Source organism: Pseudomonas urmiensis, assembly GCF_014268815.2.
GTDB lineage: Bacteria > Pseudomonadota > Gammaproteobacteria > Pseudomonadales > Pseudomonadaceae > Aquipseudomonas > Aquipseudomonas urmiensis.
This window is the reverse complement of the sequence record NZ_JABWRE020000001.1, coordinates 2,406,644-2,461,953: the sequence shown is the minus strand read 5'-3', so window position 1 is coordinate 2,461,953 and position 55,310 is coordinate 2,406,644. Positions and strand designations below refer to the sequence as shown.

At 62.7% G+C, this 55,310-nt stretch carries 55 protein-coding genes and 1 pseudogene (2 of these 56 running past the window's edge); 31 read left to right on the top strand and 25 right to left on the bottom strand.

All coding sequences use genetic code 11. The annotated features are described in order from the left end of the window. The 5 genes from ureE to HU737_RS10865 form a co-directional block, all read left to right on the top strand. Nucleotides 1–235, top strand: the 3' end of a protein-coding gene (gene ureE / locus HU737_RS10885; RefSeq protein WP_186556986.1) for an urease accessory protein UreE. 257 nt of this gene lie to the left of the window's left edge; 235 of the gene's 492 nt are visible here — the last part of the coding sequence; its start codon lies beyond the left edge, outside the window; the stop codon is at nucleotides 233–235. A 10-nt stretch (nucleotides 236–245) separates the two neighbouring features. Further along, nucleotides 246–791 (top strand): HupE/UreJ family protein, encoded by a 546-nt coding sequence (locus HU737_RS10880; protein ID WP_186556988.1) that lies wholly within the window; start codon nucleotides 246–248, stop codon nucleotides 789–791. After that, on the top strand, nucleotides 791–1,465 hold the full coding sequence (locus tag HU737_RS10875) for an urease accessory protein UreF (RefSeq protein ID WP_186556990.1): 675 nt from the start codon (nucleotides 791–793) through the stop codon (nucleotides 1,463–1,465). Before HU737_RS10880 ends, HU737_RS10875 begins: the two co-directional genes overlap by 1 nt. A gap of 11 nt (nucleotides 1,466–1,476) precedes the next feature. After that, on the top strand, nucleotides 1,477–2,103 hold the full coding sequence (gene ureG, locus HU737_RS10870) for an urease accessory protein UreG (RefSeq protein WP_186556992.1): 627 nt from the start codon (nucleotides 1,477–1,479) through the stop codon (nucleotides 2,101–2,103). A 123-nt stretch (nucleotides 2,104–2,226) separates the two neighbouring features. Then, nucleotides 2,227–2,427 carry a DUF1289 domain-containing protein gene (locus HU737_RS10865; protein ID WP_186556994.1) on the top strand — a complete coding sequence of 67 codons (201 nt, stop codon included), beginning with the start codon at nucleotides 2,227–2,229 and terminating at the stop codon, nucleotides 2,425–2,427. Nucleotides 2,428–2,440: 13 nt separating this feature from the next. On the opposite strand, the gene HU737_RS10860 is transcribed toward HU737_RS10865, so the two are convergent. Beyond that, nucleotides 2,441–3,259 carry an MmyB family transcriptional regulator gene (locus tag HU737_RS10860; protein ID WP_186556995.1) on the bottom strand — a complete coding sequence of 273 codons (819 nt, stop codon included), beginning with the start codon at nucleotides 3,257–3,259 and terminating at the stop codon, nucleotides 2,441–2,443. Nucleotides 3,260–3,365: 106 nt separating this feature from the next. Between HU737_RS10860 and HU737_RS10855 the strand changes: the two genes are divergently transcribed. Further along, entirely contained in the window at nucleotides 3,366–3,680 is a 315-nt protein-coding gene (locus HU737_RS10855) for a DUF2834 domain-containing protein (protein ID WP_186556997.1), read from the top strand. Next, complete coding sequence (locus tag HU737_RS10850; protein WP_186556999.1) at nucleotides 3,677–4,105, top strand: MAPEG family protein; 429 nt, start codon at nucleotides 3,677–3,679, stop codon at nucleotides 4,103–4,105. Before HU737_RS10855 ends, HU737_RS10850 begins: the two co-directional genes overlap by 4 nt. A 26-nt stretch (nucleotides 4,106–4,131) precedes the next feature. On the opposite strand, the gene HU737_RS10845 is transcribed toward HU737_RS10850, so the two are convergent. After that, nucleotides 4,132–4,530, bottom strand: coding sequence for a hypothetical protein (locus HU737_RS10845; RefSeq protein WP_186557001.1), 399 nt, complete (start codon nucleotides 4,528–4,530; stop codon nucleotides 4,132–4,134). A gap of 232 nt (nucleotides 4,531–4,762) precedes the next feature. Here HU737_RS10845 and HU737_RS10840 point away from each other — a divergent pair, with 232 nt between their 5' ends. The 7 genes and pseudogenes from HU737_RS10840 (at nucleotide 4,763) to tcuB (ending at nucleotide 13,953) form a co-directional block, all read left to right on the top strand. Further along, on the top strand, nucleotides 4,763–5,284 hold the full coding sequence (locus tag HU737_RS10840; protein WP_186557003.1) for a sigma-70 family RNA polymerase sigma factor: 522 nt from the start codon (nucleotides 4,763–4,765) through the stop codon (nucleotides 5,282–5,284). Further along, nucleotides 5,281–6,240, top strand: a pseudogene (locus tag HU737_RS10835) (FecR domain-containing protein). The gene HU737_RS10840 and the pseudogene HU737_RS10835 overlap by 4 nt, the downstream one beginning before the upstream one ends. A 130-nt stretch (nucleotides 6,241–6,370) precedes the next feature. After that, nucleotides 6,371–8,851, top strand: a complete 2,481-nt coding sequence (locus tag HU737_RS10830) for a TonB-dependent siderophore receptor (RefSeq protein WP_186557005.1) — start codon at nucleotides 6,371–6,373, stop codon at nucleotides 8,849–8,851. 309 nt (nucleotides 8,852–9,160) lie between these two features. Continuing rightward, nucleotides 9,161–10,135 (top strand): D-2-hydroxyacid dehydrogenase family protein, encoded by a 975-nt coding sequence (locus tag HU737_RS10825; RefSeq protein WP_186557007.1) that lies wholly within the window; start codon nucleotides 9,161–9,163, stop codon nucleotides 10,133–10,135. Nucleotides 10,136–10,272: 137 nt separating this feature from the next. Beyond that, on the top strand, nucleotides 10,273–11,193 hold the full coding sequence (locus HU737_RS10820; RefSeq protein ID WP_186557008.1) for a LysR family transcriptional regulator: 921 nt from the start codon (nucleotides 10,273–10,275) through the stop codon (nucleotides 11,191–11,193). 143 nt (nucleotides 11,194–11,336) lie between these two features. Next, nucleotides 11,337–12,791, top strand: a complete 1,455-nt coding sequence (tcuA, locus tag HU737_RS10815) for an FAD-dependent tricarballylate dehydrogenase TcuA (protein ID WP_186557009.1) — start codon at nucleotides 11,337–11,339, stop codon at nucleotides 12,789–12,791. Continuing rightward, nucleotides 12,772–13,953 carry a tricarballylate utilization 4Fe-4S protein TcuB gene (gene tcuB, locus HU737_RS10810; RefSeq protein ID WP_186557012.1) on the top strand — a complete coding sequence of 394 codons (1,182 nt, stop codon included), beginning with the start codon at nucleotides 12,772–12,774 and terminating at the stop codon, nucleotides 13,951–13,953. Before tcuA ends, tcuB begins: the two co-directional genes overlap by 20 nt. A gap of 60 nt (nucleotides 13,954–14,013) precedes the next feature. Here tcuB and HU737_RS10805 read toward each other — a convergent pair whose 3' ends face one another. Beyond that, a complete protein-coding gene (locus HU737_RS10805) occupies nucleotides 14,014–14,907 on the bottom strand; it encodes a LysR family transcriptional regulator (RefSeq protein WP_186557014.1) in 894 nt (297 codons plus the stop codon). 147 nt (nucleotides 14,908–15,054) lie between these two features. Between HU737_RS10805 and HU737_RS10800 the strand changes: the two genes are divergently transcribed. The 4 genes from HU737_RS10800 to HU737_RS10785 all read left to right on the top strand — a co-directional run bounded on the left by HU737_RS10800 (nucleotide 15,055) and on the right by HU737_RS10785 (nucleotide 20,248). Further along, nucleotides 15,055–16,134: a 4-oxalomesaconate tautomerase gene (locus tag HU737_RS10800; RefSeq protein ID WP_186557016.1), complete on the top strand. Its 1,080-nt coding sequence runs from the start codon at nucleotides 15,055–15,057 to the stop codon at nucleotides 16,132–16,134. Between the two features lie 62 nt (nucleotides 16,135–16,196). Continuing rightward, nucleotides 16,197–17,510 carry a C4-dicarboxylate transporter DctA gene (gene dctA / locus HU737_RS10795; protein WP_186557019.1) on the top strand — a complete coding sequence of 438 codons (1,314 nt, stop codon included), beginning with the start codon at nucleotides 16,197–16,199 and terminating at the stop codon, nucleotides 17,508–17,510. 123 nt (nucleotides 17,511–17,633) lie between these two features. After that, nucleotides 17,634–18,938: a CitMHS family transporter gene (locus tag HU737_RS10790; RefSeq protein ID WP_186557020.1), complete on the top strand. Its 1,305-nt coding sequence runs from the start codon at nucleotides 17,634–17,636 to the stop codon at nucleotides 18,936–18,938. Nucleotides 18,939–18,994: 56 nt separating this feature from the next. Next, nucleotides 18,995–20,248, top strand: a complete 1,254-nt coding sequence (locus HU737_RS10785) for an OprD family porin (RefSeq protein WP_186557022.1) — start codon at nucleotides 18,995–18,997, stop codon at nucleotides 20,246–20,248. A 148-nt stretch (nucleotides 20,249–20,396) separates the two neighbouring features. Here the strand turns inward: HU737_RS10785 and HU737_RS10780 are convergent, their stop codons facing one another. Further along, nucleotides 20,397–20,831, bottom strand: coding sequence for an anti-virulence regulator CigR family protein (locus HU737_RS10780; protein WP_186557024.1), 435 nt, complete (start codon nucleotides 20,829–20,831; stop codon nucleotides 20,397–20,399). 313 nt (nucleotides 20,832–21,144) lie between these two features. On the opposite strand from HU737_RS10780, the gene HU737_RS10775 reads away from it, so the two are divergent. Continuing rightward, nucleotides 21,145–23,046 (top strand): potassium transporter Kup, encoded by a 1,902-nt coding sequence (locus tag HU737_RS10775; RefSeq protein ID WP_186557026.1) that lies wholly within the window; start codon nucleotides 21,145–21,147, stop codon nucleotides 23,044–23,046. A gap of 28 nt (nucleotides 23,047–23,074) precedes the next feature. On the opposite strand, the gene HU737_RS10770 is transcribed toward HU737_RS10775, so the two are convergent. The 4 genes from HU737_RS10770 to chrA all read right to left on the bottom strand — a co-directional run bounded on the left by HU737_RS10770 (nucleotide 23,075) and on the right by chrA (nucleotide 26,282). After that, nucleotides 23,075–23,803: an anti-sigma factor gene (locus tag HU737_RS10770; RefSeq protein WP_186557028.1), complete on the bottom strand. Its 729-nt coding sequence runs from the start codon at nucleotides 23,801–23,803 to the stop codon at nucleotides 23,075–23,077. Further along, a complete protein-coding gene (locus HU737_RS10765; protein WP_186557097.1) occupies nucleotides 23,800–24,339 on the bottom strand; it encodes a sigma-70 family RNA polymerase sigma factor in 540 nt (179 codons plus the stop codon). The genes HU737_RS10770 and HU737_RS10765 overlap by 4 nt, the downstream gene beginning before the upstream one ends. 110 nt (nucleotides 24,340–24,449) lie before the next feature. Beyond that, the gene (locus HU737_RS10760; RefSeq protein WP_186557029.1) at nucleotides 24,450–24,992 is read right to left on the bottom strand and encodes a DUF3455 domain-containing protein; all 543 of its coding nucleotides are present in this window, start codon (nucleotides 24,990–24,992) and stop codon (nucleotides 24,450–24,452) included. A gap of 87 nt (nucleotides 24,993–25,079) precedes the next feature. Next, nucleotides 25,080–26,282, bottom strand: coding sequence for a chromate efflux transporter (gene chrA, locus HU737_RS10755; protein ID WP_186557031.1), 1,203 nt, complete (start codon nucleotides 26,280–26,282; stop codon nucleotides 25,080–25,082). Nucleotides 26,283–26,522: 240 nt separating this feature from the next. Here chrA and HU737_RS10750 point away from each other — a divergent pair, with 240 nt between their 5' ends. The 4 genes from HU737_RS10750 to HU737_RS10735 all read left to right on the top strand — a co-directional run bounded on the left by HU737_RS10750 (nucleotide 26,523) and on the right by HU737_RS10735 (nucleotide 30,970). After that, entirely contained in the window at nucleotides 26,523–26,951 is a 429-nt protein-coding gene (locus HU737_RS10750; protein WP_186557033.1) for a DUF2231 domain-containing protein, read from the top strand. Next, nucleotides 26,948–28,240: a PQQ-dependent sugar dehydrogenase gene (locus HU737_RS10745; protein ID WP_186557034.1), complete on the top strand. Its 1,293-nt coding sequence runs from the start codon at nucleotides 26,948–26,950 to the stop codon at nucleotides 28,238–28,240. The genes HU737_RS10750 and HU737_RS10745 overlap by 4 nt, the downstream gene beginning before the upstream one ends. Before the next feature lie 247 nt (nucleotides 28,241–28,487). Beyond that, entirely contained in the window at nucleotides 28,488–29,990 is a 1,503-nt protein-coding gene (gene proP / locus HU737_RS10740) for a glycine betaine/L-proline transporter ProP (RefSeq protein ID WP_186557035.1), read from the top strand. Between the two features lie 86 nt (nucleotides 29,991–30,076). Continuing rightward, on the top strand, nucleotides 30,077–30,970 hold the full coding sequence (locus HU737_RS10735; RefSeq protein ID WP_186557036.1) for a PA4780 family RIO1-like protein kinase: 894 nt from the start codon (nucleotides 30,077–30,079) through the stop codon (nucleotides 30,968–30,970). Between the two features lie 202 nt (nucleotides 30,971–31,172). Here the strand turns inward: HU737_RS10735 and HU737_RS10730 are convergent, their stop codons facing one another. Beyond that, nucleotides 31,173–31,823: an ankyrin repeat domain-containing protein gene (locus tag HU737_RS10730; RefSeq protein ID WP_186557037.1), complete on the bottom strand. Its 651-nt coding sequence runs from the start codon at nucleotides 31,821–31,823 to the stop codon at nucleotides 31,173–31,175. Nucleotides 31,824–31,993: 170 nt separating this feature from the next. Here HU737_RS10730 and HU737_RS10725 point away from each other — a divergent pair, with 170 nt between their 5' ends. The 4 genes from HU737_RS10725 (at nucleotide 31,994) to HU737_RS10710 (ending at nucleotide 35,248) form a co-directional block, all read left to right on the top strand. Continuing rightward, nucleotides 31,994–32,875 (top strand): LysR substrate-binding domain-containing protein, encoded by an 882-nt coding sequence (locus HU737_RS10725; RefSeq protein ID WP_186557038.1) that lies wholly within the window; start codon nucleotides 31,994–31,996, stop codon nucleotides 32,873–32,875. Nucleotides 32,876–32,977: 102 nt separating this feature from the next. Then, nucleotides 32,978–33,865: a pirin family protein gene (locus HU737_RS10720; RefSeq protein WP_186557039.1), complete on the top strand. Its 888-nt coding sequence runs from the start codon at nucleotides 32,978–32,980 to the stop codon at nucleotides 33,863–33,865. Nucleotides 33,866–33,966: 101 nt separating this feature from the next. Then, nucleotides 33,967–34,806 carry a DNA-3-methyladenine glycosylase family protein gene (locus tag HU737_RS10715; RefSeq protein WP_264082877.1) on the top strand — a complete coding sequence of 280 codons (840 nt, stop codon included), beginning with the start codon at nucleotides 33,967–33,969 and terminating at the stop codon, nucleotides 34,804–34,806. Between the two features lie 175 nt (nucleotides 34,807–34,981). Then, nucleotides 34,982–35,248: a DUF1652 domain-containing protein gene (locus HU737_RS10710; protein WP_186557041.1), complete on the top strand. Its 267-nt coding sequence runs from the start codon at nucleotides 34,982–34,984 to the stop codon at nucleotides 35,246–35,248. A gap of 19 nt (nucleotides 35,249–35,267) precedes the next feature. On the opposite strand, the gene HU737_RS10705 is transcribed toward HU737_RS10710, so the two are convergent. The 6 genes from HU737_RS10705 to HU737_RS10680 all read right to left on the bottom strand — a co-directional run bounded on the left by HU737_RS10705 (nucleotide 35,268) and on the right by HU737_RS10680 (nucleotide 40,439). Continuing rightward, entirely contained in the window at nucleotides 35,268–35,882 is a 615-nt protein-coding gene (locus HU737_RS10705; protein ID WP_186557043.1) for a Yip1 family protein, read from the bottom strand. A gap of 102 nt (nucleotides 35,883–35,984) precedes the next feature. Further along, nucleotides 35,985–36,272 (bottom strand): hypothetical protein, encoded by a 288-nt coding sequence (locus HU737_RS10700; protein WP_186557045.1) that lies wholly within the window; start codon nucleotides 36,270–36,272, stop codon nucleotides 35,985–35,987. Nucleotides 36,273–36,398: 126 nt separating this feature from the next. Then, nucleotides 36,399–37,001 carry an START domain-containing protein gene (locus tag HU737_RS10695; RefSeq protein WP_186557046.1) on the bottom strand — a complete coding sequence of 201 codons (603 nt, stop codon included), beginning with the start codon at nucleotides 36,999–37,001 and terminating at the stop codon, nucleotides 36,399–36,401. Between the two features lie 106 nt (nucleotides 37,002–37,107). Then, complete coding sequence (locus HU737_RS10690) at nucleotides 37,108–37,944, bottom strand: bifunctional allantoicase/(S)-ureidoglycine aminohydrolase (protein ID WP_186557047.1); 837 nt, start codon at nucleotides 37,942–37,944, stop codon at nucleotides 37,108–37,110. 133 nt (nucleotides 37,945–38,077) lie between these two features. Further along, complete coding sequence (locus HU737_RS10685) at nucleotides 38,078–39,442, bottom strand: LLM class flavin-dependent oxidoreductase (RefSeq protein WP_186557049.1); 1,365 nt, start codon at nucleotides 39,440–39,442, stop codon at nucleotides 38,078–38,080. Between the two features lie 16 nt (nucleotides 39,443–39,458). Further along, nucleotides 39,459–40,439 carry an aliphatic sulfonate ABC transporter substrate-binding protein gene (locus HU737_RS10680; RefSeq protein ID WP_186557051.1) on the bottom strand — a complete coding sequence of 327 codons (981 nt, stop codon included), beginning with the start codon at nucleotides 40,437–40,439 and terminating at the stop codon, nucleotides 39,459–39,461. 275 nt (nucleotides 40,440–40,714) lie between these two features. Here HU737_RS10680 and HU737_RS10675 point away from each other — a divergent pair, with 275 nt between their 5' ends. Then, nucleotides 40,715–41,620, top strand: a complete 906-nt coding sequence (locus tag HU737_RS10675) for an NHL repeat-containing protein (protein WP_186557053.1) — start codon at nucleotides 40,715–40,717, stop codon at nucleotides 41,618–41,620. A gap of 81 nt (nucleotides 41,621–41,701) precedes the next feature. On the opposite strand, the gene HU737_RS10670 is transcribed toward HU737_RS10675, so the two are convergent. Beyond that, entirely contained in the window at nucleotides 41,702–42,376 is a 675-nt protein-coding gene (locus tag HU737_RS10670) for a class I SAM-dependent methyltransferase (RefSeq protein ID WP_186557055.1), read from the bottom strand. A gap of 115 nt (nucleotides 42,377–42,491) precedes the next feature. On the opposite strand from HU737_RS10670, the gene HU737_RS10665 reads away from it, so the two are divergent. Further along, complete coding sequence (locus HU737_RS10665) at nucleotides 42,492–43,706, top strand: YeeE/YedE family protein (RefSeq protein WP_186557056.1); 1,215 nt, start codon at nucleotides 42,492–42,494, stop codon at nucleotides 43,704–43,706. 6 nt (nucleotides 43,707–43,712) lie between these two features. Here the strand turns inward: HU737_RS10665 and HU737_RS10660 are convergent, their stop codons facing one another. The 4 genes from HU737_RS10660 to HU737_RS10645 form a co-directional block, all read right to left on the bottom strand. Then, a complete protein-coding gene (locus HU737_RS10660) occupies nucleotides 43,713–44,594 on the bottom strand; it encodes a DMT family transporter (RefSeq protein WP_186557057.1) in 882 nt (293 codons plus the stop codon). A gap of 377 nt (nucleotides 44,595–44,971) precedes the next feature. Further along, nucleotides 44,972–45,301: a hypothetical protein gene (locus HU737_RS10655; protein ID WP_186557058.1), complete on the bottom strand. Its 330-nt coding sequence runs from the start codon at nucleotides 45,299–45,301 to the stop codon at nucleotides 44,972–44,974. 74 nt (nucleotides 45,302–45,375) lie between these two features. Next, nucleotides 45,376–46,026, bottom strand: coding sequence for a DUF998 domain-containing protein (locus tag HU737_RS10650; protein ID WP_186557059.1), 651 nt, complete (start codon nucleotides 46,024–46,026; stop codon nucleotides 45,376–45,378). 74 nt (nucleotides 46,027–46,100) lie between these two features. Continuing rightward, complete coding sequence (locus tag HU737_RS10645; protein ID WP_186557061.1) at nucleotides 46,101–46,916, bottom strand: sulfite exporter TauE/SafE family protein; 816 nt, start codon at nucleotides 46,914–46,916, stop codon at nucleotides 46,101–46,103. A 108-nt stretch (nucleotides 46,917–47,024) separates the two neighbouring features. Here HU737_RS10645 and HU737_RS10640 point away from each other — a divergent pair, with 108 nt between their 5' ends. Then, nucleotides 47,025–47,840 (top strand): AraC family transcriptional regulator, encoded by an 816-nt coding sequence (locus HU737_RS10640; RefSeq protein ID WP_186557063.1) that lies wholly within the window; start codon nucleotides 47,025–47,027, stop codon nucleotides 47,838–47,840. 55 nt (nucleotides 47,841–47,895) lie between these two features. Beyond that, nucleotides 47,896–48,645: a FadR/GntR family transcriptional regulator gene (locus HU737_RS10635; RefSeq protein ID WP_186557065.1), complete on the top strand. Its 750-nt coding sequence runs from the start codon at nucleotides 47,896–47,898 to the stop codon at nucleotides 48,643–48,645. Between the two features lie 124 nt (nucleotides 48,646–48,769). Here HU737_RS10635 and HU737_RS10630 read toward each other — a convergent pair whose 3' ends face one another. The 5 genes from HU737_RS10630 to HU737_RS10610 form a co-directional block, all read right to left on the bottom strand. Beyond that, complete coding sequence (locus HU737_RS10630; protein ID WP_186557067.1) at nucleotides 48,770–50,350, bottom strand: aldehyde dehydrogenase (NADP(+)); 1,581 nt, start codon at nucleotides 50,348–50,350, stop codon at nucleotides 48,770–48,772. A 47-nt stretch (nucleotides 50,351–50,397) separates the two neighbouring features. After that, nucleotides 50,398–51,951, bottom strand: a complete 1,554-nt coding sequence (gene garD / locus HU737_RS10625; RefSeq protein WP_186557068.1) for a galactarate dehydratase — start codon at nucleotides 51,949–51,951, stop codon at nucleotides 50,398–50,400. A gap of 75 nt (nucleotides 51,952–52,026) precedes the next feature. Then, nucleotides 52,027–53,391, bottom strand: coding sequence for an MFS transporter (locus tag HU737_RS10620; RefSeq protein ID WP_186557069.1), 1,365 nt, complete (start codon nucleotides 53,389–53,391; stop codon nucleotides 52,027–52,029). Nucleotides 53,392–53,496: 105 nt separating this feature from the next. Further along, the gene (gene kdgD / locus HU737_RS10615) at nucleotides 53,497–54,408 is read right to left on the bottom strand and encodes a 5-dehydro-4-deoxyglucarate dehydratase (RefSeq protein WP_186557070.1); all 912 of its coding nucleotides are present in this window, start codon (nucleotides 54,406–54,408) and stop codon (nucleotides 53,497–53,499) included. Nucleotides 54,409–54,851: 443 nt separating this feature from the next. Further along, on the bottom strand, nucleotides 54,852–55,310 hold the 3' portion of the coding sequence (locus HU737_RS10610; RefSeq protein WP_186557071.1) for a gamma-glutamyl-gamma-aminobutyrate hydrolase family protein. The gene runs 354 nt beyond the window's last position; only the last 459 of its 813 coding nucleotides appear in the window; its start codon lies off the right edge, out of view; its stop codon occupies nucleotides 54,852–54,854.

Genomic DNA, 55,310 nt, shown 5'->3' with positions numbered 1-55,310 from the left:
TCGCGCTGCCTATCATCTGGGTAACCGCCATGTGCCACTGCAGATCGAAGCCGGGCTGCTGCGCTATCAGCATGACTATGTACTCGATGACATGGTGCGCGGCCTTGGCCTGAGCGTGGACGCCGAGCAGGCGCCATTCGAACCGGAAGCAGGTGCCTACCAGAGCGCGCCGCATAGCCACAGCCACAGCCATGGCAACGATCATCCGTTCGTGCGCCTGCCTGCCCATTCCTGAGGAAACATCAATGAAAAAAAGCCTTGCCCTGTTGTTACTGCTGGTCGCCGTACCGGCTTTCGCCCACCCTGGCCACGACAGCAACCCGCTGCACGATGGCTTGCTGCATCCGCTGACGGGCCTCGATCACTTGCTGATGCTGCTGGGTACCGGCGTGCTGGCGGCACTGACCCGGCGCAGCCTGGCCTTGCCGCTGGCGACCTTGGCGGCGATGTTCGCAGGCGCAGTGCTGGGGCATCTGTTCGGTGATGTGCTGGGGATGGAAAGCATGATCATCGGCTCCCTGCTGGTGGCTGCCGCGGCGCTGCTGGTGCCAGGTCGGCAGCTGTTGCTGGCGTTGGCCATGCCGATCTTCGCCTTGTTCCATGGCTGGGCGCACGGTGTGGAAGCGACCCCGAGTGCGTTCTGGCTGTTCAGTGCAGGCTTTGTCACCGTCAGCGGCCTGTTGTTGGCGGCAGGCTTTGCCGTAGGTTGCCTGCTGCGTCGCCATAGCGGCTTGCAGAAGGCCTTCGGCGGCGGCCTGCTGGCCGGCGCTGCGCTGGTCGTGGCCGGTTGATGAGCAGCGACCTGGCGCTGCTGCGCCTGCTGCAGCTGGCCAGCCCCGGCTTGCCGGTGGGCGGCTTTACCTATTCGCAAGGGCTGGAGTGGGCGGTCGAGGCTGGCTGGGTGAGCAACATTGCCAGCTTCTGTGACTGGCAGCGAGAGCAGTTGCACGACACCCTCGGCTACCTCGACTGGCCGCTGCTGGCGCGCCTGTACCATGCCTGCCTGGCCAATGACGCCCAAGCCTTCGGGCGCTGGAGCCAGTTCTTGCTGGCCAACCGCGAGACCGCCGAGCTGCGCCTTGAGGAGCGCCAGCGCGGATATGCCCTGGCGCGGATGCTCGACGGCTGGCAGCTGGGCCAAGACCCGGCCTGGCGAGCGAGCCTTGAGCTTAGCCAGCTGGGCGGTATGGCCTGGCTGGCCGTGCACTGGTCGATCCCGTTACGCCAGCTAGCCCTGGGCCTGGGCTTTGCCTGGCTGGAAGGGGCGGTGATGGCTGGGGTCAAGCTGGTGCCGTTCGGCCAGCAGGCCGCCCAGACCCTGCTGCGCGACCTCGGTGAAGCGCTGCCCGCAGTGCTCGACCAGGCCTTGAGCCTGAGCGACGAGCAACTCGGTGGCGGCTTGCCGCTGCTGGCAATTGCCTCGTCGCGACATGAAACCCAATACACCCGTTTGTTCCGTTCTTGAGGACTGCCTTCATGCAAAGCTATCAGCAACCCCTGCGCGTCGGTGTCGGCGGCCCGGTAGGATCCGGCAAGACCGCGCTGCTCGAAGCGCTGTGCAAGGCCATGCGCGATCACTACCAGATCGCCGTGGTGACCAATGACATCTACACCAAGGAAGATCAGCGCATTCTTACCGAGGCCGGTGCCCTTGAGCCTGAGCGTATCGTCGGGGTAGAGACCGGCGGCTGCCCGCACACCGCGATTCGCGAGGATGCCTCGATGAACCTGGCCGCAGTGGAGGCCTTGGCGCGCAAGTTCGGCAACCTTGAGGTGATCTTCGTCGAGAGCGGCGGTGACAACCTCAGTGCCACCTTCAGCCCGGAGCTGGCCGACCTGACCATCTACGTGATCGACGTTGCCGAGGGTGAGAAGATCCCACGTAAAGGTGGCCCGGGGATTACCAAGTCGGACTTCCTGGTAATCAACAAGACCGACCTGGCGCCCTATGTTGGCGCTTCGTTGGAAGTGATGGAGCGTGATACCCAGCGCATGCGCCCGCAGCGGCCTTGGACCTTCAGTAACCTGAAGAAGGGCGAGGGGTTGCAGGCGGTGATCGATTTCATCGTCGAGCGCGGGATGCTGGGGGTCAGAAGTTCTTGACGTCGCAGTGCCATGGCTGACCACCAGTCGCCCTCATCGCTGTGACGTGTCCTGCGATGAGGGGCGACAGCCCCCGCAGCAACGCGCTTGAGGTATGATCTGCGCCCGCTCAGGAGCAAGCCCATGGCCAAAGACATCGACAACCCCTGCGTCTCGCTGTGCCAGCTCAACAGCGAGCTGTGCGTGAGCTGTGGTCGAAGCCGGGACGAGATCCGCAAATGGCGTGCAATGAAACGCCCGGAAAAGATGGCCACCGTGCAGCGAGCGGCTGTGCGGTTGAAAGCCATCGTCAAGAAAAACGCCAAGCGCCAGCCGAGCGAATGACCTTGGGCTGCGGCTAACCTGCCGCCGCCGACCACTGCGCGTACGCCGCCGTCATCACCTGCCAGGTTTGCCGGTCGGCAGGGATCAGATGTTCGATACGCAGCGACGCCACGCTGATGTCCAGCGGCATGCCGAAAGTGGTAAAGGTCGACAGGAAATTGAGCTCGCTTTGCCCGCTGCGCACTCGGGTCAACACCACCGGGGAGAGTGCCGGGCTCAGCGGCAGATCGGTTGGCCCAGGCAGCTTGCGCAACAGCTCAGCCAACTCAGGATTGCTGAAGGCTTCCCGGGCCGCGCGTTGCCAGGCAATTGCGCGTATCTCATCGGCATTGACCAGGTGGTCGCCCAGGCCACCGGGGCGCAGCAGCGTGTCGAGCAGATTCAGGCCGGAGGGCTGGGTCGTCTGGACGCCGAGCATTGCCAGGAGCAAGCCGGCACTGGCATTGGCAGCGGTGATGTCCCAGTTGCTGGCGATCACCAACGCCGGTGCCGGGTTGTTGGCCTGCAGGATGTGCTCGATCGCGTCATGCACCATTGCCATCGCTGGCGCGTCGGGTGTCGAGGCCATGTAGCGCGGGGCAAAACCTGCCGCGAGAAATATCTCATTGCGTTGTTCCAGTGGCGCGTCGAGGGCTGACAGCAAAGCATGCAGCGTGCTCGGGCTGGGCTTGGCGCGGCCGGTTTCGACGCAGCTGAGGTGACGCTGGGAAATGCCAGTAATCAGCGACAGTTCGAGCTGGCTCAGCCTGGCTTGACGGCGCAGGCGCCGCAGGTGCTCACCCGCCGCTGTGGCGGTAAGCGGATGAGTCGTGAGGGAGTGGGAAGGGCTCATGGGTGCACTCTGACGGTCCTTGTGTAGCGAGTCCATGACCTGTCAGGTCATTGAGCGGCGAGCAAGTCTACCACTAGGGTTGCGTGCAACTCACCAGGAGAAGCACATGCGCGCGCCCTATATCGCTTTACCGCTGCTGTTGGCTTTCACGTTGTACACCGGCTGGAGCATGCTGATTGCCGATCAGTCGCTGATCGCCTTCGGCCTTGAGCTGATGGCCAGGCCCGACACTGCCCAAGTGGTCATCGATCTGTACTTGATGGCCGGGCTTGCCTGTCTCTGGATGGTCAACGACACCCGCGCCCGAGGGCAGCCTCTGCGCGGGGTGCTGCCGTACGTGCTGGTCACGATCGTGTTCGTTTCAGCAGGGCCGCTGTTGTATATCGTGGTTCGGGGCTTTTGCGCCAGGGGCAGGCAATGAACAGTGTGCTGTCTGTGTATGCCATCTGTGTGGTGGTTCTGCTGCTCAAGATGCTCGCGATCTCGTGCTATCAAGGCTATTTTCGGTTGCGCTGCAAGATCTTCACAAACCCCGAAGATGCTGCTGTTTTCCGGCGCTCGGCCGAATTCGAAGAATGCCCCCAAGTCAGACGCGGCGCGAAAGCCTGGAGCAATGACCTTGAAAGCATCCCACTGTTCATTGCGCTGGGTGGGCTGGCGGTTGCCGTTGATGCGCCCGGAGTGATGAGCCAGTACTTGAGCGGGTTGTTTACCGTCGCCAGGGTCTTGCACACCGTCACTTATCTAGCGGGCGTGCAGCCATGGCGTACGGTCAGTTATGGCATGGGTGTGCTGTGTTTGCTCGGCCTGGCCGGGATGATTGTGCTCAGGGTGCTGGCGGCCTGAGCACTCAGGCTCAGGCGTGCACGGTGTTAGCGGCGATAGTAACGGTGATGCTCTTCGTAGCGGTGGCGCATTACCCGTTCGTGGTGGCGCTCCCAATCACGATGGCGTTTGGCTTCACGGCGCGCCTGCTCCCTACGCCATTGATCCCGGCGCCAGTTGTCGCGTCGCCACTCATCGCGGCGATCGTGCCAACGGCCGTCGTGCCAGTAACGGTCGTCATGGGCCAGCAATGGCGCCGACTGCTGATCGGCGATGTCGGCCAGGCTTGACCAAGGATTGCCAGCCGACTGCGTGGCTGGCTCAACGGCTGTCAGTTGCTGGGCCAAGGCCGGCGCTTTGGGGTTGATCTGTGTTGCTGAGGCCGAGCCCACTGCCGCGAAGGCGAACAGGGCCAAAAGCACCATCCGGGGGGCATTGAATTTCATGAGCAAAGACAACCTCTACGTGGCAGTTTGACGTGTGCTCATCTGCTTGCGCCAACCTGGTGAGGTGGCTGTCTAGCGAGCGAATGTGCGTATTCACATAGACCGATAAATAGGCAAAAGTTCTAAGCGCCCCATGGTAAATAGCCTGCTGGGCCAATGCATGGCTATTGCAAATCACCGAGTGCACGCATGACAATAAGATTCATTACCACTCGCGAACTGTTCTATTACCATGTCCGCCACCGATCTATCCTTGCGTAGCGCCGTCAATGAGCTGTACTGCGACCATCACGGCTGGCTCAATGGCTGGCTGCGCAAGCGCCTGGGAAATGCCTTCGATGCTGCCGACCTGACCCAGGACACCTTCGTGCGAGTGCTAAAGGCGCGCAGCGCGCTGGAGATTCGCGAGCCCCGGCCGTACCTGTCACGCATTGCCAAAGGCTTGCTGATCGACTTGCTGCGTCGGCGCTCGTTGGAACAGGCCTATCTGGATGCCTTGGCCAACCTGCCTGAAGCGCATCATCCTTCGTTGGAGGAGCAAGCGATCGTGCTGCAAGCGCTGGTCGAAATCGACCGCCTGCTGCAAGGCTTGGGGCCGAAGGTCAAGCAAGTGTTCATCCTCTCGCAATTCGATGGCCTGACCTACCCACAGATTGCCGAGCACCTGGGCATCAGCCTGCGCAGCGTCAATAACTACATGGCCAAGGCCATGGAGCATTGCTGCCTGATGCAGATCAAGATGCAACTGGCATGAGCCTCTCGCCTGCCGAGTTGCAAGCGATCAGCGTCGCCGCGCGCTGGTACGCCCGACTGCAGTCGGGCGTGGCGACCGATGCCGATCGCCGCGCCTAGAATGACTGGCTGATTGCCGACCCGGTTCATCGTCAAGCCTGGCAACGCATGGCGGCTGTGAGCGAGCAGATGGCCAGTGTGCCTGGCAGCCTGGCCGCCCCTGCCTTGCGCGGCGCCGAGCGCTCTCGGCGCCAGCTGCTTGGCAGCGTGTTAGTAGTGGTGCCGGCCACCTCACTGGGCTGGCTGGGCTGGCGCAGTGAGACCTCGCACAACCTGCTTGCCGATTTTCGTACCGCCGTGGGTGAGCGCCGCGAGTTTCGCTTGGCCGATGGCAGCTCGCTGCTACTCAACACCGATACCTCGGTCAACCTCAGGTACGACGGTCGTCAGCGGCTTCTTGAGCTGTTGTCGGGTGAGATTCTGGTGAGCACCGCCGCTGATCCTGCGCAGCGGCCGTTCAAGGTGCTCACCCGGCATGGCCAGGTGTTGGCGCTGGGGACGCGTTTTATCGTTCGCTCGCAGGCGCAGGGTGGTGAGGTGGCGGTGCTCGAGAAAGCGGTAGAAGTCAGGTCGTTCAGCGGTGCATCGACGGTGCGCGTGGAAGCCGGGCAGTCGGTAGACTTCAATGCCCGCGCGGTGACGGCGCCAAGGCGCAATGACGTGTCGGTGGGTGCTTGGCAGCAAGGCAGCATCATCGCCCTCGATCGTCCTTTGGCGCACTTGCTGGCTGATCTTTCGCGCTATCGCCCTGGCGTGCTGCGCTGTGATCCGCGGATTGCGCAATTGAAGGTGTCTGGGGCGTTCCCCATCGATGACACCGACCGCGCGCTGGCCGCGCTGGAGAGTGGTTTGTCGCTGCGGGTGACGCGCTACAGCCGGTTCTGGGTCAATGTCTCCGCGCCCATCGGGAAGTCGTAGGCAGAAGTTGAGGGCGCCGCCGCGATTGCCATCGGTTGAAAATTTTTTGTCAGCGCCTGCACTTTTCCAATCCACTGTTCGGCTCATTCCCCAGTGAGTTCATTTGATGTTCTTTTGGGGGAGGGTAGGCATGTCTGCTGTGTACAAGTGGTGTGGGCTGGCGAAAGCAGTAAAAGTTGGATTATTGGCGGCAACCACTGCCGGCGGGTGGTCGAGCGTCACCCTGGCGGCCCAGGTGCCCGCCCAGCAGCACAGTACGGTGCGCTCGTTCGATATCGCCGCGGGCAGCCTGACTGAAGTGCTCAGCCGTTTCGCCAGTGCGGCCGGGGCTGCGATTTCCTTTGACGCGCGCGACACAGATGGCCTGCATTCACCTGGGATCAAAGGCACGTTCGGCGTCAGCGAAGGCTTTGCGCGAATCCTTGGTGGCAGCGGTTTGCAAGCCGAGCCCCAGGCCAACGGCACCTTTGTCCTGCGCGCAGTGCCGGCAACGGGCTCGGCGCTGGAGCTGGGCGCCACCACGGTCAACGCCCAAGTGCTGGGTGCTACCACCGAAAACAGCGGTTCGTACACCACCGGTGCGGTGACCATCGGCAAGGGTGAACACTCGCTCAAGGAGACCCCGCAATCGGTCACGGTGATGACCCGCAAGATGCTCGATGACCAGAACCTCAACACCATCGATCAGGTCATGGAAAAGACCCCCGGCATCACCGTCTACGACTCGACCATGGGCGGCAAGTACTTCTACTCGCGCGGCTTTCGTATGTCGGGCCAGTATCAGTACGATGGTGTGCCACTGGACATGGGCAACCTCTATGTCCAGGCCGACAGCTTCAGCAGCGACATGGCCTATTACGATCGGGTCGAGGTACTGCGCGGTGCCGCCGGCATGATGAAAGGCTCCGGTGGCACTGCGGGCGGGGTGAACTTCGTGCGCAAGCGCGGCCTGGCAGTCGCGCATACCGACATCACCCTTTCTGGCGGCAGTTGGGACAACTATCGCGGCCAGGTCGACACCGGCGGCCCGCTGAATGCGTCCGGCAGCCTGCGTGGGCGGGCGGTGATCGCCGAGCAGAGCCGGCATTACTTTGTCGACGACGCCAGCCGCAAGGACCAGGTGTACTACGGCGCGCTCGACCTCGATGTCAGCCCCGACACCACGCTCGGCCTGGGCATCGCCTATGAAGATGTCGACGCCAACCCATGCTGGGGTGGCCTGCCGCGCTACAAGGATCGCAGCGACCTCAAGCTCAGCCGCTCGACCTGCCTCGACCCTTCCTGGAATACCTGGCGCAGCAAGCGCACCACAGTTTTCAGTGACCTGACCCACCAGCTCAATGACGACTGGAAGCTCAAGGTGGCCAGCGTCTATACCAAGAACACCCAGGCCATCAAATATGCCTTCGCCTCCGGAGCGGTGACGCCTGGCACCAATACCACCGGCATGCTCGGCAGCCTGTACGACTACGACCAGGTCGATTACGGCCTGGACGCTTACATCGATGGCAAATTTGCCGCGTTCGGCCAGCAACATGAACTGGTGCTGGGCATGAACGCCAGCCGCGCGAACAAGGACGATTTCTACTCGGTGGCGTTTCTGCCGCAACGGCAGGACGTGTTCAACCCGGACAAGTCCATCCCTGAGCCGGATGACAGCTACTTCATCGAAAACTCGTCGCGTGGCGGCCCGGTCAAATCGGTGACCAAACAGAAGGGCGTCTATTCGACCCTGCGCTTGAAACTGGCCGATCCACTGACCGTAGTCGTGGGAGGTCGGGTGAGCTGGTACAGTTCCGACACCGATTATGACTTCCTCAACGCTGTCCCTTCGCAGCATTCCAGTACCCGCGAGACCGGCCAGGTCACGCCGTTTGCCGGCGTGCTGCTGGACCTCAACGACAACCTCACGGCCTACGCCAGCTACTCGGACATCTTCACCCCGCAGGGCAATTACCGCTCCGAAGACGGCTCGGCGCTCAAGCCGTTAGTGGGCCAGAGCTACGAGCTGGGGATCAAGGGCGCCTGGTTCGACGGTCGCCTGAACAGCGCTTTCAACCTGTTCCGCACCATCCAGAAAGATCAGGCGCAAACTGACTACAACTCTTCCTGCCCGTCCTCCGATGGATACTGTTACGTCAATGCCGGCAAGGTTCGCGCCCAAGGTTTCGAGGCCGAGATCAGCGGCGAAGTCATCGAGCGCTTGCAACTGCTCGCCGGATACACCTACACCCAGACCAAGACCCTCGACGATATCGACACCACCCTCAACGGCGCCGCGTTCAACAGCTATGTACCGCGGCATGTGTTGCGCATGTGGGGTGAATACGCCCTGACTGGCGCACTTGAACGCTTCACCCTCGGCGCCGGGGTTAATGCGCAAAGCGACAATTACCGCGTTTCGCCTTCCAGCGGTGAGAAAATCAGCCAGTCGGGCTACGCGATCTGGAACGGTCGAATCGGTTATCGGATCGATGACACCTGGTCTGTGGCCCTCAACGGCAACAACCTGTTCGACAAGCGTTACTACACCACCATTGGTACCGAGACGTTCGGCAACTACTACGGTGAGCCGCGCAACTTCATGGTATCGCTCAAGGCGAGTTTCTGAGCTGGGGTCATGGCTGTTGCAAGGTCCACGCCTGCCAGCGTTCTGAGGATGCCAGCCAATAACGCTATGGGCGGCATCTGAAACTGGTATTAGATGCGCCCGCGCACGGCTGTTTAGCATCGTCGATGTCAACTGCGCCCGCCGCGTGGCCAGCGCCTGGGCAAAACTGGCGTCGGTGATCAAGGCAACGCTGTCATGTCCAAGCGCAGGCTGAATGATGCTTCACTGGTCAGTGGCGCAGGGCACTCGGCATAAGCGCCACAACTCAGCTATCGTCTGATCCTTCCATCATCGCCAGGGGCCAGCGGCATGCATATCGTCATTCCCGACGACTACCAGAATGTGATCCGTACGCTCGATTGCTTCAGTCGGTTGGCGGGCCACCACGTCACGGTGCTGCACGATCGGCAACCGGCCTCGCTGGAGGAATTGGCCATAAGGTTCGCCGATGCCGATGCGCTGGTGCTCACGCGTGAACGAACGCGCATCGATGCCGCGCTGCTGGATCGTTTGCCCAAGCTCAAGCTGATCAGCCAGACCGGCAAGCTTGCTGGTCATCTTGACCTGGCGGCATGCACGGCGCGTGGCATCGTCGTCACCGAGGGCCGCGGTTCGCCGGTAGCTCCGGCAGAACTGGCCTGGGCACTGATGCTTAATGCACGGCGTCAGCTGGTAGCGGCGCTACAGGGATTCAGGCAAGGGCAGTGGCAGGTCAACCTGGGTTCGGCGCTGGCTGGTCAGGTGCTGGGCATCTGGGGTTACGGCAAGATCGGCCAGCGGCTGGCGCGCTATGCCCAGGCGTTCGACATGCCGGTACTGGTGTGGGGCAGCGATAGCAGCCGGGCTGCGGCCGCAGCCGATGGCCACCGCGCCGCAGCTTCGCGTGAAGCCTTGTTCGCCGAGGCGGACATCCTCAGCCTCAACCTGCGCTTGGCCCAGAGCACGCGCTACATTGTCACTCTGGACGATCTTGCCAGGATGAAAACCGATGCGTTGCTGGTGAACGTCAGTCGCGCCGAACTGATTGCCCCGGGCGCGTTGCTGCAGGCATTGCAGGCCGGCCGGCCAGGTTATGCCGCAGTGGACGTTTACGAGGACGAACCGGTGCTCGACCCCGCCCACCCGTTGCTCAATCACCCGCGCGTGCTGTGCTCACCGCACCTGGGGTACGTGGAAAAGAACGGTTACGAGCTTTACTTTGGTGATGCGTTCGACAATCTCGTGGCGTTTTTTGCCGGCGCACCCAAGAACGTCGCCAATCCCGAGGCTGTGGGTCAAAGGTAGGTCTGTTACTCAACGGCAAGGCACGCAGTCAAGCCAGCCCAGGCTAGAGCTACCTGGCATGATGCATTCGAATTGGCTGACGTATCGGCAAATCCGGGCTAGCCTCTGCGCCCCCCCCAGCGGTGAAAGAGTCTTTTATGGAGTTACGTCAGCTTCGCTATTTCCTGAGCGTCCTGGAGTACGGCAGTCTTGGTAGGGCTGCGCTTGAACTTGGTGTCGGCGCCTCCGCCTTGAGCCAGCAGCTGTCGAAGCTGGAGAGCGAGTTGAGTACCCGGCTTTTGACCCGCTCGAGCACCGGCGTGTCACCGACGGCGGCGGGCCTGGCCTTCGAATACCATGCGCGCCTGGCGCTGCGTCAGGCAGAGCATGCGGTGCTTGCCGCACAAAGTGGCCGTATGAGCGGTTATGCCAGCGTGGGATTGGCACCGACTACCGCATCGATTCTTGGCTTGGCGTTGATCGACAGGATGCGCCAACGCTATCCCGACATCCGCCTGCACTTGGTGGAAATGCTGTCCGGTTACCTGGTGAATCAACTCAACGCCAGGCACCTTGACTTGGCCGTGCTGTTCCAAGCGGACGCCGGGCCTCGCCTGAATGTCCGGCCATTGCTGAACGAGCGTCTGTTCGTCCTGGTTCCTGCCACGCTGGTCAATGCCGATTGGGGTGAGGCCCTTAGTTTGGCACAGATCGCCACGCTGCCCTTGGTGATGCCCAGCACACAGCATGGTCTGCGGACTACGCTGCGTTCGATTTTCGAACGGGCAGGGCTCGAGCCTCGGATCGTCTTGGAAGTCGATGGCCTGTCGCTGTTGATGGACTGCGTCTGTGCAGGTCATGCCGCCACCATTCAGCCGGGTGCAACGGTTGCCCGGGCGCATCAGGCAGGCTTGCGCGTATTTTCCATCGATCAGGCACAGGCGCAGCGACGCAATCTGATTGTCAGCTTAAGCGATGACGAACTCTCGCCGGCCGCCTTGGCTACCCGGATCGTACTGCAGGAAGTCTCGCGGGAGTTGGTGGAGCAGGGCCGCTGGCCGGGCGCTCAGTTGCTTTGACGCAGTCGTCCCCTAATCCGAGCCTTTAGAAAAACTGAATGCCTCCCCGCGGTAATCGCGTTTCGCGCCCTTGAAGCACTCTTTAGAGTCCTGGGTCACCGAAAAGCAGCCGAACATCCGGCGCTGCGTGACTTGGAGGCGAAATGATCGACGTGCTAGTCATCGGAGGGGGCAACGCCGCCCTCTGTGCCGCGCTGATGGCGCGCGAGGCTGGAGCCAGCGTGCTGCTGCTCGAGGCTGCGCCGCGCGTCTGGCGGGGTGGCAATTCTCAGCACACGCGCAATTTGCGGTGCATGCATGACGCCCCGCAGGACGTGCTGGTCGAAGCGTACCCGGAAGAGGAGTTCTGGCAGGACCTGTTGAAAGTCACCGGAGGCCAGACCGACGAAAAGCTCGCGCGCCTGGTGATTCGCGCATCCTCCAACTGCCGCGGTTGGATGCGCCGTCATGGCGTGCACTTTCAGCCATCGTTGTCTGGCGCGCTGCACACCGCACGCACCAATGCGTTTTTTATGGGCGGCGGCAAGGCGCTGATCAATGCCTACTATCGAAGCGCCGAACAACTCGGGGTACAGATCCGCTACGACACGCCCGTCGCCGATATCGAACTGCAAGACGGACGTTTCGTAGCCGGCCTTATACCGGCGCGTGAGGTCCAGGGCCGGCAACTTCCTGCCGAGCGCATCGAGGCGCGCAGTTGCGTGCTGGCTGCCGGTGGTTTCGAGTCGAACCGTCAATGGTTGCGCGAAGCCTGGGGGCAGAATGAGCGGGGGGAGTGGCCTTCGGACAATTTCCTGATCCGCGGGACGCGGTTCAATGACGGGGTCCTGTTACGCCGTCTGATCGACCAGGGCGCCGACACGATTGGTGACCCGACCCAGGCGCACATGGTAGCGATCGACGCCCGCGCACCGCTTTACGACGGCGGGATCTGCACGCGCATCGATTGTGTGTCGCTGGGTGTGGTGGTCAACCGCGATGGGCAGCGCTTCTATGATGAAGGCGAGGATTTCTGGCCCAAACGCTATGCCATCTGGGGGCGCCTGGTGGCTCATCAACCTGGCCAGGTGGGGTTCTCGATCATCGACCAGAAAGCCCTCGGCCGGTTCATGCCGCCGGTTTTTTCCGGCGCCACCGCTGATAGCCTGGAGGGGCTGGCCGGCGTGCTCGGTTTGCCTGTGCAAGCCTTCGTCCAAACCGTGCAGGCCTACAACCGTGCCTGCCAGGTGGGCACCTTCGACCACACCCGCCTGGATGATTGTCACACCCTGGGCCTGGAGCCGGGGAAAAGCCACTGGGCGCGCCCGATCGATACGCCTCCGTACTACGGCTACCCGCTGCGACCTGGGGTGACCTTCACCTACCTTGGGCTGCGCACCGATGAAACGGCAGCAGTGCATTTCAATGGGAATGCCAGCCCGAACCTGTTCGTCGCCGGCGAAATGATGGCGGGCAATGTGTTGGGCAAGGGCTACACCGCAGGTGTCGGCATGTCCATCGGCACAGCCTTCGGCCGCATCGCCGGGACCCACGCCGCTGCGGCGACAGGCCACCTTCATCCAGAACAAGAGCATAGCCATGACCGCGCAACTGCCTGAACCCTACGTGCCCGATGCCGCTCAGCCGGCCCCCGAATTGATCCCGCTGTTGACCCTTGAAGAGCAGGAGGTAGATCGGCAATTGCGCATCTGTAATGCCTGTCGCTACTGCGAGGGGTTTTGCGCAGTTTTCCCGGCGATGACCCGCAGGCTGGAGTTCAACAAGGCAGACATCCATTACCTGGCCAACCTATGCCACAACTGCGGGGCTTGCCTGCACGCCTGCCAGTACGCCCAGCCCCACGAATTCGCCGTCAACGTGCCACAGGCCATGGCCAAAGTGCGCGTGCAGACGTATGCCGAGTATGCCTGGCCAACCCTTTTCGGGCGGCTGTATCGGCGCAACGGCACGTTTGTCGCAAGCGCCTTGGCAGTGGCCTTGTCGTTATTCTTGCTGCTGACCTTGTGGGCCAACGGCACATTGCTGCCCGGTCGGTTGGCGGGAAATTTCTATGCGGTTTTCCCACACAACACCTTGGCCCTAATGTTTGGCAGTGTGTTTGCCGCTGCAGGTATTGCGCTGGCGATGGCGGTACGACGCTTCTGGCGCTCAGTCTCGCCTGCCGAGGCGTTGGCACAACCGGCCACGGCGGCGGTGATCGAGGCGTCGAGTGCTGCGCTGACCCTGAAATACCTGGACGGTGGGCATGGCAAAGGCTGCAACAATGCCGATGATCGCTTCACGCTTTGGCGCCGACGTTTCCATCATTTCACCTTCTACGGTTTCATGTTGTGCTTTGCCGCGACGCTGGTCGCCACCGGGTACCACTACCTGCTGGGCCAACAGGCGCCGTATCCGCTGCTGAGCGCGCCGGTGCTGCTGGGCACCTTGGGAGGTCTTGGCTTGATCATCGGGCCGGCCGGGTTGCTGGCGCTGAACTTGCGCAGGGCCGCTGAGCACGGCGATGTTGCCCAGCGCCCCATGGACCGGGCATTTCTCCTGCTTCTGCTGCTGGTCAGCGCCACGGGCCTCGCCTTGCTGGGCCTGCGTGATACCGCAGCGATGGCGATCCTGCTGGCGATTCACCTGGGCACGGTCATGGCGCTGTTCATCACATTGCCCTATGGCAAGTTTGCCCATGGCCTGTTCCGTAGCGCCGCGCTGCTCAAGTTCGCGATCGAGAAGCGTCGGCCCAACCCACTCGGTCTGGGCGAGGACTGAGCCATGTACGCCTTGTCCAGGGTGACTATGCCGCGCCGGGCTGCAAGCGGGGCGTTTGATTCAACGGTTGGGCCATTTGTCCAGCAGGATCGACACGAATTTTTCCGCCGCTGGCGACAGCGACGCCCCGCGCCGATAGACCAACCCCAGTGTGCGAGTCACCTGCGGTTCGATCAGCGGCACGCTGACCAAGGTCGGGTGGTCGGCGCTGGGCATGGCCAGGCTGGGCATGGCAGAGACACCCAGCCCGGCCTCGACCATACCCAGCGAGGTAGACAGGTGTTGAACCTCATAGAACCACTTGGGCCGCAAGTTGAGCCCGGAGAGCGCGTGGTCCAGCAACATCCGGTTGCCGCTCAGACGGCCGACGCCGATCAGGCGGTAGTCGGCCAGTTCTGTCCAGGTGACGGCCTCACGGGTTGCCAATGCATGGTCTCTGCGGCAGGCCAGGACGAAATGCTCCTGCACCAGGGAGACGAACTCGATGTCGGGGTGCTGGCCGCTCATCATGTTAATGCCGAAATCGGCCTCACCCCGCAGCACGGCTTCGAGCCCGTCGTTGGCGCTGAGGTCGAGCAGACGAATGCGGATCTTCGGGTACTGCTCGTTGTAATCGCGGATGACCGATGGCAGGAAGTAGAACGCGGCCGTCGGAATGCAGGCGAGTGTGACCTGACCGGTCTGGCGTTCGGCGAGTTCGCGAATGCTCAGGATCGAATCCTCGAAGTCATCCAGCAAGCGCCTGGCCTTGGGCAGAAAGTCGCGTCCCACACTGGTGAGGCTGACACGGCGGGTGGTGCGCTCCAGCAGCGAAGTACCGAGGCCCTCTTCCAGTTTCTTGATCCGCCGACTCAGGGCCGGTTGCGACAGGTGCAGCGCTTCGGCCGCTTCATGGAAGCTGCCTAGTTCGGCGATTTTCACGAAAGATCGAATGTCTTGCAGCTCATATTCCATCTGAGTTCGCTCTCCTGCGGTCAGGTTAGATTGATCTGGAAAACGCAATAATCACTACGATATTTGCATTGGAATGATTTATCCATCCCTGTCAGTCTTGTGTCTACAACATCAATGATGTCCATTGATCAACAAGAGTACGAAATCATGCAACGAATTCCTTGCGTACTCATGCGCGGTGGCACCTCCAAAGGGCCTTTTTTCCATGCATGGGATCTGCCTGCCAACGTGGTTGAACGCGACGAATTGCTGATCAACCTGATGGGCTCCGGCCATGAGCTGGAAATCGACGGTATCGGTGGTGGTAGCCCGCAAACCAGCAAGGTGGCGATCGTCAGCCCGTCGCTGCATGCCGACGCCGACGTCGACTACCTGTTCGTGCAGGTCATGGTCGCCCAGCGCCGGGTCGATACCGCGCCCAACTGCGGCAACATGTTGTGCGCCGTTGGCCCGTTCGCCATCGAGCAAGGATTGGTCAAGCCGCAGGACGGCAAGACCCTGGTACGCATCCGTAATCTCAACACCGGCACCTTCGTCAACTCGCTGGTGGAAACCCCTGGTGGCATCGTGCGTTACGAAGGCCGTACGGCGATCGACGGTGTACCGGGCACTGCCGCCCCGGTGCACCTGACCTTCCTCGATGCAGTGGGTAGCAAGACCGGCAAACTGTTCCCCACTGGCCAGGCCCAGGATGTGATCGACGGGGTACCGGTGACCTGCATCGACATGGCCATGCCGATGATGATCGTCCATGCCAGCGAATTGGGCATGACCGGTTCCGAGACCCCGGCGCAGCTGGATGCCGATACCCGCCTGCTGCAACGTCTGGAGGCCCTGCGCCTGAAGGCCGGCAAGGCGATGGGATTGGGCGATGTCAGCGGCATGGTGATCCCCAAGCCCGTGCTGGTCTCGGCGCCGCGCTATGACGGCACGCTACAGGTGCGTTACTTCATGCCTCACAACTGCCACCGGGCCTTGGCCATCACCGGTGCTATCGGCCTGGCGACTGCCTGCGTCAGCCCTGGCACGGTGATCATGGACATGCTCGGCGAGCAAGCCCAGCACTTGCAGGAAGTGCGTCTGGAGCACCCAAGCGGCGGCATTGACGTAGCGCTTTCTCGCAGCGGTGCCGATGGCAAGACGCTCCAGGCATCGGTGGTGAGAACCGCTCGTCGACTGTTTTCAGGCTTCGTCTACGCCCCAACCTTGCGCAGGCTGGCGGGTTAGGCAGGGTCGCAGCACCTCGATAACCAGCGCATCCGCACAGTTTCAACAATGGGTGATGCCTCATGAAACTCGCCAAGTCACTGTATTTCCAGATCCTCTGCGCCGTCCTGCTGGGCGTGGTGGTCGGTCACTTCTGGGCGCAACAAGCCGTTGCGCTAAAGCCACTGGGTGATGCCTTCATCAAGCTGATCAAGATGATGATCGCCCCTGTGGTGTTCTGCACCATTGTCACCGGCATCGCCGGGATGACTGACAAACGCTCGCTGGGGCGGTTGATGAGCAAGACCTTGCTGCTGTTCCTGGTACTGACCGTGGTCAGTCTGGTGATCGGCCTGGGCGCGGTATACCTGTTCCGCCCGGGTGTTGGCATGAACATCGACCCGGCCACCCTCAGCACGGCCGGCCTGGACCAGTATGCCGCGTCTGCGGCGAAGCTCAGCGTGGTCGATTTTTTCATGCACATCATCCCGGATACCTTCATCGGGGCGTTCAACAAGGGTGAAGTGCTGCCGGTGCTGTTCATCGCGGTGCTCAGTGGTTTCGCCCTGTCATCGATGGGCGAGAAGGGCAGGCCGGTACTCGATGTACTTGAGTCGGCCTCGACCATGGTGTTTCGCATCTTCGGCTATCTGATGCGCTTCGCCCCGATCGGCGCCTTCGGTGCGCTGGCCTTCACTGTCGGGCAGTACGGCGTAACCTCGCTGGGGGCATTGGCCAAGCTGGTCGGTACGCTCTACATCGCCTGCGCGTTTTTCGTGCTGGTGGTGCTCGGGGGTATCTGCCGTGCGCACGGCTTCAGCCTGTGGAAGCTGCTGCGCTATTTTCGCGAAGAGTTTCTGGTGGTGCTCGGCACCTCGTCGACCGAGCCGGTTCTGCCGCGCATGCTGGAAAAACTGGAGAAGCTTGGCTGCAAGAAAGGTGTAGTAGGGCTGGTGCTGCCAACAGGCTACTCGTTCAACCTTGACGGTACTGCCATCTACCTGTCGCTGGCTGCGGTGTTCATCGCCCAGGCCTGCAACATCGATCTGACCCTCGGCCAGACGGTGACGATGCTGGCGATCATGCTGTTGTCCTCCAAAGGCGCAGCAGGTGTGACCGGCAGTGGTTTCGTGGCTCTGGCCTCGACCCTGACGGTCATTCACGACATACCGCTGGCAGGGCTGGCCTTGCTGATCGGTATCGATCGCTTCATGTCCGAGGCGCGCGCATTGACAAGCCTGGCCAGCAATGCCGTGGCCACTGTGGTCATTTCACTGTCGGAAAACGCCTGCGAACGGGAAACCTTGCTCAGTCGCTTGAACGGTACCCCGGTGGCCCCGCCCGAGCTGGACACGGCGCAGGTCGACTGGTCTGCCGAACCACGGCAGCACAGCTGAAAAGCACTTGTATCTCCCATCGTTGACTTAAAATCCCACTCAACATCCCAGCGATGTCGAGTGGGGTAGGGGGCCGTCCGCCTTGCCGATGGCCGCAATAGAATAACAACAAGAGAAAAGACCATGCTCGCACTCCTGGGCCTGATCATGGTGGTGACCTTCACCTACCTGATCATGAGTAAACGCCTTTCACCGATTGTTGCGCTCACCGTGGTGCCGATTGTCTTCGCCCTCATCGGTGGCTTTGCCCCTGAACTTGGCAAGATGATGCTCGATGGCTTGAAGATGGTGGCGCCCTCGGCAGCCCTGTTGCTGTTCGCCATTCTGTTCTTCGGCCTGATGATCGACGCCGGCCTGTTCGATCCACTGATCCGTAAGATTCTCAAACGCGTCAACGGCGACCCGATCAAGATCGCCATCGGCACTGCGTTGCTGTCGCTGCTGGTAGCGCTCGATGGCGACGGCACCACCACTTACATGATTACCTGCGCGGCAATGCTGCCGCTGTACAAGCGCATCGGCATGAACCCGATGATCCTGGCCACGGTGTCGATGCTGTCGTTGAGCATCATGAGTGGCATGAGCCCCTGGGGAGGGCCGGCCACTCGAGCCATTGCCGCGCTCGGGCTGGACGCGACCGAATACTTCATTCCAATGCTGCCGACAGTGATCGGTGGAGCTGTCTGGGTGGTGTTCACCGCCTACCTGCTGGGGCGCGCGGAGCGCCGGCGAATCGGCAACATTGCCTTGGAATCCGGTGGCGGCAACTGCTATATCAAGGAAATCCTCGGCGACAACCCGCATAAGCGTCCGCGCCTGGCGTATGTGAACCTGGCGCTGGTGATCGCCGTGATGACTGCCTTGGTGCTGGGTGTCATGCACTCCGCGCTGCTGTTCATGATCGGCTTCGTCGCGGCGCTGATGATCAACTACCCACAGCTGGACTTGCAGAAAGAGCGCATCCTGGCCCATTCGGGCAATGCCATGACCGTGGTCCTGCTGGTGTTTGCCGCGGGTATCTTCGCCGGGATCTTCTCCGGCACCAAGATGGTCGACGCCCTGGCGCAGACCCTGGTCGACTGGATTCCCGAAGCATGGAGCCACTGGTTCCCGCTGGTGGTTGCGCTGACCAGCATGCCGCTGACCTTCGTGCTGTCCAACGACGCCTACTACTTCGGCGTGGTACCGATCCTGGCCAACGCGGCGGCTGCCTATGGCATCGACCCGATAGAAATCGCTCGCGCCTCGGTGCTGGGTCAGCCGGTGCACCTGATGAGCCCGTTGGTGGCCTCGACCCTGCTCCTGGTGGGCATGGTCGACCGCGACATCGGTGACTTCCAGAAGGCCACCGTGAAATGGGCGGTGCTGACTTCGTTGGTCATTACCGCACTGGCCTTGCTCACGGGGGCCTTGTCCTTCTTCGTCTGATCTGCAGTGGGCGCGCCTGCGCCCAACTCTCCAAGAACAACAAAAGAGTACCGATCATGTCCCAAGCTGTTTTCCGTGGGGCCACTTGTGGCCTGCTCTGCGGTTGGTTGCCTGTGGCCGGCGCTGCCGGATTTATCGACGACAGCAAGCTCAAAGTGCAGCTGCGCAACGTCTACTTCAACGAAAACTTTCGCGACGAACAAGGCATGAGCGCCCGCGCTGCGGCGAGCGCCAAGAGTGAGCGAGTGGAATGGGCGCAGGGTTTTCTGCTCGACTACCAATCAGGCTTCACTCAAGGCACATTGGGCCTTGGGCTCGATGCCATGGGTCTGCTCGGCGTGCGCCTCGATTCAGGCCGCGGGCGTAGTGGGACCGGCTTGCTGCCAGTTGATGACGATGGCCGGGCAGCAGACGAGTTCGCCAGTGCCGGGCTGACGGCCAAGGCGCGCCTGGGACAGACCGTGGTCAAGCATGGCACCCTGCTGCCCAAGACGCCGGTGCTGGTCTACAACGATGCGCGGCTTGTGCCGCAGACCTACCAGGGTACGCAACTGACCAGTACCGATGTCGATGGCCTGACCTTGACCGCCGGCTACCTGGATCGTTTCAAGCTGCGTGACTCAACCGATAGCACCGGTTTGTACCTCGATGGCTACGGTGGCAGCGAGTCTGGCGATTTCAGCTTCGCTGGCGCCGACTATGCCATCAGCAAGCAACTGCGTGTGAGCTACTTCCACGCTCAGCTAGAGCATTTCTACCGCCAGGACTATGCCGGCCTGGTCCACGACCTGTCGTTGGCCGGCGGGGTGTTCACCAGCGACTTGCGCTACTTCAAGAGTCGCGATAGCGGCGCCGCCCATGGCGGCAAGATCGACAATCACATGATCAGCGGCCAGGTATCGTATACCCACTCCGGGCACACACTCGGTGCCGGTTACCAAATGCTCGACGGTGACGCCGGGTTGCCTTACATCAGCGGTGCAACGGTCTACTCGTTCAGCAACGTCGGTATCGGCAAGTTCATCGAAGAACAAGAGAAGACCTGGATGGCCAGCTACGCCTACAACTTCGCCGCCGCCGGCATTCCGGGCCTGACCTTCATGACGCGGTATCTGAGCGGTGACAATGGCCGTTCAGGCGACGATGGACTGGCGGAATGGGAGCGTGACATCGAGTTGGCCTATGTGGTTCAGGCAGGTGTAGCGAAGGGGCTGGGGGTGAAACTGCGCAATTACGTCTATCGCTCGGACTTCTCCCGTGGTCGTGACAGCAACCGCATCTACCTGACTTACGAGATTGCCATCTGGTAGCGCCGAATCCGCAGCGGCTGCGGTTAGCTGGCTATGGCCGGAGCATCCGCTGCCGTTGCTAGCGGCCCTTGTTGTGGCATGCTTGTCGCCAGCTTTGCTGGCGCTGCTGTCTCAGAGAACAGTGCCCCATGCAGCTTCACTGCCTGGCTCAATCCAGCACATTGTGCAGCACTTCATAAATAACGCCGGTGGCGAGGGTGATCAGCAACAGGTCCTTGCCTGCCTGTTGCCATTCATAGCCCTCGTAATGAGGTAGGCGGCCCAGCAGGCGGCTGTCCAGTTTCTTGGCAATAGCGGGCGGGAGTGGCTTGCCCCGAGCCAGGTTTTTCTGGATGCCCGGCGGCAAAGCCGCTCCCGGGCTCCAGTAGTCACGATTGTCGCCAAGAATGATCCTGACCCCTGCGACATCGATCGAAGGTCCGCCGTGCCGATGGTTCGCGCTTGCCGGGTCCTGCTTGCCGTGCTGGCCACCCTTGTCGTGTCCCTTGCCTTTGCCATTGCCAGGGTCAGCAAGCGATAGCGCTGCTGTGCTGCTCAGCGTAACGGCAAGCACCGCACAGAGCAGCGAGTTGAGCGTGGGCATGACTGTATCTCCTTAAGGCTTGCACGTCAGCGTAGTCGCTGGCGCTGAAACAGCCAAAGCGCGGCCTAAGCTGCGACCGCTCGTTATGTTCAGGCCGCTTAGCAGTGGCTGCCGGGGCTGGTTTTTACGGTTTTTTTACGACGAGCACGGCTGCCGATCAGCATACTAGCGGCACTTTTTGCCCGCAGGCGGGCAGTGTCAACTTGACCTGTTTGAACCCAGGCTGCTGCGGCGGCCTGGCAAGCAGGTTGTGGGGAGCCGCTAATGCTCATGGACCGAATGTGTTGCCTCCCCCTGTGCAGAGAAGTGATTCGTGAGCCAAGCAGCGACCGCAGCAGATCAGTCCAACCACGGTAGAACCACAGGTATCGGCATGCTCGTCGCCGCAGTCGGCGTGGTCTATGGCGATATCGGCACCAGCCCGCTGTACACCCTAAAAGAAGTGTTTTCCGGCCACTATGGCGTGCAAGCCAGTCACGATGGCGTGCTGGGCATTCTGTCGCTGGTGCTCTGGTCATTGGTCTGGGTGGTCACGATCAAATACGTGTTGTTCATCCTGCGCGCCGACAACCAAGGCGAGGGCGGGATCATGGCCTTGACCGCGCTGGCGCGGCGGGCAGCGGCGCCTTTTCCCCGGCTGAGCAGGGTGCTGGTGCTGCTTGGCTTGTTTGGCGCAGCGCTGTTCTACGGCGACAGCATGATTACCCCGGCCATTTCGGTGCTGTCGGCTGTAGAGGGCCTGCAGCTGGCCTTCGACGGCATCGACCATTGGGTGGTACCGCTGGCCGTGATCGTGCTGGTTGGGCTGTTCTTGATCCAGAAACATGGCACGGCGCGCATCGGCATTCTGTTCGGGCCAGTGATGGTGCTGTGGTTCGTGGTCTTGGGTGCCCTGGGCATCCATGGCATCGTCCAGCGCCCGGAAGTGCTGCTGGCGCTCAACCCTGCCTGGGCGGTGCAGTTCTTCGTGGTTCATCCGGGCATGGGCGTGGCCATCCTTGGCGCAGTGGTGCTGGCGTTGACCGGGGCCGAAGCGCTGTATGCCGACATGGGCCATTTTGGCCGTAAACCGATCGCTCGGGCCTGGTTCCTGCTGGTACTGCCGGGGCTGGTGCTCAACTACTTCGGCCAAGGCGCGTTGATCCTCGACAACCCAGAGGCAGTGCGCAATCCGTTCTACCTGCTGGCGCCGAGCTGGGCGCTGCTGCCGATGGTCGCGCTGTCGACCCTGGCGACCATCATCGCCTCGCAGGCGGTGATATCCGGTGCCTTCTCGCTCACCCGCCAGGCGATTCAGCTGGGCTATGTGCCGCGCATGTTCATCCAGCACACCTCCAGTCACGAACAGGGGCAGATCTACATCGGCACGGTGAACTGGGCGTTGATGGTCGGCGTGGTGCTGCTGGTGATCGGATTCGAGTCATCCAGTGCATTGGCGGCGGCCTACGGGGTGGCTGTGACAGGCACCATGTTGATCACCACGCTGCTGTCCGCGGCGGTGGTCTTGCTGTTGTGGAAGACCCCGCGCTGGCTGGCGATCCCCATGCTGCTCGGGTTCCTGCTGGTCGACAGCCTGTACTTTGCCGCCAATGCGCCGAAGATCGTGCAGGGCGGGGCGTTCCCGGTGATTGCCGGCTTAGCGCTGTTCGTGCTGATGACTACCTGGAAGCGCGGGCGCAAGATCATCTTCGAGCGGCTGGATGAAGCCGCGCTGGCGCTGCCGCTGTTCATCGCCAGCATCCAGGCGCAGCCACCGCATCGGGTGCAGGGCACTGCGGTGTTTCTCACCGCCAGGACCGATGCGGTACCGCATGCCTTGCTGCATAACCTGCTGCACAACCAGGTGCTGCATGAGCAGGTGGTGTTGCTCACGGTGGTCGCCGAAGACTCGCCGCGGGTCAGGCCCGAGCAGCGCTTGGAGGTCGAGGCCTATGGCGCCGGATTCTTCCGCGTCACCCTGCATTTTGGCTTCATCGAAGAGCCTGATGTGCCGCTCGCCCTTAGCCTGTGCCAGCGCCAGGACCTGGACTTCAGCCCGATGCGCACCACCTATTTCCTCAGTCGCGAGACGGTTATCGCCACCAAGCGCATGGGCATGGCGCGATGGCGCGAGCAGTTGTTCGCGTTCTTGCTGAAGAACGCCAACAGCAATCTCAAGTACTTCCAATTGCCGCTCAACCGGGTGATCGAGCTGGGCACTCAGGTGGAGATGTAGGCCCAGCGCCAGGCCAATGGAATAGGCATCAGATGACTTTCACCGCGCGCCCGATGAACTGGATTGGCCCGGTAGGTTTGCCCGTCGGCGAGCCCTGTACGCCCTCCAGAGTCAGCTCGAACAGCTGGTTCGCTTCAAGCGGCGGCAGCTTGTCCAACGGCAGCGAGAGGGTTTGCCCAGGCTTGACCAAACCCAGTGACACCGGCGCCTGCCAGTGGTCAGCCTTGGTCCAGAATTGCAGGGCTTTGTCTGCCGGAATGACCGTTTCGCCCAAGGGGATCAACTGTACCTGTTGGCGATCGCTGGCTTGCACCACCCAGCCAGGTGCCTGGCTGTGTGGCGCCACCAGCACCACCAGGTAAGTGGGGGTGGCTGGCGGTGGGTCGCCCAGCAGCAGGGCAAGGGCCATGAGCAGGCTGGCGAACAGCCCGGCTCCTGCCAAGCCACGCCACAAGGGCAGCAGGTTCCACCACGAGTCGGCCGGTTGGCGCGACGTTGACGGGGCGGGTGACCCAAGGCTGTCCAGGCTGCGTTCGATGCGCTGGCGCAGCTGTGGGCTGGGCTGTTGAGGTTCGGCAAGCGTTGTCAACTCCAGCAGCCGCTGCTCCCAGGCATCCACCGCCGCGCGCAGGGCCGGGTCGTGTTGCAGGCGTGCTTGCACCGCGCGTTGTTGCTCGCCAGGCAACGTGCCCAGGACGTACTCGCCAGCCAGTTGCTGCAGCTCATCAGGGCGCTCGTCGCTGTGGTGGGTGATCATCCCATGCACTCCCGCAATGCGCTCAAGCCACGCTTGATCCAGGCTTTGACGGTGCCCAGCGGCGCGCCGAGTTTCTGCGCGATCTCGGCGTGCGTGCAGCCATCGACGTAGGCATGCAGGATGCAGCTGCGCCGGGAGGGCTCTAGCTGGTCGAGGCAGTCGAAGATCTTCGCCGAGCGTGCTTGCAGGTCGAAGCCAGGCTGCTGTTCAGAGACGGCTGACACTGGCTCATCCTCCTCTCCGGCAGGCACCAGGCGTGCGCCATCGCGAATGAAGTTCAGCGCCAGATGGCGGGTGATGCTGTAGATCCAGCCGCGTGCCGAACCTCGGCTTGGATCGAAACTGCCAGCGCCGGTCCATATCCTGACAAAGGCATCGTGGACCACATCCTCGGCCGTGGCGCTGTCGCGCACGATGCGCCGGGCGACCCCGAGCAAGCGTGCGCTTTCCAGGTCATACAGTTCGCGCAGGGCCTGGCGCTGGCCCTGCGCGCAGGCTGCAAGACAGCCTTGGTAATCGAAGCCGGGTTCGGGCAATGACACGGTGAGTTCAGCCCTCGGCAGCAGGTCGATACCCCGGCCAGTGGGCTGGGGTTTGTCGAACAGCGTAGACGACTTTCACTGCGCTCACCGAGCCGCCTGGGCGGTTACTTGGCCGCCCAGAAAATGTAGTCGGCCTGGTACTTCACCACCTGTTGCTCACCTTTGTTGGCCGCGCTGCACGGGGTGCTCGGTGCCACGCCGCCTTGGGTGGCCAGGCGCTGGATGTAGCTAACGCCGATCATCGCGCCCTGGCCCTCGGCCGGATTGGCCTTGACCAACTGATAGGGCAGGTCGGCCTTGCTCGCTGGCGCCACGGCCAGCTGTGTGCCGGTGACTTTCGAGCCATCCTTGGCCTGCCAGGTGGCGGGCGGGCCGAAGTAGCTGCCAACGGCTTTGCCGGCGCGGTCATTGAGCACGGCCTTGGGGCCGACGAAGAACCATTCGCTCTGGCCGGGGGCGTTGGCCTTGTCCCGGCATTGGTAGGTGATCTCGCCGACTCCGACGGTTTCCATGACCACTTTGTAGCCATCGGGGACTTTCACCGCGTCGGGCAGGCCGGTCTGGGCGTAGGCACTGTGCAGGGTCAGCGACAGGCCGGCGATGGCCAGCGTGCGGGGGATGAGACTGAGGATGGGTTTGGCATTCATGACGGTTTCTCCGCAGGGGGAACGGTTCGGCAGCGAAAGGCTGCTGAAGGGATTACCCGCCAGTGCGTGTTTTGGATGCAGCCGATTTCAAAAAAAGCTCAACAACCAACCGGCCGCGCCACCTGCGATAACTACCAGCCAGGGAGGAAGTTTGCCCAGCATCAGCGCAACCAGGGCCAACAGTGCCAGGGCCAGGTCTTGTGGCGCATGCTGCGCGGTGGCCGTTATCGGTCGCACCAGGGCGGCCAGCAACAGCCCGACCACGGCGGCATTGATGCCCATCAACGCCGCTTGTGCACGCGTGTTACGGCGCAGACGCTCCCACAGCGGCAGCACACCCACAACCAGCAGAAACGAAGGCAGGAAAATCGCCACTAGACAGATCAGCCCGCCCGCCCAGCCGCTAGGCGCGCCGTTCATCGAAGCGCCCAGAAACGCCGCGAAGGTGAAGAGCGGCCCCGGTACCGCTTGCACGAGTCCGTAGCCTGCCAGGAAGGTGTCGCGGCTGACCCAGCCACTGGCTACCACTTCAGCCTCCAGCAACGGCAGTACCACATGGCCGCCGCCAAACACCATCGAGCCTACCCGGTAGAACGCATCAAACTGCGCCAGGGCCTGATTGGCAGACAGCTCGGCGAGGATCGGCAAACCGATCAGCAGGGCGCAAAACAGCGACAGCCACAGCAACGCAGCGCGGCGGCGGATCGTGATCGGCAGTGGCTCATGGGGTGTGCCTTGGCTTGGCTTGAACAGCAAAAAACCGCTGCTGGCAGCGAGGGCGATGACGGTGATCTGGCCGCCCGCTGACGGCAGCAGTAGCGCCGCGCAGGTCGCCACTGCCATGAAGATGATGCGCGGGATGTCCGGGCACAATGCGCGCGCCATGCCCCACACTGCCTGCGCGATGACTGCAATTGCCACCATCTGCAGACCTTGCAGCACGCCTGGGGCAATCGCGTGTGCATACCGGGCCAGGCTCAGGGCGACCAGCACCAGGGCAAGCGCCGAAGGCAAAGTGAAACCGACCCACGCCGCCAGCGCGCCACGGTAGCCGGCGCGCGACAAGCCCAGGGCGATACCCACTTGGCTACTGGCCGGGCCCGGCAGGAACTGGCACAGCGCAACCAGGTCGGCATAGCTGCGCTCGCTCAGCCAGTGCCGGCGTATGACGAACTCATCGCGAAAGTACCCCAGGTGGGCAATCGGCCCACCGAACGAGGTCAGGCCCAAGCGCAGAAAGATCAGCAAGACCGCCCATGGGCGAGTGTTGGTCTCTGGGGTATCGGACATGTTCAGGCTCGATGGTGGCGGCTCGATCACCTTTATCACATTGCCTGTCATCGCGCCCCGGGATTCTCTGAGAGCAGTTCGAGGTGGCGCAACGGCAAGTCTTTCGAAACGTTTCAATTCGCGCAAATGCGCTGAACTAACGCTTTGCCAGGGGGATCTTCTTCTATGCTCAGTGATCGCGCGTCTTGTGCAGCTGCGCTGAGCAGGACTTCAAGGATTGTCGAATGAAAAGGAGCCGCCGTGACTGTTACCACTCAACCTGTCTATCGCTGCACGCCAGGTCCGCTGCACGCGACCTTGCTGGCCGGTACTGTGCCGCTGTTTCTCGGCGGTTTGCTCAGTGACATCGCCTACTACCAGAGCTACCAGATCCAGTGGAGCAATTTCGCCGCCTGGCTAATCGCTGGCGGCTTGCTGTTCTGCGGGCTGGCGTTGCTGTTCGGGTTGCTCAATCTGATCCGTGCCGAGCATAAAGGCGGGCGTGCGCTGGTGTATTTCCTGGTGCTGCTGGCCACCTGGCTGCTGGGCCTGGTCAATGCCTTCGAGCATGCCAAGGACGCCTGGGCGGTAATGCCCTCGGGCCTGGTGCTGTCGGTGATCGTCAGCGCGCTGGCCTGTATCGCGACCTGGATCGGCCTGACCAACTTGCGATCGGGAGGTGCGCAATGAACCCTAGATACCCACTGACTGCCTTGAGCATGGCGCTGCTGCTCAGCGCCTGTGGCGGCGAAGGCGATGCCCAGCAAACCTACGGCGCCGACCCCAAGTTGCCCGATCCTCAGCGCGGCTTGCTGCCGAGCATGAAAATCGCCCAGCCAACCGCCTGGGGTGAGCAAAAACCGACCGTGCCACAGGGCTACAGTATCAGCGCCATCGCGACTGACCTGCGGATTCCGCGCCAGACCCTGGTGCTGCCCAACGGCGATATTCTGGTGGCCGAGGGGCGCGGCGGCAGCGCCGCGAAACTCAAGCCCAAGGACGTTATCGCCAGTTCGATCAAGGCCAAGGGCAATACCCAGGTCAAGGGCGGCAACCGCCTGACCTTACTGCGCGACGCCGACGGCGACGGCAACTATGAGCTCAAGACCGTGTTTGCCGAAAACCTCAACGCGCCCTACGGCCTGGCCTTTGCCGAGGGCAAGCTCTACGTGGCCAACCAGGATGCGCTGGTGCGTTTCGACTACAGCGAAGGCCAGACCCAGGCCAGCGGCCCGCCCAGCAAAGTCACCGATCTGCCGGCCGAGATCAATCACCACTGGACCAAAGCCCTGACCATCAGCCCTGATGGTCGCTACCTGTATGTCGGTATCGGTTCCAACAGCAATATCACCGAGCGTGGCATGGAAGCCGAGATCGACCGGGCGATGGTCTGGCAGATCGACGCCCAGACCGGCGCCCATCGGCCTTATGCGACTGGGCTGCGCAACCCGACCGCGCTGACCATCCAGCCCGGCACCGGGCAGTTGTGGACGGTGGTCAACGAGCGCGACGAGCTGGGCCCTGATCTGGTGCCCGACTACCTGACCTCGGTCAAGGAGGGCGGTTTCTACGGTTGGCCCTATAGCTATTGGGGCCAGAACGTCGACCCGCGCGCGCAGCCGCAAAACCCGGACAAGGTCGCCGCAGCGATAAAACCGGACTACAGCCTTGGCTCGCACGTGGCGGCGCTGGGGGTCGACTTCTCGCTGCCAGCGATGGGCGAGGCGTTCGCTGATGGCGTCTTCGTCGGCGAGCACGGCAGTTGGAACCGGCCCAATCCTGTGGGCTACAAGGTGATCTTCGTGCCGTTCAGCAATGGCCGGCCGGCAGGTGAGCCGGTGGACTTCGCCACCGGCTTCAGGGGGGAAGACGGCAAGACCCGCGGCCGGCCGGTCGGGGTCACGGTCGATCCGCGCGGGGCGTTGATCATTGCCGATGACCTGGCCAATACGGTGTGGCGAGTGACGCGCAATCAGTAGAGGCACTGCCAAGCCGTACCGGCTTCATCGCGGGACAAGCCCGCTCCCACAGGAAGTAAGTCGCCCCAGCAATTGGCCCGAGCACCAAACCTGGAGCGGGCTTGCCCCGCGATGATGCCTTTGAGTTCATTGAAAAAAGCAGTTAGTGGTGAATTATTTCGTATCCCTTTGTATCTGATGCCTTAGAGCCTGGCCACCAAAACGATGGCAGCCAGGCACAGGACAAGTCAGATACAGAGTGACGGATATGAAATCACGCAAGAAAAGCGTCAAGCCGATTGGCTTGAAAGACATCACCATCGTCGACGACGCCAAGATGCGCAAGGCGATCACCGCCGCTGCCTTAGGCAATGCCATGGAATGGTTCGACTTCGGCGTCTATGGCTTTGTCGCCTATGTGCTGGGCAAGGTGTTTTTCCCAGGCGCCGACCCGGGCGTACAGATGATCGCAGCCCTTGGCACCTTTTCCGTACCGTTCTTGATTCGCCCGTTGGGCGGGCTGTTCTTCGGCGCGCTGGGTGATCGCTACGGGCGCCAGAAAGTCCTCGCCGCCACCATCGTGATCATGTCCCTGAGTACCTTCGCCATTGGCCTGATCCCGTCCTATGCCTCGATCGGCATCTGGGCGCCGATCCTGTTGCTGCTGTGCAAGATGGCCCAGGGCTTTTCGGTTGGCGGCGAATACACCGGGGCGTCGATCTTCGTCGCTGAATACGCCCCGGATCGCAAGCGCGGCTTCCTTGGCAGCTGGCTGGACTTCGGCTCGATCGCAGGCTTTGTGTTTGGTGCAGGGCTGGTGGTGTTCATCTCCGCCATCGTCGGCGAGGAGAAGTTCCTTGAGTGGGGCTGGCGCCTGCCGTTCCTGCTGGCGTTGCCGCTGGGCATCATCGGCCTGTACCTGCGTCACGCCCTGGAAGAAACCCCGGCGTTCCAGCAACACGTCGACAAACTCGAACAGGGCGACCGCGAAGGGTTGGCCTCCGGCCCCAAGGTGTCGTTCAAGGAAGTCGCTACCCAGCACTGGCGCAGCCTGTTGACCTGCATTGGCGTGGTGATCGCGACCAACGTCACCTACTACATGCTGCTCACCTACATGCCCAGCTACCTGTCACACAACCTGCACTACAGCGAAAGCCGCGGGGTACTGATCATCATCGCGATCATGGTCGGCATGCTGTTCGTGCAACCGGTGATCGGCTTGCTCAGCGATAAATTCGGCCGCAGGCCTTTCATCATCTGCGGTAGCGTCGGCTTGTTCATCCTGGCCATCCCGGCGTTCATGATGATCAACAGTGGCGTGCTCGGCGTGATCTTCGCCGGCTTGCTGGTGCTGGCGATCCTGCTCAACTTCTTTATCGGCGTGATGGCCTCGACCCTGCCGGCGATGTTCCCCACCCATATTCGCTACAGCGCGCTGGCCAGTGCCTTCAACATTTCCGTGCTCATCGCAGGCCTCACGCCGACCATTGCCGCCTGGCTGGTGGAAAGCACCAATGACCTGTACATGCCAGCCTACTACCTGATGGTGATTGCCCTGGTCGGCCTGGTAACCGGTGTGACCATGAAGGAAACCGCCAACCAGCCCTTGCGCGGCGCTGCTCCAGCGGCATCCGATATCGAGGAGGCGCGCGAGCTTTTGCAGGAACATCACGACAATATCGAGCAGAAAATCGAAGACATCGATCAGCAAATCGCCGAGCTGGAGGCCAAACGCAAGCATTTGGTACAACAACATCCGCGTATCGAATAGCGGCGGAGCGAGCAAGTCGGTTCAGGCTGTGAGAGGATGGCCGGCAAACCCAGTGTCTGGCAGAACAGGACCCCGAATTAAACCTGATGAAGACTCCAAAACGGATTGAACCGCTGATCGAAGACGGGCTGGTCGACGAAGTACTACGGCCGCTGATGAGTGGTAAGGAAGCAGCGGTCTATGTAGTGCGCTGCGGCACCCAGGTGCGCTGCGCCAAGGTCTACAAGGAAGCCAACAAACGCAGTTTCCGCCAGGCCGCCGAGTACCAGGAAGGGCGCAAGGTGCGCAACAGCCGCCAGGCCCGGGCCATGGCCAAGGGGTCCAAGTACGGCCGTAAAGAAGCCGAAGACGCCTGGCAGAACGCCGAGGTGGCGGCCTTGTTCCGTCTGGCTCATGCCGGCGTGCGGGTGCCCAAGCCGTTCGATTTCCAGGACGGCGTATTGCTGATGGAACTGGTGGTGGACGAGGACGGCAACGCCGCGCCGCGCCTGAACGACGTGCACCTGGAGCCTGAGCAGGCGCGCGAGTACCACGCTTTCGTGATTCGCCAGATCGTGCTGATGCTCTGCGCAGGCTTGGTGCATGGTGATCTTTCCGAGTTCAACGTGCTGCTTGGCCCGGACGGTCCGGTGATCATCGATTTGCCCCAGGCGGTGGATGCTGCGGCCAACAACCATGCCTTCAGCATGCTTGAGCGCGATGTGGCGAACATGAGCGGCTATTTCGGCCGTTTTGCCCCGGAGCTCAAGGCCACCCGTTATGCGCGGGAAATGTGGTCGCTGTTCGAGGCTGGTGAGTTGCTGGCCGATACGCCGTTGACCGGGCAGTTCAAGGACGACGACCACGATGCCGATGTCGGTGGCGTGCTGCGCGAGATCGAAGCGGCGAGGCTCGATGATGCCCGCCGTCGGGCTGCCCGAGAGGAGGCTGAGCATGGGCCGGTCAAGGCCGAGGAACCGCCACCGCCCTGGATGCAATAACGTCAGTGCCGACCTCTTCGCGGGCAAGCCCGCTCCCACAGGTTCTTGTGCTGGTCTGTAGGGGGGGTGACCTGTCTGGGGAATACTCGGCGGGGGTCAGGTCTGGCCTCTTCGTGGGTCGCCGGCACACGGGTAAGCGTCGCTCACCAAGGCAACAGGGTGAGCGGGTTTACCCGCGAAGGGCCGTAGCGCAGCGCCCGTTCTATTTGTTGAGCAGTTGAACCATCTCCTGATAACCGCGCTGGCGCGCATGCTCCAGGGCGCTAACGCCGTCCTTGTCAGCGATCGTCGGATCAGCGCCGGCTTGTAGCAGCCGCCGCACGATCTCCACATGGCGCGGCCCGCCATCGCCGAGGATTACCGCCTCCAGCAGGGCGGTCCAGTGCAGGCGATTGAGGTGATTCACATCCACCCCGGCATCGATCAGCATCTGCACGGTTTCAACATGGCCGCGCTCAGCCGCAGGGATCAAGGCGGTACCGCCATAGCGGTTGGTGCTTTTGAGGTCGGCGCCATGTTCGAGGGTCAGGCGCAGGATGTCGTTGAGCCCACGCGCCCCGGCGTACAGGTAGGGGCTGTCGTGGATATTGTCTTTGGCATTCACATCGGCGCCGGCCGCGATCAGTGCCTGCGCCGCTTGCAGTTGATTGGCCTGGGTCGCGACCAGCAGCGCAGTGCGGCCCTGCGCGTCCCTGGCCTCCAACGGCGCACCCTGATCCAGCAGGCGCTGCACGGTTAGCCCATCGCCCCGGTGGGCAGCGTCGATCAAAGAGTCGGTCATCGTAGTCTCGGCATAAGCGGTTAAGTTGCAGCAGCTAAGCAGCATCAGCAGTGCAGCGCAGGGTAGACGCATGCGGCGGCTCCTGTTCAATGAATGTCCATCCTAGAAAAACCGCGTGAGGGGTTGAAGTGATTTATCTGGATGGCATGCAGTGCCGTTGTGAATGGGGCGCTGATAGCGCTGGTCGGCAGCCGGTGGGCGTGTTAGAACTCACGCTTGTCATTTACAAGTTGAATAGCGCGATGTCTGTTAGCGTGAAATCGAATAGAGCCCTGTTCGACCTCGACCTGCTGCGGGCCATTGTCGTGGTGGCCGATTGCGGCAGCTTCACCACGGCAGCGGCAAGGCTGCACTCGACCCAGTCGACCATCAGCCAAAAAGTACGCCGGTTGGAAGAGATGGTCGGCCATCGTCTGCTGGTACGCGGCAACCGTGACGTACTGCCCACCGACGCCGGTCAGACCCTGCTTGGCTACGCCCGGCACATGCTGGCGTTGAACGATCAGATGCTCGAGGCCCTGGCCGGCGCCATGGTCGGTATGACTGTGCGCCTGGGGGTTCCGGAAGACTTCGTCGGCGGCCGCACGACCAACGCCTTGTCGGCCTTCAGCCGCCAGCATCCGCAGGTCAAGCTGGAAGTCACCAGCGGGCTGTGTCGCGACCTCAGCCAGGCCTACGACAATGGTGAACTCGACCTGGTGCTGCTCAAGCAGCGACGCAACAGTCGTGAAGGCGTGGCGTGCTGGCCGGAGCGTTTGCAGTGGATCGACAGTGCGCGCCTGCCTGCCTTCGATCTGGATCCCATACCGTTGGTGACCTTCCCACCCCGTGGCCTGTACCGCGACGATATGATCAGCGCCATTGAGGGCATCGGCCGGCGCTGGCGCATCAGCTTTACCAGCTCCAGCCTCAGCGGCATTCAGGCGGCGGTGGCCGATGGCATGGGCGTCAGCCTGCTACCGCCGCGCGCGGCCACTGCTGAACATCGGGTACTCGGCGCGGTGCAGGGGTTGCCCGAGGTCGACAGCTACGAGATCGTCATCGTGCACCGGCCCACGGCGGACGTGATGGTCAAGGCCCTGGCCGAGGTGCTTACGGAGTTACTGGCAATGCAGGCGATCTGAGGTTGATGTTCCATAGATGGGACGATGAGTGCTGTTTTGGCCATCTACCGCGCCATTGGCACTATAGGTAAGGTTATACCCAGCCGAGAGAGGAGACATCTCATGAAAAAGATTCTGGGTATCCACCAAAACCCCAATGCCCACTGGGTAGGCGACGGTTTCCCGGTGCGCAGCCTGTTCACCTACGACCACCTGGCCAGCAAGATCAGCCCGTTCCTGCTGCTCGACTACGCCGGGCCCCATGACTTCACCCCGACCAACGCCCGTCGCGGGGTTGGCCAGCACCCGCATCGGGGCTTCGAGACGGTGACCATCGTCTATCAAGGCGAATTGGAGCACCGCGACTCCACCGGCGCCGGTGGCCTGATCGGGCCGGGCGATGTGCAGTGGATGACCGCCGCCAACGGCATCATCCATGAAGAGTTCCATTCTCCGGCCTTTGCTCGCAGCGGCGGCGCCCTGGAAATGGTGCAGTTGTGGGTCAACCTGCCAGCCAAGGACAAACGTGCTGCGGCGGGCTACCAGACCCTGCTGTCGACGGATATCCCGGTGGTCGCGCTGGCCAACGATGGCGGTACTTTGCGTGTGATTGCCGGTCATTACCAAGGCCATGCAGGCCCGGCGCGGACCTTTACCGCGATGGACGTCTGGGACATGCAGCTCAAGGCAGGTGCCGAACTGCAATTGCCCGTGGCAGAGGGCCGTAACGCCGCATTGGTAGTGCTGCGCGGCAGTGTCCGGGTCAATGACGAGCGCGATGCAGGCCCTGCCAGCCTGGTGTTGCTGGATCGCTCGGGTGAACAGGTGCACGTGCAAGCGCTGAACGACGCCGTAGTGCTGCTGCTCAGCGGCGAGCCGATCGATGAGCCAATTGTCGGATACGGCCCGTTCGTGATGAACAGCCAGGCAGAAATCGCCGAGTCATTCGATGATTTCCATGCAGGGCGTTTCGGCCTGATGGCCGATGCAGGGGAGGGGGCGCCGCATTGATCACCCGCTTGTCCCGCTTGCAGGCCGTGCGCCGTAGCGTACGGCCCAAGGGCGGGGCTTGCCTGTGGCTGCGTTACCGCGCCCCTTACGACTGGCCGGCAATGTTGGCCTTCTTGGCTGCGCGTTGCATTCCCGGGATCGAGCGCTGCCAAGGTGAGGTGTACCGGCGCAGCTTCGAGTGGTGCGGGCGCCCGGGGACAGTGCAGGTGTCGCCGGCGAACGGCGCGCAGCTGCGGGTGGAATTGTCTGGGGTTGCCCCTGGCGCTGTAGCTGCGCTGGTCGCGCGCCTGCGCCGGGTGTTCGATCTGGACGCAGAGCCTGCGCGCATCCAGGCCGAACTGGGGCGCGATGCGCTGATGGCCCAATTGTTGGCCCGCCGCCCTGGCCTGCGCGTCGCGCAGGGTTGGGACGGCTTCGAACAAGCCATGCGCACGGTACTGGGTCAGCAAGTCACGGTCGCCGCCGCCATGACCCTGGCCGGTCGCCTGGTCCAGCGCCATGGTCAACCGCTGGCGTTGGCGGCAGCCGGGCTGAGCCATGTCTTCCCTCGTGCAAGCGCAATCGCTGGCCTGACGCTGGAGGGCCTGGGCATGCCGCGTGCTCGCGCAGTCACACTGACCACCTTGGCCAACGCCTTGTTGGCCAGCCCTGATCTACTCGATCCTGGCCAGGCGTCACATACCGCGCTTGAGCGCCTGCTCAAGCTCAAAGGGATCGGCCCATGGAGCGCGCAGTACCTTGCGCTGCGCCAACTGGGTGACGCCGATGCGTTACCGCTGGGTGATGTGGCGTTGATCAAGGCGCTGCAGGTGTTGGAAGGCGTGGAGGCAGATTTGGCCCACCGCGCTCAAGCCTGGCGACCGTGGCGAGCCTATGCGGCGCAGCATTTGTGGACTTCATTGAGTGATCTGCGACCGCCCGTCGCGTCACAGGCGCAGTAGAACGAACGGTCGCCGCCTGGCGGGGATCTTCCACTAAGGTGCTAGAGGATTGCTTGCGCTGGGATTGTTCTGGCAAATGGACGGCCGCTTGAACATGCGCACTATCAATTGGCGTCTCGCCCGCTGACGGCGTAATTAAACATAACAGGCCATCCGATGAAGAGAGGGTCGTACCATGTCGTTGATTGGTGTTTCGATGCTGGAAATGCGTCAGATCATTGAGCAAGCCTGCCTGCCAGACCGTTGTGAAGTCAGTTGCCCCGATGGCGCCCACCTGACCATTCGGCTCGGTGACGGGCAGAGTCTTGAGGATTGTGTGACCCTCACCGATGTGCCGGTCGCAAACCTCAATAGTTGTCGTGATCTGGTAGGGCTAGTGGCACAGCTTCGCGCTGAGCAGCGCCTGGCCCATCATGTCACAGCGGCCAGGGCCATCGCCTGAGCGCTGTCGGTTGCCCCGGTCAGCCAAGGTTGGCCGGGCGCACATATTCAGGCATCAAGGTGTTGAACCAGAACAGGATCATCGACACCAGGATGGTCACCATCAGCAATAGGCCCACTCCCCACACGCAGGTGGCGAACAGCATGGCCTGCTCCTTGCGCAAGCGCAGAAACGTCTGCAACCCCCCATACAGCAATACGGTGGCGTAGGCCGATGCCGCTGCCAGCGCCGCAACAGCCAGCCAGCGCATGGGGACCAAGCCCACCACTCCCGCAACAAACCATGGCGTGGCGCAATACGCAGCAAAGCCGATGCACTGATTGAGCGTTGGTTGGGCATCGAAGCCGCGTGACATCCAGCGGATCATCACGCCCATGATCATCACGCCGACCACCGTGGTGGCATAAAGCAAACCGCTTAGTTGAGTGGCACTGGCCACGCTCAAGCGCACCCGCTCTTCACCGGCCAGGCTCCAGCCGAACTGAGTGGTGCCGACGAACAGGCATAACGCGGGGATCAGCGCCATCGCCAACAGGCGAGGCAGGTATTGCTGCGGATGGGCTTCCTCGGCATGGCGGATATCCAGCCAGGCGTCAGCGGGGTGAATGAAGAGCTTGAGCAACGGACTGTTCATGGCGATCTCCTCAAGGCTTTCGCGCTAGGACAAGCGGATCCTCTTTCAATGGAGAAGCGCGGTGGCGGCTGGGTTCAGCTTAATTGCCTGCCACTGATCGCCTTACTGCAGTTCGAGCAGCAGGTTCAACCCGCCATCGCCACAACGGCCATGATCGCGTACCACGCCACAGTAGCTGCGACCATCCCAGATGAATGCCACGCTGTGGGCGCGGTCGAGCTTGGCGGGTAACGGCGGTGACACATGCAAGCGCAACGCTGGGCAGCCTTGCAGGTTGATGGCGGCCAACTGCACATGGCATTCGACACGTTGGGCCACCGGGCCGAACAGGGTGTCGCGGACAAAGTCCAGCTCAAGGCATGCACTGGAAGCGCGATAGGTACTCTTCATAGCGCTTCGAGAGATAGAAAAGTCATAAAGAGGCTCCTGGCGAAAGATGACGAGCATCATTGTTTTGAAGCCAGGCCGGTAAAGTCGTTCCAAACATTTCACCAACGGTCATCCGATCGTTCGCGCTCAGGGTTGGCGCTCGGCGACGGCGCGCAGGGTGCGCAAGGTCACCAGTGGCGCATCGATCACGAACCGATTGGCCAGCCAGCCCGGCACATCGCCGGCGGGGTCGGCCTGCAACTGATAGGTGACCTCGGTCTCGCGCTCGCCCAGTGGACGCATGATCCATTCACCCTGCAGCCGGCGCACGCGGATCAAGCCTTGCACCGGGGGCAGCTTGCTCGGCTCTGCGCTCAGATGGCGCACCAGCGTGCCGTCGTCCAGGCGCTCGCTGCGCACCTTGAGGACGATGTCGCGGGGTTGCGCTGGCCAGGGCAGGTCGGTCGTGAGGTAGACCCAGGTGCTGTCGCCGTCGACTTGCAACAGGCGCATCTGGGCGCAGGCATACAACCATTTGCAGGCTACCCGCAGGTTTTCCTGCAGATCTACCAGCGTACGCACGCTGGCCTTGATTCGGGTGACGCCGCGAAACTGTTGATAGGCGGAACTGGGCACGGCGCTCAGGTAGACATCGATGCCGTCTTGTTGGTGCGCCAGGCGCCAATCATCGGCATGAACGTTGAGCGGGAGCAGGAATAACAAAGCGACCAGCAGGCGGGGGCGGGGCATGGTCGTGGGCCGCTGTTGAGGGTATCGATTTCTAGTATGGCCAAAAACTTCGAAGGGGTGGCAGATATTGGGGCCGCAGCGCAGCCCCAATATTCTCAGCCTGAACTCAACGCTTTGGGTTGAGGGTCAGGTGCACATGACGGTTAACGTCCTTGTACAGCAGGTAGCTGAACGGACCTGGACCGCCGGAGTAGCACGCTTGCGGGCAGAAGGCGCGCAGCCACATGAAGTCACCGGCTTCAACCTCGACCCAGTCCTGGTTCAGGCGATACACCGCCTTGCCTTCCAGTACGTACAGGCCGTGTTCCATGACGTGGGTCTCAGCGAACGGAATCACACCGCCTGGCTGGAAGGTCACGATGTTGACGTGCATGTCGTGGCGCATATCGGCCATGTCGACGAAGCGGGTGGTTTTCCACGCGCCTTCGGTGCCCGGCATCTCGATCACCTGGGCCTTGTCGCGGTGGGTGACGAAGGATTCTGGCAGGTCCAGGCCTTCGACCTTCTGGTAGTGCTTGCGCAGCCAGTGGAAGGTGACGTTGGCCTTGCTGTGGTTGCGCAGGCTCCACTCGGCGCCCGGGGCGATGAACGCATAGCCGCCTGGGGCCAGGGTGTGGGGCTTGCCTTCCAGGGTGATGTCGATCTCACCCTCGACCACGAACAGCACCGCTTCGGCATTCGGGTCCAGCTCTGGGCGCTCGCTGCCGCCTTCTGGCGCGACTTCGACGATGTACTGCGAGAAGGTCTCGGCAAAACCGGTCAGCGGACGGGCGATGACCCACATGCGCATCTTGTCCCAGAACGGCAGGTGGCTGGTGACGATGTCACGCATCACGCCCTTGGGGATGACGGCATAGGCTTCGGTGAACATGGCACGGTCAGTCAGCAGCTCGGTTTGAGCGGGGTGCCCACCGTGAGGGGCGAAGTAGGAGTGATTCGACATGGACAGTCTCGACTTGTTGTTCTCTCCCCGTGCCGGAAACCGCACCGGCCGGTGCGCCGCAGGGGATGCACGGACAGGATAGGGTCCGTGCACTGCCATCCACAAATTAAATGTTGAAATACCCGGTATTTGATTACTGAATGCTGACGTTGCGCCCCGCATGCTGCTCCGGCAGGCGATCGCCTTGGCCGAACAGCTTGTGGCGCAAGCTGCCGTCCTGATAGGCAAGAGGATAGCGGCCACGGCGCTGCAGCTCGGGCACCAGCAGCTCGACCACGTTGTGCAGATCGTCCGGTTGCACCGCGTAGGTCAGGTTGAAGCCGTCGATGCCGGTCTCATCCAGCCACACCTCGAGTTGATCGGCCACTTCGCTGGCACTGCCCACCAACACCGGGCCGCGTCCGCCCAGGCCAATGAACTCAGCAGCCTCGCGCACCGTCCAGCGGCGGTTCGGGTCGGCTGCGGTGAAGGCGGCCAGGGCCGCCCGGCCGGCGTCATTTTCGACGTACTCGATCAGTGCATCCGGGTCGAGCCCGGCGAAGTCGATGCCGGTCCAGCCAGACAGCAGGGCCAGCGCGGCGTCGAGGTCGACATAGCGCCGGTACTCGGCAAAACGTGCCTGGGCCTGTTCGCGGCTGTGGCCGACGATCAGCAGCGCTTGGGCGTAGATCAGTACCTCGTCGCGACCACGGCCAGCCGCGGCGCTGGCGTGGCGCACGCCGTCGGCATAGCGGCGCAGCACCGTCGGCGACGGGCCGCTGATGAACACGCACTCGGCATGCTGCGCGGCAAACGCCTGACCGCGTGCCGAGGCGCCGGCCTGGAACAGCACCGGGGTGCGCTGGGGTGAGGGCTGGCACAGGTGCATGCCGGGGACCTGGAAGTGCTGGCCATGATGGCCGATTGGGTGTACGCGGGACGGATCGATGTAGCGCCCGCTGTCCCGCTCAAGCAGTACCGCGTCGTCGTCCCAGCTTTTCTCCCACAGTTTGTACAGCACTTGCAGGTACTCATCGGCCAGGTCGTAACGCTGGTCGTGGCCCAGCTGGCGGTCCAACCCCAGGTTGCGCGCGGCGCTGTCCAGGTAGCCGGTGACGATGTTCCAACCGACCCGGCCGTTGCTCAGATGATCGAGGGTCGACATGCGCCGGGCGAAGGGGTAGGGGTGTTCGTAGGTCAGCGAGAATGTCACGCCAAAGCCCAGGTGCTCGGTGACCCCGGCCATGGCCGGGACCAGCAGCAGCGGATCATTCACCGGCACCTGCACGCCACCGCGCAGGGCCGCCTCTGGACCGCCCTGATAGACGTCGTAGATACCCAGTACGTCAGCGATGAACAGCGCATCGAACAGGCCGCGCTCCAGCAGGCGAGCAAGGTCGGTCCAGTAGTCCAGGCGATTGAACTGCACGCTGGTATTGCGTGGGTGGCGCCACAAGCCTGGCGACTGGTGGCTGGCGGCGTTCCTGCTGAAGGCGTTGAAACGGATCGGGCGTGACATCCAGGTCTCCTTGGCGTCAGGGCAGCACGGCGGTTGGATAGACCGCGTCAGCCACGCTGAGCTTGTGCGGGATCAGGCCCAGGCCCTGGAAGGTGTCGGCCAGCTTTTGCTGCTCGGCGACGATCTGCGGGGTGATCGCTACCGCGTTGTAGTTGCGCCGTTCGCTGGCCACTTCCAGCACGTTGGCGCTGATGCCCAGTTGCGGTGCCAGCAGGCTAGCCACCTCGGCAGGCTTGGCATTGGCCCACTGGCTGACTTTGGCCAGCTCGCTGAAGAAGGTCTTGAGCAGCTCGCGGTGTTGGTCAGCAAAAGCTGCTGTGGAGAGATAGAAGGTGCGGTTGTTGCTCAGGCCACTGCCATCACGCAGGTTCTTCAGGCCCGGTTGCTGCTCGGCGGCGGCCAGGAACGGATCCCACAGGGTCGAGGCTTGTACGCTGCCCGACTGCAGGGCGGCGACGGCGTCGGCGGCATTGTTGACGTAGGCTGGGGTGATGTCCTGGTAGCTCAGGCCGGCTTGCTGCAGGGCCACGGCCAGCAGGTATTGGGCGTTCCAGCCACGACCGGTGGCGACGCGCTTACCTTTGAGGTCTTGCACGCTGGCGATGTGGTCCTGCTCGCGCACCACCAAGCCGATGCCGCGCGGGTAGGGTTGTTCGGCGGCCAGGTAGACCACCGGCTTGCCTGCGGCCTGGGCGAACACCGAGGGTGCATCGGCCGCGTGGCCAAGGTCGATGGCGCCGGTACTCAGTGCTTCGAGCAGTTGCGGGCCGGCGGCAAATTCATGCCAGCTGACCTTGACGCCTTGCGGCGCGAGGGCCTTTTCCAGGGCACCGCTGCCCTTGAGGATATTGATGCTGTTGAATTTCTGGTAGCCGATGCGCAGGGTCTTGGCGTCGTCGGCAACCGCACTGGACCAGGGCAGCAGGGCGCTGGCAACGCTGGCCAGCAGGCCGCCGAGCAACAGGCGGCGCAGGGGGGAGAAGGCACGGGTAGGCACGGGATGGGCTCCTGATCAGGCGCTGGAAAAATGACCTGAGAGTAAGGAGCAGGCTTGAGGCTTTCAATTTCTTAATTCCATTTGGTTAGAATGTTTTGTTATTTTTATATCCTTTTGTGGTATGGCCAGGAGTGGTCTGGCCAGGCCATTGCGTGAACGCCACATGGGCCGCGCTCGCTTTTCACAACGCTGGAGAACGCAAGCCGGCAACGCTCCCACGACATTTTTTTCACATCCCCTTGCTAGCATCGCCTGCTCTCAGAGGAGTCGACTGGATGTTGCAGGTGTTGCGCAAGCGCGGTGTACGAATCACCTTGGGTGCCACGGCTGCGGTCGTGGTCAGCGCGCTGGGCTTTTTCGCCTGGCAGGGTTTCTACCCGGTGCAAGCGACCACGGGCTGGCAGGTCAGCGTGCTGCACACCTCGGTCGCCAAGGCCGCCTCACTGCTACCGCAAGCCGATGGCAGCCTGCTGGTCAGTCGCGAGCTCGACGATGGGCGCGGTAGCATCCTCAAGATCACCGCCCAGGGTGACCGGGTGGTGGTGGTCGACGGCCTGTCCAAGCCCGATGGCATGGTGGCCGTCGAAGGCGGCTGGGTATTCAGCCAGGAAGGTGGCAAGGCGCCGGTCAGCCTGCAGCGTGACGGCAAGATCACCCCGTTGTTCGAAGGCGAGAGCGTGCAGGGCTTGTGGAACGATGGCGATTACCTCTACGCCATCGAGGACCGTCGCGGCAATGGCCGGCTGATGCGCTACGACTGGCACAGCGGCCAGCTCGATGTCCTGCGCTCAGGCCTGACCGAGACCGAGGGTCTGACCCGTTGCCATGATGGTCGGCTGCTCTACACCCAGAAGGGCGAGGGCAAGGTTCGCGCACTCAGTGATGACGGCAACGACCCGGTCGTGGTGCAAGGCCTGCGCAATCCGACCTTTCTCATGTGCGACCAGCGCGGCCTGTGGATCAGCGAAGACTCCACCCACCGCGCCCGCTTGCTGCTGATCGATGCCCAAGGCCAGCGCCAGACCATGCTGTCGTTCCTCAAGGCGCCGCAGGCGATCGTCGCCGACGGCAAGGGCGGTTATCTGCTGGCCGAAGGCGGGCGTAATCGCGTCTTGCACCTGATGCCGCCCGCTGAGCAGAAGGTTGCCAAGGTCAGCCCCAAGCAGCTGACAGACGACTGACAAATGGACCAGTTACGGATTTGTGCAGCCAATGGCGTTGTCGTGTCAGAACCGGCCTCTTCGACTACGTGGCAATGACCGCTATTCAGCCAGCCGCCCAGCCACCATCAGCAGCGACTGTGGCACGGCGCTCTGTGGATGCTGCGGCTCGTCCACACTGACCAGCCTCAACCCCGCCATTTCCAAAGCCCGCAACCAACTCGATAACGTGCGAAAGTACCAGGGCATCGGCTGCCACTGCCCTTGGAATCCGGCAAATGACTCTTCCCGCCAGCCGTCCTGGTAATCGCCATTGGCGACCGCCCAAGGATGCAAGGTCTGGATCACTAGCACCCCGCCAGGCCTGAGCAGACTGCTGACGGCTGTCAGCAGGGGAATGATGTCCTGCTGCAGCAGGGCAAAGTTGGCGCAGATCAAGTCGTACGCTGTGCCGACATCCACCTGGGCCTCGGCCAACTGCTCGTAACTGCCCAGGTGCACGTGCGTCGAGCCCGCCGCCCTAGCGGCCTGCACCAGCGTTGTATCACCATCCACGCCAACGGCGGCAATGCCGCGCTCAGCCAGGGCGCGCAACAACCAGCCTTCGCCGCAGCCCAAGTCCAGCACCCGCTCAGGTTGCTGGCCAAGCACGGCGAGCAGGATCGCCTGGTCGGTGACCTGGCGGCGGCTTTCGATCGCACCGCTGCGAATGGCCTCGATCCAGGCTTGGGCATTATGCTGCCAGCTTTGCAGCAGCGCGTCGTCGGCTGAGGGCATCTGCAGCTCCGCAGTTGAGGGGTAACGGCAAGCATAGGCGTTTGCCTGGCGGCGAGCACTGGCAGGCGCACGGCGGTATACTCGCGCCCCGTTTCACTGTTATCCGAGTATGCCGATGGGTCTTTCTGCAACTGCCTCACCTGTACCGCGCCGCCTAGGCGCCCCCTTGGTCGCCCTGACCTTGCTAGTGGCCGGTGCCTGGTTCGTCAATCTCAACGCCGGCTTCAAGCAGGTGTTGCTGCTGATCGTTGGCGCTGCGCTGGGGTTGACGCTCTATCACGCCGCTTTTGGTTTCACCTCAGCCTGGCGGGTGTTCATCAACGAACGTCGTGGGGCAGGCCTGCGCGCGCAGATGATCATGCTGGCTTTGGCCGTGCTGCTGTTCTTCCCGGCGCTGTCGGCTGGCAGCCTGTTCGGCAGTCCGGTCACGGGCCTGGTCGCCCCGGCAGGCGTGTCGGTGGTGTTCGGTGCGTTCATCTTCGGCATTGGCATGCAGCTTGGCGGTGGTTGTGCCTCCGGGACGCTGTTCACGGTCGGCGGCGGTAACGCGCGGATGCTGGTGACGCTGCTGTTCTTCATCATCGGCTCGGTCACTGCAACCCATCATGCCGACTGGTGGTTTGCCTTGCCGTCATTCCCGGCGACCTCGATTGTCCAGGCCTGGGGCGTGACCCCGGCGCTGCTGGCGAGCCTGGCAGTATTTGCCCTGATTGCCTGGGTCACTGTGCTGCTGGAAAAACGCCGCCATGGCCAGCTTGAAGCGCCAGTTGCCAGTGCGCATCAGGGCCTGGGGCGCTTTGTGCGCGGGCCTTGGCCTTTGCTCTGGGGCGCTGTCGCCCTGGCGCTGCTGAACTACGCCACCTTGGCCCTGGCGGGTCGTCCATGGGGTATCACTTCGGCCTTCGCACTGTGGGGCGCCAAGACCCTCAGCGGCCTGGGTGTGGATGTCGGCAACTGGGTGTTCTGGCAGGCGCCGGCCAATGCCAAGGCGCTGGCAGCGCCCTTGTGGCAGGACATCACTACGGTGATGGATATCGGCATCGTGCTCGGCGCGCTGCTGGCGGCGGGTCTGGCCGGTCGTTTTGCGCCAAGCTTGAAGATCCCGCTGCCTTCGCTGATTGCGGCGGTGATCGGCGGCCTGCTGCTGGGCTATGGTTCGCGCCTGGCCTACGGCTGCAACATTGGCGCCTATTTCAGTGGTATCGCCTCGGGCAGCGTACATGGCTGGTTGTGGTTGGTTGCGGCGTACACGGGCAACTTGATCGGCGTGCGCCTGCGGCCGATGTTCTTTGCTGGCGAACGCCGCGCCCCCGCCTTGAGCGGCTGCTAAGGCGCATCACTCCCTGCGCGCTGGCTTCAACGCCAGCGCCACGCCGCCGAGCACCACCAGTGAGGTCAGGCTCAAGCGCCAGGACAACGGCTCGCCCAGCAGCATGACCCCACCCAGCGCCGCAATGACCGGCACGCTCAGTTGCAGCGTCGCGGCTTGCTGGGCGCTGAGGTATTTCACCACCCCATACCACAGGCTGTAGCCAGCACCGGACGCCAGTACCCCGGAGCCGAGCGCGTAGAGCACGCCTTCGCTACTCAGCTGTGCTCGTGCGCCGCTGAAGATTAGCCCCAGCCCCAGCGCCAGCAGCAGTGGCAAGCTGCGCAGGAAATTACCGGCAGTATCTGCCAGCGGGTCAGCCGACCCCTTGCCCAGCACTGAATAAGCGCCCCACGCCACACCCGCGACCAGCATGATCAGGGCGCTAGCCAAGGGCGGCGCATCGGCGCCGGGTAGCAGCAGGGCAATCAGCCCAGTAAAGGCGATCAGCATGCCCAGCATCACCCGCCGCTGCAGTGACTCACCCCTGAACAGGCCATAGGCGAACATGCTCACCTGCACCGCGCCGAACAGGATCAACGCCCCGACCCCTGCGCCCAATTGCAGGTAGGCGAGGGAAAACAGCCAGGCATAGGCGAACAATGCCAGGCTCGCCGCCCAACTGCCGCGCGGCGCCCGTCTACCCTGGCTGAACCACAGCACACTGGCGAGAAAGACCGCACCGCTGCCCAGCCGTAGGGCGGTAAAGCTATTGGCATCTATCGCGCCATCGCGCAGGGCCAGGCGGCAAAACAAGGAGTTGGCAGCGAACGCCAGCAGGCTGAGCACGGTTGGCAGCAGCAGCGAATGGCCAGGCAAGCGGGCGCTACAGGCTTTATTGTTATTCATGGTCACCTGGAGAGGGGCCTGAAGGCTCGTTGTGCGAGCCTGTCGTCAGGTTGGTCGTAAGCGCAGTGTCGACAGGTTGCAGGTTCGCTGCAACGCTACTTTCGGGCGAGGGTTTGCTGTAATGGATGCACAGATCATCGCGATGTCGCCGCTAGGGGCTGTTTAGGGCGGCAGTGCTTCAAGGAGGGGTGGTCGCGAAATCTTAAAATCATTATCTGGATTAAATAACAATCTTATGCTTATGAAATGTATAGATATTTCTATGAAAATTGGTGGGAGGCTTCTTCGCGGTCGTACTGCCGCCGCGAAGAAGACAGGGTAGTAAAGTTATTGCTAAAAAAGATTAGATACCTATCGTAGGTATATGATTTTATTGGTTATCTTCTCGCAACAGCATGCTGGACGCACTGCTCATAGTACGTTTGCTTGATAGCGGCGGGTTTGAGGCGCGATTGGCTGTTGTAGGTCTGCTCGGTAATGCCAAACGCGGTCATGCGCATCCACGGCTTGGGGAATTTGCGCGCCTGTAAACGCTTGCGGGTCGCGTACAGGTTGACCCCGGAAAGCTTGGCCTGCTGGGCCTCGGCGGCGATCTGCGAACCCCAGCCACAGACGTGCCGATCGTTCTGGCTCAGGGCCCGGGCCTGAGCGGTAAAGGCCATGCAGGCCAGCAGGCAGCCGGCCGTGGTTGCTAGAAATACCCGCATGATGCTGTCCTAAGCTTATGAAGGAAAAGGGAGTTTGCCTTCGCTTCAAAAACTTGGGGGCCAGCAATTTGCCGTCAGATGATCGCCATGCGCAGCGGATTGCAGCGGGTGCTGCGCAGGCTGTACAGCGCCAGGATGGCAATCCAGATGACCGACACGCCGTAGTTGAGCCGTTGGTACAGGCCGAACCATTCGCCGCTATGCGCCGCCTGGGCCATGAGTATCACGCTGACGATCGCCAGCACTGTGCAGGCCAGTGACCACCAGGCGAGGCTGGCAGAGCCGGCCACTCGTTTGCCCAGCCAGCTCCACAGCAGGCTGGCCAGGGTCAGTGAAAGGAACATCAGCAGCCCGCTCAAGTTGTGCATCTGCTGCGAGAACGAGGGTTGCGCCGGGGCGCAGCCTTGGTCACAAGCAAACCAGCCGGTGCCGATACTGCCCAACGCATGCACCAGCACCAGCAAAGCACTCAGGCGTGCCCAATTCGACTGCCGCCAGCGGCGTGCCAACCCCCAGGCGAACAGGGCGAACAATCCGCCGAGGGGGAAGTTGTTCAGCAGCGCAGACCATCCCTGGGTCGGTGCGCCAACCGCACCCAGTTGGCTCATGGCCTGATGCAGGTGGCTGTAGTCAGGGTAGCTTGCCGCGGTCAGGGACACGCCCATCAGCAGCCAGGCGGGGATCAACAGGCCGCAGCCCAGTAACAGTCGGTCGAGGGTGATCATGCTGTACTTCCTTCCATGGAGTAGACGCGCTCAAACCCGCACGTTACCGCCGTTGCAGGGTGATTGGCCAGCGTTCAGTGCCCGGCGCAGAGCATCACCAGCAGGACTGTGCCTAGCAGCACCAGGTAGGCTCTGGCGTGCAGGCTGTCGGCGATGCGCCCCACTAGCGGCGAAGCCAGCTGCATGCCCAGCCATGCGCCGAGCGCCAGGGCGGCCGCCGCGTACAGGTCGATCAAGCCAACAAATCCGCTGCCCAATGGCTCACCGGTTGAAGGCAGCATGGTGTATACCAGCGACGCGCTCAGCGCCATGGGCAGCGACAACGGATTGGCCATGGCCGTAGCAGTGAGCATACTTGCGCCACGCCTGCGCATCAGCGGTACGGTCATGACGCTGCCGCCCACTCCCAGCAGTGCTGCCAGCGCGCCAATTGGCAGCCCGACCAGGGCCGAGCCTGCCCGGCTCATTGGGCGCAGAACGGCGCCGGCGTCGCTGACAAAGCCTGGGCGCAGCCAACTATCGAGCAACGTCAGCACCAGGTAGCCGATGAACAGCCACCGCAGCCAGGTGCCGTCCAGCTGCAGCGCTGCATAGGCGCCAACTATCGCGCCCAAGGCGATGGCCGGTGCCAGTTGGCCAATCAGATCCCAGCGCAGGCTGCCCGAGCGGTGATGACGCCAGGTGGCCAGGGCACTGCTGAAGATCATCACCGCAGCCGAGGTGGCTACAGCAATCTGCATCGCCTGTTGGCCGATGGGGGCGTCTGCTCCATGGCCGGCGATCAGCAGCGCATACAGCAGCGGCACGGCGAAGAAACCGCCACCGAAGCCGAACAACAGCGTGGTCATGCCGGCGGCGACGCCGAGAATGCTTAAAAGTGGGTAAAGCATCGTGCTGCCTCTGCAGGTGATAGGACGCACGCAGAGTAGGCAGGTTACGCTTGGCCGACATGCGTGAATTGGCCAATAATCATCGCGTTCAGGCCAAGGCTGTGCAGCATGCGTAATACCCCGTTGTCCCAGGTCGATAGCATTCCCAGGCCAGTACTGGCCATCGGCACCGACTACCCGCCGGGCACTTTGCTCGAGGCGCATAGCCATCGCCGGGCGCAGTTTCTGTATGGCATGAGCGGGCTGATGGAGGTGTTGACCGACGATGGTGCCTGGGTGATCCCGCCCTATAACGGCGTATGGATCCCGCCTGGCAAGCGCCACCAGGTGAAGATGCAGGGGGTAAGCACGCGCAGTGTGTACATCGAGCCGCAAGCGCTGCCGCGTGTCGATGCGCGCTGCCAGGCTTTGCTGGTCAGCCCATTGCTGCATGAGCTGCTGCTGGCCAGTGCCGATGTGCCCGCGCTGTATGAGCCGCATGGGCGCGATGGGCTGTTAGTGGCGTTGATTCTCGAGGAGTTGCGTCGGGCGCCGAGCCTGCCGCTGTATGCGCCGATGCCGGTCGAGCCGGCACTGGCTGCACTGTGCCAAGGCTTTTTGCAGGCACCGAATATCCATCAGACCGCTGAGCACTGGGCGCAGCAATTGAACAAGAGCACGCGCAGCTTCAATCGACAGTTTCGGCAGATGACCGGCTTGTCGTTTGGCCAGTGGCGGCAGCAGGCCTGCCTGATGGCGGCGGTGACACGCCTGGCCGGCGGTGAGGGAGTGACGCGGATCGCCCTGGACTTGGGTTATGACAGCCCCAGTGCGTTTTCCAGCATGTTCCGCAGGGTGCTGGGCGAGGCGCCTTCGCGCTTTGCCCCTGGAGGGGCGCAACCTGCAGTGCGCAGGGTGAGTGAAAACCGTAAGGGATGTATGTGATCGTACAACTGCTTGCGCTATGATGACGCTGGTCTTTCAAGGTGAAATACACGGCATGACAGAGCAGCAGGTACAGGCAAGGACCCGGCGCAAGCCGCGCAGTCTGGCCCAGGAACTGGTCACGGTGCTGACCGAACGGATCCGCAGTGGTCAGCTCAAGCGCGGCGACAAGCTGCCGACCGAGTCGCAGATCATGGCCGAGGAGGGCGTTAGCCGCACGGTGGTGCGTGAGGCCATCTCGCGGTTGCAGGCAGCAGGCCAGGTGGAGACCCGCCACGGCATCGGCACCTTCGTGCTGGATGCGCCGGCGGGTAGCGGTTTTCGCATCGATCCGGCAACTGTGGTCACCCTGCGTGAGGTGCTGGCGGTGCTCGAGTTGCGTATCGCGCTTGAGATCGAGTCAGCCGGGCTTGCCGCGCAGCGGCGCGATGACCAGCAGTTGGCCGGGATGCGTGCGGCGTTGGATGAGATCAACGAAAGCGCTGCGCATGCCTCCGATGCCGTGTCGGCGGACTTTCAGTTTCACCTGCGCATTGCCCAGGCCAGTGGCAATCACTACTTTGCCGACATCATCAATCACCTGGGCACCAGCATCATTCCGCGCACCCGGCTCAATTCGGCACGGATCGCCCATGATGACCAGGCGCACTACATGAGCCGCCTGCGTCACGAGCATGAAGCGATCTATGAGGCGATTGCCCGGCGCGATAGCGAAGGGGCGAAGATGGCGATGCGCATGCACCTGTCCAACAGCCGGGAGCGCTTGCGCCAGGCCCATGAAGCGGCAGAGGCGCAAGGGGTCTAATCGACCTTGCGCTTGCCCGCAGCCTGTTGCTGGACCTGTATGAGGGGCTTGCCCCGCGATGAGGCCATAACCGACAGATAAAAAATGCCCCGCACTATGCGGGGCATGGCCTATTTCAAACAGGTCACAGCGAACCTTCGCTCCACTGCCCATTGATCAACCGGCGCAGCCCCAGCGGGTTGTTATCCTTGAGCGCCTCAGGCAGCAGCGCCTGCGGGTAGTTCTGGTAGCACACCGGCCGCAGGAAACGGTCGATCGCCAAGGTGCCCACCGAAGTGCCGCGGGCATCGGAGGTGGCTGGGTACGGCCCGCCATGAACCATGGCGTCGCACACTTCCACACCCGTCGGATAGCCATTGACCAGAATCCGGCCAACTTTCTCCTCCAGCAGCGGCACCAGCCAGGCGAACGCCTCGAAGTCTTCTGCTTCACCAATCAAGGTAGCGGTGAGCTGACCGCGCAGGCCCAGCAAGGCCGCGCGCAGTTGCGCCTGGTCCTTGACTTCGACCGCCACAGTAGCCGGCCCGAACACTTCTTCCTGCAGCAGCGGGTCGGCATCGACCAGCAGGCTGGCATCGGCCTTGAACAGCTGCGCGCGGGCTTGTGCACCTTGTTGAGGCTGGCCCGCCAGGTGCTCGATGCCTGCATGAGCGTGCAGGTGCTCAAGGCCGGCGACGTAACTGCGTAGGCCACCGGCGTTGAGCAGGGTTTGCCCGGCCTGGGCATCCAGGGCTTGGCCGACATTGCCCAGCAGGCTGCTGAACTCGGCCGATTGCAGGCCGATCACCATCCCTGGGTTGGTGCAGAACTGGCCGGCGCCAAGGCATACCGAACCTGCCAGTTCGCGGGCGATGGTTTCGCCGCGCTTGGCCAGCGCGCCGGGCAGGACGATCACTGGGTTGATGCTCGACATCTCGGCGAACACCGGGATCGGCTGCGGGCGCTCGGCGGCCATGCGGCACAGCGCGTCGCCACCCTTGAGCGAGCCGGTGAAGCCCACCGCCTGGATCGCCGGGTGCTTGACCAGCCACTCTCCGACACCGCCGCCGAAGACCATGTTGAACACGCCCTTGGGCATGCCCGTGCGCTCGGCGGCGCGGATGATGGCGCAGCCGACCAGGTCGGCAGTGGCCATATGGCCGCTATGTGCCTTGAACACTACCGGGCAGCCAGCGGCGAGGGCGGCAGCGGTGTCACCGCCCGCGGTGGAGAAGGCCAGCGGGAAGTTGCTGGCGCCGAACACTGCGACCGGGCCAACGCCAATGCGCATCTGGCGCAGGTCGACCCGTGGCAGCGGTTGACGCTCAGGCAACGCCTGGTCGATGCGAGCGCCTAGGAAGTCACCACGGCGCAGCACCTGCGCGAACAAGCGCATCTGCCCGCTGGTGCGGCCACGTTCGCCCTGAATGCGCGCAGCGGGCAGGGCGGTCTCGCGGCAGACGATGGCGACGAAGCTGTCGTCCAGTTCATCCAGCTCGGCGGCGATGGCCTCGAGGAACTCGGCGCGGCGGGCCGGGGAAAGCTGGCGGAAATCGGCAAAAGCGCCAGCGGCGGCGCGGGCGGCCTGGTCCACTTCAGCCTCAGTGGCTTGGACGAAGCTATAGGGCAGGGCTTCGCCGGAGGTGGCATCGAGGCTCTGCAAGCGTTGGCTGCCGGCGGCGCTGCGCTGGCCGGCGATGAAGTTATGACCAAGAATCTCAGGCATGGGGTGCTCCTTTTGGAGGAATGGAAGACTGAAGGACGGCGAAGCCATCAAGTGATCGGCGCCGGGTTGAACAAGGTGATGTCGTTGTGCAGCCTGTGCTGCTCAGCCCAGGTCTGTTTGCGGCCACTGGCGACGTCCAGGTAGTAGTGGAACAGCTCCCAGCCCAGCTCCTCGATGCTCGAACGGCCGCTGGCGATGCGCCCGGCGTCGATGTCGATCAAGTCCGGCCAGCGCTGGGCCAGTTCGCTGCGGGTGCACACCTTGACCACCGGCGCCATGGCCAAGCCATACGGCGTGCCACGGCCGGTGGTGAACACGTGCAGGTTCATCCCCGCAGCCAGTTGCAAGGTGCCGCAGACAAAATCGCTGGCCGGGGTGGCACAGAAGATCAGGCCCTTGCGCTCGACTCGCTCGCCAGGGCCGAGCACGCCCTGGATGGCGCCGCTGCCAGACTTGACGATCGAGCCGAGGGATTTCTCGACGATATTGGACAGGCCGCCTTTCTTGTTGCCAGGCGTAGTGTTGGCGCTGCGGTCGGCCGCACCTTGTTGCAGGTAGCGGTCGTACCAGTCCATCTCGCGTATCAGGGCCTGGGCGACCTCCTGGTTTTCGGCGCGCGAGGTGAGCATGTAGATGGCATCGCGCACTTCGGTCACTTCCGAGAACAGCACGGTAGCGCCGGCCCGCACCAGCAGGTCGGCGGCATAGCCCAGTGCCGGGTTGGCGGTAATGCCGGAGAATGCGTCACTGCCCCCGCACTGCATGCCAAGGATCAGCTCGCTGGCCGGCACCGTCTCGCGGCGGCGCTGGTCGAGTTTTTTCAGGCGTGTTTCGGCCAGCTCCATGATCTGCTCGATCATTTCGCTGAAGCCAAGGCTGGCATCCTGCAGGCGATACAGCCACGGCTCGCTGAGGTCCACCGACGGGTCGTTGTCGTGCATCACCTGGCCCGCTTGCAGCTTCTCGCAGCCCAGGCTGATCACCAGCGCTTCGCCGCCCAGGTTAGGGTTGCGCGCCAGGTTGCGCACGGTGCGAATCGGGATGTAGGCGTCGCGGGCGTTGATTGCCACGCCGCAGCCATAGCTGTGGGTGAGGGCGACCACGTCATCGACGTTGGGGTATTGCGGCAGTAACTCGGCGCGGATGCGCTTGACCGCGTGCTCCAGCACGCCGGTCACGCACTGCACGGTGGTGGTGATGCCGAGGATATTGCGGGTGCCGACGGTGCCGTCGGCGTTGCGGTAGCCTTCGAAGGTGAAACCCTCAAGAGGCGGCAGGGGCGCAGGGACGGCATCGCAGCGCGGCAGGCTGTCCAATTCCGGTGCCGACGGCATGGCCAGCTGGCTTTCCTGGACCCAACTGCCCTGGCGCAGGTCTTCCAGGGCATAACCGATGATTTGCCCGTAGCGGCGCACCGGCTCGCCTTTGCCGATCAGCACGGTGGCGACCTTGTGGCTTTGCGGCACGGCTTCGACCAGGGTCAGGCCATCGGGGAAGCGGGCGCCTTCGCCCAGGCCGCCGTCGTTGACCACCACCACGACGTTATCGTCGTCGTGCAGGCGGACGTAGCGGGGCGAGTCGGAGTGTTCGATCAACTGCATGTTCAGGCCCTACAGGTAGGTTCTCAGGCTTTTGTACATCCGCCCGCAGCGGTACCCCGGTGCGGGCGTGTCCACTCAGTGACGCGAGCTTGCCAGTTCGCCATTGGCGGCTGGCTCAGGCTGCGACTGGGGGGTGTTTTCGCGCAGCTCGATTCGCTTGATCGGGCCGACGATCACCAGGTAGCTGAACACCGCCACCAAGGCGTTGGCGCCCACATACACCAAGGCCCACTTGAACGAGCCGGTGGCGCTGATGATGTAGCCGATGACGATCGGCGTGGTGATCGAGGCGATGTTGCCGAAGGTGTTGAACAGACCACCGGACAGACCTGCGATCTGCTTGGGTGAGGTATCGGCCACCACCGCCCAGCCCAGGGCACCGATGCCCTTGCCGAAGAACGCCAGGGTCATGAAGCCGACCACCATCCATTCCGCTTCGACGTAGTTGCAAAAGACCATGGTGGTCGACAGCAGCAGGCCGCAGACGATCGGCAGTTTGCGCGAGAAGGTCAGCGAATTGCCGCGGCGCAGCAGCCAGTCCGACAGCACGCCACCCAGCACACCACCGATGAAGCCGCAGATGGCCGGCAAGGAGGCGATGAAGCCGGCCTTGAGGATGGTCATGCCGCGCTCCTGCACCAGGTACACCGGGAACCAGGTCAGGAAGAAGTAGGTGATGGCGTTGATGCAGTACTGGCCCAGGTAGACGCCCAGCAGCATGCGGCTGGTCAGCAGTTGCTTGATGTAGCCCCATTTCGGGCCATCGTTGCCGCGTTTCTGGTCCATGTCGACCAGCCCGCCGTTTTGCTCGATGTGCTCAAGCTCGCTCTGACTGATGCGCGGGTGCTGGCGTGGGTTATAGATGGTCTTCAACCAGACCGCGGAGAACACGATCCCCAGTGCGCCCATGACGACGAATACATGTTCCCAGCCGAAGCTGAACACGATCCAACCCATGATTGGCGCGAACAGTGCGGTAGCGAAGTACTGCGCCGAGTTGAAGATTGCCGAGGCGGTCCCGCGTTCGGCCGTCGGGAACCAGGCGGCAACGATGCGCGCGTTGCCGGGGAACGACGGTGCTTCAGCGAAACCGACCAGAAAGCGCAGGGTGAACAGGGTCACCACCGCCCAGGCTACCGGCAGGCCGCCGACAAAACCTTGCAGGAGGGTGAACAGCGACCAGGTGAAGATACTGAACGCGTAGACGTTCTTCGAGCCGAACCGATCGAGCAGCCAGCCACCGGGGATCTGGCCCGCGACGTAGGCCCAGCCGAACGCCGAGAAGATGTAGCCGAGGGTGACGGCATCGATGCCGAGGTCTTTTTGCAGGCTGGAGCCGGCGATGGCGATGGTGGCTCGGTCTGCATAGTTGATCGTGGTCACCAGGAACAGCATGAACAGGATCAGGTAGCGCACATGCGTCTTTTTAGTCGCTTGCATGCTGGGTACTCCCACTAGTTATTTTTGTGCGGGCTAACGAGTTGTAACCGGAGCCAGGCATCGCCCGGCTCCGGTGTGCGGCATTGGCAGGCCGCGGGGTGGTGCTTACTGCGGACCCATCTTGTCCATCAGCGCGGCGAGCATCTCGTACTCTTCGCCAGTCAGGTCGGTCAGCGGCGTGCGTACTGGGCCTGCGTCGTAACCGGCGAGCTTGGCGCCGGCCTTGACGATGCTCACCGCGTAACCGGCTTTGCGGTTGCGGATGTCCAGGTACGGCAGGAAGAAATCGTCGATCAGCTTGGCCACGGTGGCGTGATCGTCACGGGCGATGGCGTGGTAGAAGTCCATCGCGGTCTTGGGCACGAAGTTGAACACCGCCGAGGAGTACACCGGTACACCCAGGGCTTTATAGGCGGCAGCATACACCTCAGCGGTCGGCAGACCACCCAGGTAGCTGAAGCGGTCGCCCAGGCGGCGACGAATCGACACCATCAGCTCGATATCGCCCAGGCCATCCTTGTAGCCGATCAGGTTCGGGCAGCGCTCGGCCAGTTGCTCGAGCAGGCTGGCGTTGAGGCGGCAGACGTTGCGGTTGTACACCACCACGCCAATCTTGACCGATTTGCACACCGCTTCGACGTGAGCGGCGACGCCATCCTGGCTGGCCTCGGTGAGGTAGTGCGGCAGCAGCAGCAGGCCTTTGGCGCCAAGCCGTTCGGCTTCCTGGGCGTATTCGATGGCCTGGCGGGTGGAGCCACCGACGCCGGCCAGGATCGGTACCGAGCGCTCGCAGGTATCGACTGCGGTCTTGATCACTTGGCTGTACTCGCTGGCAGCCAGGGAGAAGAACTCACCCGTCCCGCCGGCGGCGAACAGGGCGCTGGCGCCATAGGGGGCGAGCCATTCCAGGCGCTTGATGTAGCCGGCCTGGTTGAAGTCGCCCTGGGCGTTGAAGTCGGTCACCGGGAACGACAGCAGGCCGTGGGAGAGGATGGATTGCAGTTCTTGTGGATTCATTGTTGTTGGCATCCTATGGCGCTTGGGGTGAAGGTGATGTGCTGCGATGGAGGTAAGTTATCGTACAACTTGAATGATGACTAGTACCTCTGCGCAGATTTTTTCCGCGTCGCCAGGAAATAGGCAGGTTGGAGCGCCGATAACTTCGCGGCCAAGCTCGTCCCCCATTGATGCTCCAGGGGCCTTGAGAGCTCTGCAGTTCCTGTGGGCGCGGGCTTGCCCGCGAAGTGGCCATGACAGATGACGAGACGGTTGAAGCCGAATGCGCAGTGCTGGCTACGGCAAGAAGTCGTCGTATGACTTGAGAGGGAAAAAAGATCGCAGGGACAGGCACGAGCCCGCCACCCGCTTCCACGGGAAGTGTTCTGGGACCAGCAGAGGGTGACCGGGGAAACGGGGGCGGCCTTGCGCCGCCCCGCGATCAAAACTAACGAAGCGAGGGGTCAGGCGGCCTGGTGGCGCTTGCTGACTTGGGATTTGCGGACCTGGGCGCGGCAGGCATCGCCAAATGCCTGGAACATCTTGATCGAATCTGGGTTTTTCGCCGCTTGCCACTCGGGATGCCATTGCACGGCAAACAGGAACGGCGAGATGCTCGGTGCGTGGATTGCCTCGACCAGGCCATCTTCAGCGTGGGCAATCGGCTCCAGGCCTTCACCCAGGTTGCGCAGGCCTTGGCCGTGCAGCGAGTTGACGCGGATTTCGTCGGTACCCAGTGCGTCGCGCAGCCAGCTGCCTGGTTTGATCTTCACGCCATGCACTTGCTGGTACTGGACGTCGACCGGATCTTCCGGGTTTTCCCGGTGATCGTTGAAGCCGGCTTCGGCGTAGACCTTCTGGTAGATGTCACCACCCAGGGCCACGTTGATTTCCTGCATGCCCCGGCAGATACCGAAGATCGG

Coding starts and splice junctions, on each gene's coding strand:
- HU737_RS10880 (WP_186556988.1), top strand. CDS start 246: ATGAAAAAAAGCCTTGCCCTGTTGTTACTGCTGGTCGCCGTACCGGCT.
- HU737_RS10875 (WP_186556990.1), top strand. CDS start 791: ATGAGCAGCGACCTGGCGCTGCTGCGCCTGCTGCAGCTGGCCAGCCCC.
- ureG (WP_186556992.1), top strand. CDS start 1,477: ATGCAAAGCTATCAGCAACCCCTGCGCGTCGGTGTCGGCGGCCCGGTA.
- HU737_RS10865 (WP_186556994.1), top strand. CDS start 2,227: ATGGCCAAAGACATCGACAACCCCTGCGTCTCGCTGTGCCAGCTCAAC.
- HU737_RS10860 (WP_186556995.1), bottom strand. CDS start 3,259: ATGAGCCCTTCCCACTCCCTCACGACTCATCCGCTTACCGCCACAGCG.
- HU737_RS10855 (WP_186556997.1), top strand. CDS start 3,366: ATGCGCGCGCCCTATATCGCTTTACCGCTGCTGTTGGCTTTCACGTTG.
- HU737_RS10850 (WP_186556999.1), top strand. CDS start 3,677: ATGAACAGTGTGCTGTCTGTGTATGCCATCTGTGTGGTGGTTCTGCTG.
- HU737_RS10845 (WP_186557001.1), bottom strand. CDS start 4,530: ATGAAATTCAATGCCCCCCGGATGGTGCTTTTGGCCCTGTTCGCCTTC.
- HU737_RS10840 (WP_186557003.1), top strand. CDS start 4,763: ATGTCCGCCACCGATCTATCCTTGCGTAGCGCCGTCAATGAGCTGTAC.
- HU737_RS10830 (WP_186557005.1), top strand. CDS start 6,371: ATGTCTGCTGTGTACAAGTGGTGTGGGCTGGCGAAAGCAGTAAAAGTT.
- HU737_RS10825 (WP_186557007.1), top strand. CDS start 9,161: ATGCATATCGTCATTCCCGACGACTACCAGAATGTGATCCGTACGCTC.
- HU737_RS10820 (WP_186557008.1), top strand. CDS start 10,273: ATGGAGTTACGTCAGCTTCGCTATTTCCTGAGCGTCCTGGAGTACGGC.
- tcuA (WP_186557009.1), top strand. CDS start 11,337: ATGATCGACGTGCTAGTCATCGGAGGGGGCAACGCCGCCCTCTGTGCC.
- tcuB (WP_186557012.1), top strand. CDS start 12,772: ATGACCGCGCAACTGCCTGAACCCTACGTGCCCGATGCCGCTCAGCCG.
- HU737_RS10805 (WP_186557014.1), bottom strand. CDS start 14,907: ATGGAATATGAGCTGCAAGACATTCGATCTTTCGTGAAAATCGCCGAA.
- HU737_RS10800 (WP_186557016.1), top strand. CDS start 15,055: ATGCAACGAATTCCTTGCGTACTCATGCGCGGTGGCACCTCCAAAGGG.
- dctA (WP_186557019.1), top strand. CDS start 16,197: ATGAAACTCGCCAAGTCACTGTATTTCCAGATCCTCTGCGCCGTCCTG.
- HU737_RS10790 (WP_186557020.1), top strand. CDS start 17,634: ATGCTCGCACTCCTGGGCCTGATCATGGTGGTGACCTTCACCTACCTG.
- HU737_RS10785 (WP_186557022.1), top strand. CDS start 18,995: ATGTCCCAAGCTGTTTTCCGTGGGGCCACTTGTGGCCTGCTCTGCGGT.
- HU737_RS10780 (WP_186557024.1), bottom strand. CDS start 20,831: ATGCCCACGCTCAACTCGCTGCTCTGTGCGGTGCTTGCCGTTACGCTG.
- HU737_RS10770 (WP_186557028.1), bottom strand. CDS start 23,803: ATGATCACCCACCACAGCGACGAGCGCCCTGATGAGCTGCAGCAACTG.
- HU737_RS10760 (WP_186557029.1), bottom strand. CDS start 24,992: ATGAATGCCAAACCCATCCTCAGTCTCATCCCCCGCACGCTGGCCATC.
- chrA (WP_186557031.1), bottom strand. CDS start 26,282: ATGTCCGATACCCCAGAGACCAACACTCGCCCATGGGCGGTCTTGCTG.
- HU737_RS10745 (WP_186557034.1), top strand. CDS start 26,948: ATGAACCCTAGATACCCACTGACTGCCTTGAGCATGGCGCTGCTGCTC.
- proP (WP_186557035.1), top strand. CDS start 28,488: ATGAAATCACGCAAGAAAAGCGTCAAGCCGATTGGCTTGAAAGACATC.
- HU737_RS10735 (WP_186557036.1), top strand. CDS start 30,077: ATGAAGACTCCAAAACGGATTGAACCGCTGATCGAAGACGGGCTGGTC.
- HU737_RS10730 (WP_186557037.1), bottom strand. CDS start 31,823: ATGCGTCTACCCTGCGCTGCACTGCTGATGCTGCTTAGCTGCTGCAAC.
- HU737_RS10725 (WP_186557038.1), top strand. CDS start 31,994: ATGTCTGTTAGCGTGAAATCGAATAGAGCCCTGTTCGACCTCGACCTG.
- HU737_RS10720 (WP_186557039.1), top strand. CDS start 32,978: ATGAAAAAGATTCTGGGTATCCACCAAAACCCCAATGCCCACTGGGTA.
- HU737_RS10715 (WP_264082877.1), top strand. CDS start 33,967: ATGTTGGCCTTCTTGGCTGCGCGTTGCATTCCCGGGATCGAGCGCTGC.
- HU737_RS10710 (WP_186557041.1), top strand. CDS start 34,982: ATGTCGTTGATTGGTGTTTCGATGCTGGAAATGCGTCAGATCATTGAG.
- HU737_RS10705 (WP_186557043.1), bottom strand. CDS start 35,882: ATGAACAGTCCGTTGCTCAAGCTCTTCATTCACCCCGCTGACGCCTGG.
- HU737_RS10700 (WP_186557045.1), bottom strand. CDS start 36,272: ATGAAGAGTACCTATCGCGCTTCCAGTGCATGCCTTGAGCTGGACTTT.
- HU737_RS10695 (WP_186557046.1), bottom strand. CDS start 37,001: ATGCCCCGCCCCCGCCTGCTGGTCGCTTTGTTATTCCTGCTCCCGCTC.
- HU737_RS10690 (WP_186557047.1), bottom strand. CDS start 37,944: ATGTCGAATCACTCCTACTTCGCCCCTCACGGTGGGCACCCCGCTCAA.
- HU737_RS10685 (WP_186557049.1), bottom strand. CDS start 39,442: ATGTCACGCCCGATCCGTTTCAACGCCTTCAGCAGGAACGCCGCCAGC.
- HU737_RS10675 (WP_186557053.1), top strand. CDS start 40,715: ATGTTGCAGGTGTTGCGCAAGCGCGGTGTACGAATCACCTTGGGTGCC.
- HU737_RS10670 (WP_186557055.1), bottom strand. CDS start 42,376: ATGCCCTCAGCCGACGACGCGCTGCTGCAAAGCTGGCAGCATAATGCC.
- HU737_RS10665 (WP_186557056.1), top strand. CDS start 42,492: ATGGGTCTTTCTGCAACTGCCTCACCTGTACCGCGCCGCCTAGGCGCC.
- HU737_RS10660 (WP_186557057.1), bottom strand. CDS start 44,594: ATGAATAACAATAAAGCCTGTAGCGCCCGCTTGCCTGGCCATTCGCTG.
- HU737_RS10655 (WP_186557058.1), bottom strand. CDS start 45,301: ATGCGGGTATTTCTAGCAACCACGGCCGGCTGCCTGCTGGCCTGCATG.
- HU737_RS10650 (WP_186557059.1), bottom strand. CDS start 46,026: ATGATCACCCTCGACCGACTGTTACTGGGCTGCGGCCTGTTGATCCCC.
- HU737_RS10645 (WP_186557061.1), bottom strand. CDS start 46,916: ATGCTTTACCCACTTTTAAGCATTCTCGGCGTCGCCGCCGGCATGACC.
- HU737_RS10640 (WP_186557063.1), top strand. CDS start 47,025: ATGCGTAATACCCCGTTGTCCCAGGTCGATAGCATTCCCAGGCCAGTA.
- HU737_RS10635 (WP_186557065.1), top strand. CDS start 47,896: ATGACAGAGCAGCAGGTACAGGCAAGGACCCGGCGCAAGCCGCGCAGT.
- HU737_RS10630 (WP_186557067.1), bottom strand. CDS start 50,350: ATGCCTGAGATTCTTGGTCATAACTTCATCGCCGGCCAGCGCAGCGCC.
- garD (WP_186557068.1), bottom strand. CDS start 51,951: ATGCAGTTGATCGAACACTCCGACTCGCCCCGCTACGTCCGCCTGCAC.
- HU737_RS10620 (WP_186557069.1), bottom strand. CDS start 53,391: ATGCAAGCGACTAAAAAGACGCATGTGCGCTACCTGATCCTGTTCATG.
- kdgD (WP_186557070.1), bottom strand. CDS start 54,408: ATGAATCCACAAGAACTGCAATCCATCCTCTCCCACGGCCTGCTGTCG.